At 65.7% G+C, this 57671-nt stretch carries 37 protein-coding genes and 1 pseudogene (1 of these 38 running past the window's edge); 23 read left to right on the top strand and 15 right to left on the bottom strand.

What is annotated here, in order from left to right; all coding sequences use genetic code 11:
* A protein-coding gene (locus KB874_RS14980; protein ID WP_249200529.1) for a ParB N-terminal domain-containing protein crosses the window boundary here: on the top strand, window positions 1–178 show its 3' portion. The gene continues 170 nt to the left of window position 1, outside the view; 178 of the gene's 348 nt are visible here — the last part of the coding sequence; the start codon falls outside the window, past its left edge; the stop codon is at window positions 176–178.
* 498 nt (window positions 179–676) lie between these two features.
* Here KB874_RS14980 and KB874_RS14975 read toward each other — a convergent pair whose 3' ends face one another.
* Complete coding sequence (locus tag KB874_RS14975) at window positions 677–2539, bottom strand: BCCT family transporter (RefSeq protein WP_212537370.1); 1863 nt, start codon at window positions 2537–2539, stop codon at window positions 677–679.
* 702 nt (window positions 2540–3241) lie between these two features.
* Here KB874_RS14975 and KB874_RS14970 point away from each other — a divergent pair.
* The 8 genes from KB874_RS14970 to KB874_RS14935 all read left to right on the top strand — a co-directional run bounded on the left by KB874_RS14970 (window position 3242) and on the right by KB874_RS14935 (window position 22953).
* Window positions 3242–4453, top strand: coding sequence for a hypothetical protein (locus KB874_RS14970; RefSeq protein ID WP_212537369.1), 1212 nt, complete (start codon window positions 3242–3244; stop codon window positions 4451–4453).
* Window positions 4450–5775, top strand: coding sequence for a hypothetical protein (locus KB874_RS14965; RefSeq protein ID WP_212537368.1), 1326 nt, complete (start codon window positions 4450–4452; stop codon window positions 5773–5775). Before KB874_RS14970 ends, KB874_RS14965 begins: the two co-directional genes overlap by 4 nt.
* Complete coding sequence (locus KB874_RS14960) at window positions 5772–9611, top strand: coiled-coil domain-containing protein (protein ID WP_212537367.1); 3840 nt, start codon at window positions 5772–5774, stop codon at window positions 9609–9611. The genes KB874_RS14965 and KB874_RS14960 overlap by 4 nt, the downstream gene beginning before the upstream one ends.
* Window positions 9608–10945: a hypothetical protein gene (locus KB874_RS14955; RefSeq protein WP_249200527.1), complete on the top strand. Its 1338-nt coding sequence runs from the start codon at window positions 9608–9610 to the stop codon at window positions 10943–10945. Before KB874_RS14960 ends, KB874_RS14955 begins: the two co-directional genes overlap by 4 nt.
* On the top strand, window positions 10942–13002 hold the full coding sequence (locus tag KB874_RS14950; RefSeq protein WP_212537366.1) for a hypothetical protein: 2061 nt from the start codon (window positions 10942–10944) through the stop codon (window positions 13000–13002). The genes KB874_RS14955 and KB874_RS14950 overlap by 4 nt, the downstream gene beginning before the upstream one ends.
* 4 nt (window positions 13003–13006) lie before the next feature.
* The gene (locus KB874_RS14945; RefSeq protein WP_212537365.1) at window positions 13007–15814 is read left to right on the top strand and encodes a leucine-rich repeat domain-containing protein; all 2808 of its coding nucleotides are present in this window, start codon (window positions 13007–13009) and stop codon (window positions 15812–15814) included.
* 27 nt (window positions 15815–15841) lie between these two features.
* On the top strand, window positions 15842–22288 hold the full coding sequence (locus KB874_RS14940) for an RHS repeat-associated core domain-containing protein (protein WP_212537364.1): 6447 nt from the start codon (window positions 15842–15844) through the stop codon (window positions 22286–22288).
* Between the two features lie 95 nt (window positions 22289–22383).
* The gene (locus tag KB874_RS14935) at window positions 22384–22953 is read left to right on the top strand and encodes a hypothetical protein (protein WP_212537363.1); all 570 of its coding nucleotides are present in this window, start codon (window positions 22384–22386) and stop codon (window positions 22951–22953) included.
* 229 nt (window positions 22954–23182) lie between these two features.
* Here the strand turns inward: KB874_RS14935 and KB874_RS14930 are convergent, their stop codons facing one another.
* The 10 genes from KB874_RS14930 to KB874_RS14885 all read right to left on the bottom strand — a co-directional run bounded on the left by KB874_RS14930 (window position 23183) and on the right by KB874_RS14885 (window position 34711).
* Entirely contained in the window at window positions 23183–24259 is a 1077-nt protein-coding gene (locus KB874_RS14930) for a UDP-glucose--hexose-1-phosphate uridylyltransferase (protein WP_212537362.1), read from the bottom strand.
* A gap of 17 nt (window positions 24260–24276) precedes the next feature.
* Window positions 24277–25920 carry a Na/Pi cotransporter family protein gene (locus KB874_RS14925; protein ID WP_212537361.1) on the bottom strand — a complete coding sequence of 548 codons (1644 nt, stop codon included), beginning with the start codon at window positions 25918–25920 and terminating at the stop codon, window positions 24277–24279.
* Between the two features lie 24 nt (window positions 25921–25944).
* Window positions 25945–26790, bottom strand: a complete 846-nt coding sequence (locus KB874_RS14920) for an inositol monophosphatase family protein (RefSeq protein WP_212537360.1) — start codon at window positions 26788–26790, stop codon at window positions 25945–25947.
* Window positions 26780–27586: a metallophosphoesterase family protein gene (locus KB874_RS14915; protein WP_212537359.1), complete on the bottom strand. Its 807-nt coding sequence runs from the start codon at window positions 27584–27586 to the stop codon at window positions 26780–26782. Before KB874_RS14915 ends, KB874_RS14920 begins: the two co-directional genes overlap by 11 nt.
* A 66-nt stretch (window positions 27587–27652) precedes the next feature.
* The gene (locus tag KB874_RS14910; protein ID WP_212537358.1) at window positions 27653–28465 is read right to left on the bottom strand and encodes a carbohydrate ABC transporter permease; all 813 of its coding nucleotides are present in this window, start codon (window positions 28463–28465) and stop codon (window positions 27653–27655) included.
* The gene (locus KB874_RS14905; RefSeq protein ID WP_212537357.1) at window positions 28462–29337 is read right to left on the bottom strand and encodes a carbohydrate ABC transporter permease; all 876 of its coding nucleotides are present in this window, start codon (window positions 29335–29337) and stop codon (window positions 28462–28464) included. Before KB874_RS14905 ends, KB874_RS14910 begins: the two co-directional genes overlap by 4 nt.
* Window positions 29338–29427: 90 nt before the next feature.
* Window positions 29428–30714 (bottom strand): ABC transporter substrate-binding protein, encoded by a 1287-nt coding sequence (locus KB874_RS14900; RefSeq protein WP_212537356.1) that lies wholly within the window; start codon window positions 30712–30714, stop codon window positions 29428–29430.
* A gap of 83 nt (window positions 30715–30797) precedes the next feature.
* On the bottom strand, window positions 30798–31892 hold the full coding sequence (locus KB874_RS14895) for an ABC transporter ATP-binding protein (RefSeq protein WP_212537355.1): 1095 nt from the start codon (window positions 31890–31892) through the stop codon (window positions 30798–30800).
* A complete protein-coding gene (locus KB874_RS14890; protein WP_249200525.1) occupies window positions 31889–32674 on the bottom strand; it encodes a DeoR/GlpR family DNA-binding transcription regulator in 786 nt (261 codons plus the stop codon). The genes KB874_RS14895 and KB874_RS14890 overlap by 4 nt, the downstream gene beginning before the upstream one ends.
* A gap of 456 nt (window positions 32675–33130) precedes the next feature.
* Window positions 33131–34711 (bottom strand): inorganic phosphate transporter, encoded by a 1581-nt coding sequence (locus KB874_RS14885; RefSeq protein WP_212537354.1) that lies wholly within the window; start codon window positions 34709–34711, stop codon window positions 33131–33133.
* A 271-nt stretch (window positions 34712–34982) separates the two neighbouring features.
* Between KB874_RS14885 and KB874_RS14880 the strand changes: the two genes are divergently transcribed.
* From KB874_RS14880 to KB874_RS14840, 9 genes are all read left to right on the top strand, one after another.
* Entirely contained in the window at window positions 34983–36833 is a 1851-nt protein-coding gene (locus KB874_RS14880) for a Na/Pi cotransporter family protein (protein WP_212537353.1), read from the top strand.
* Window positions 36834–36879: 46 nt separating this feature from the next.
* On the top strand, window positions 36880–37128 hold the full coding sequence (locus KB874_RS14875; RefSeq protein WP_212537352.1) for a hypothetical protein: 249 nt from the start codon (window positions 36880–36882) through the stop codon (window positions 37126–37128).
* 290 nt (window positions 37129–37418) lie between these two features.
* Window positions 37419–38429, top strand: a complete 1011-nt coding sequence (locus KB874_RS14870; protein WP_212537351.1) for a TerC family protein — start codon at window positions 37419–37421, stop codon at window positions 38427–38429.
* The gene (locus tag KB874_RS14865; RefSeq protein WP_212537350.1) at window positions 38426–39052 is read left to right on the top strand and encodes an exopolysaccharide biosynthesis protein; all 627 of its coding nucleotides are present in this window, start codon (window positions 38426–38428) and stop codon (window positions 39050–39052) included. Before KB874_RS14870 ends, KB874_RS14865 begins: the two co-directional genes overlap by 4 nt.
* A 259-nt stretch (window positions 39053–39311) precedes the next feature.
* Complete coding sequence (locus KB874_RS14860; protein WP_428849251.1) at window positions 39312–39608, top strand: KUP/HAK/KT family potassium transporter; 297 nt, start codon at window positions 39312–39314, stop codon at window positions 39606–39608.
* A gap of 41 nt (window positions 39609–39649) precedes the next feature.
* Window positions 39650–39820, top strand: coding sequence for a KUP/HAK/KT family potassium transporter (locus tag KB874_RS14855; protein WP_212537349.1), 171 nt, complete (start codon window positions 39650–39652; stop codon window positions 39818–39820).
* A gap of 139 nt (window positions 39821–39959) precedes the next feature.
* The gene (gene uxaC, locus KB874_RS14850; protein ID WP_212537348.1) at window positions 39960–41366 is read left to right on the top strand and encodes a glucuronate isomerase; all 1407 of its coding nucleotides are present in this window, start codon (window positions 39960–39962) and stop codon (window positions 41364–41366) included.
* On the top strand, window positions 41363–42547 hold the full coding sequence (uxuA, locus tag KB874_RS14845) for a mannonate dehydratase (RefSeq protein ID WP_212537347.1): 1185 nt from the start codon (window positions 41363–41365) through the stop codon (window positions 42545–42547). The genes uxaC and uxuA overlap by 4 nt, the downstream gene beginning before the upstream one ends.
* Window positions 42544–43953, top strand: a complete 1410-nt coding sequence (locus tag KB874_RS14840; protein WP_212537346.1) for a mannitol dehydrogenase family protein — start codon at window positions 42544–42546, stop codon at window positions 43951–43953. The genes uxuA and KB874_RS14840 overlap by 4 nt, the downstream gene beginning before the upstream one ends.
* Before the next feature lie 144 nt (window positions 43954–44097).
* Here the strand turns inward: KB874_RS14840 and KB874_RS14835 are convergent, their stop codons facing one another.
* On the bottom strand, window positions 44098–46941 hold the full coding sequence (locus KB874_RS14835; RefSeq protein WP_212537345.1) for a sensor domain-containing protein: 2844 nt from the start codon (window positions 46939–46941) through the stop codon (window positions 44098–44100).
* Between the two features lie 372 nt (window positions 46942–47313).
* On the opposite strand from KB874_RS14835, the gene KB874_RS14830 reads away from it, so the two are divergent.
* The 4 genes from KB874_RS14830 (at window position 47314) to KB874_RS14815 (ending at window position 54376) form a co-directional block, all read left to right on the top strand.
* The gene (locus KB874_RS14830) at window positions 47314–49548 is read left to right on the top strand and encodes a PAS domain-containing hybrid sensor histidine kinase/response regulator (RefSeq protein WP_212537344.1); all 2235 of its coding nucleotides are present in this window, start codon (window positions 47314–47316) and stop codon (window positions 49546–49548) included.
* Between the two features lie 278 nt (window positions 49549–49826).
* Window positions 49827–50318 (top strand): hypothetical protein, encoded by a 492-nt coding sequence (locus KB874_RS14825; RefSeq protein WP_212537343.1) that lies wholly within the window; start codon window positions 49827–49829, stop codon window positions 50316–50318.
* 420 nt (window positions 50319–50738) lie between these two features.
* Window positions 50739–52001, top strand: a complete 1263-nt coding sequence (locus tag KB874_RS14820) for an HlyD family secretion protein (protein ID WP_212537342.1) — start codon at window positions 50739–50741, stop codon at window positions 51999–52001.
* Window positions 51998–54376, top strand: coding sequence for a PilZ domain-containing protein (locus tag KB874_RS14815; RefSeq protein ID WP_212537341.1), 2379 nt, complete (start codon window positions 51998–52000; stop codon window positions 54374–54376). The genes KB874_RS14820 and KB874_RS14815 overlap by 4 nt, the downstream gene beginning before the upstream one ends.
* A gap of 199 nt (window positions 54377–54575) precedes the next feature.
* Here KB874_RS14815 and KB874_RS14810 read toward each other — a convergent pair whose 3' ends face one another.
* The 3 genes from KB874_RS14810 to KB874_RS14800 are packed head-to-tail and all read right to left on the bottom strand — an operon-like array spanning window position 54576 to window position 56581.
* Complete coding sequence (locus KB874_RS14810) at window positions 54576–55190, bottom strand: class I SAM-dependent methyltransferase (RefSeq protein WP_212537340.1); 615 nt, start codon at window positions 55188–55190, stop codon at window positions 54576–54578.
* Window positions 55187–55912: a CDP-alcohol phosphatidyltransferase family protein gene (locus KB874_RS14805; protein WP_212537339.1), complete on the bottom strand. Its 726-nt coding sequence runs from the start codon at window positions 55910–55912 to the stop codon at window positions 55187–55189. The genes KB874_RS14810 and KB874_RS14805 overlap by 4 nt, the downstream gene beginning before the upstream one ends.
* A gap of 3 nt (window positions 55913–55915) precedes the next feature.
* Window positions 55916–56581 (bottom strand): phosphatidylserine decarboxylase, encoded by a 666-nt coding sequence (locus KB874_RS14800; RefSeq protein WP_212537338.1) that lies wholly within the window; start codon window positions 56579–56581, stop codon window positions 55916–55918.
* A 305-nt stretch (window positions 56582–56886) separates the two neighbouring features.
* Here KB874_RS14800 and KB874_RS14795 point away from each other — a divergent pair.
* Window positions 56887–57529 (top strand): annotated as a pseudogene (locus KB874_RS14795) (transposase); the annotation flags it as partial.
* Between the last annotated feature and the right edge of the window lie 142 nt (window positions 57530–57671).

Here is a 57671-nt window from a genome sequence, read left to right as displayed (position 1 = left end):
GGCAAAGGTGCAGGTGATCGCTGCGAGCATCATCGAGGACGGTCAGCTGACACCGATACAGGTGCGCGCGGACGGAGCCGGTTTCGTGCTCGTGGAGGGTCTGCACCGGCTCGAAGCGCTCCGGGTGCTGGGTGAGACTGCGGTGGATGCTTACCTCGTGCGGGCTCGTTTGCACTAGGTGGTAAATTGGCTACCGGGGACCTTGGGACGATCCCACCGCCGAATACGAGATCTCTCGAAGAGATACTCAGAGTCGCCTCCGTCGGGTACAACGGGTGGCTGAACCTTCACTCCGCCCCCCTACAGCATGTCGAAGTCTATGCCGTTGGCCGCCGCCTCTCAGTCGGCGCGCTTGTTGTCAGCCCTGCTCCCAACTTACAGATGCTCGGGATTGATACACAGCTCGTAATGGCACCGGTGTCGAACCACGTCATCCAACGTCAGCACCTCCTGGTTCACCATGGCATAGATGAAGCGATAGGCTCTCGTCTGGTAACCCCCTGAAGCACATCTTCCGCCTCGATGGCCCGGGTTTCACCAGGCATCCCTCTGGCGTCACCGCTCGTTTTCTACCGATGAATCATGCCGATCGACCGAAACCAATGAGTCCCGAGCCCAGAGATCAAGCCGGGCAGGAAAAGATCCCCGCCCGGCCGGCTACAGGATGCAAGGCGAATTATTCGGCAGGTTGCCCCGCCGCGTCGCTGGGAAGTTCGACGTAGGTTGTCGGCAGCCCGTGGTACTCCCGCCGACCATCGCGCCAGATCGCCTTCACCAGCGCCAGACCCATCAGGACCATGACGACGCTGAAGGGCAGCGCGCCTATTACCATCGCTGTCTGGATGGCACTCAGGCCTCCGGCGATGATCAATGCGCCCACCACCAACGCCAGCGCGGCGCCCCAGAAGAGGATGTGTGGACGCGCCTTTGGGCCCTCGTCGCCTGCGGCGTTGATCGTGTTGATGATCAGAACAGCCGAGTCTGCCGAAGTGACAAGATACGTGAGCAGCAGGATCACCACGATCACCGACATGATATAGGCCAGTCCGTCCGACAGCATGACTGCCAGCATGGCAAAAAGCTGATCGGACTGTCCCGCACCCTGGATGGCGCCGTCCGCGACGCCTTGCAGTTCCAGATCAATGGCAGTTCCGCCTACCAGCGCGAACCAAACGAAGCACATCACCGCCGGGATGATCATCGCACCCAGCACATACTCCCGGATCGTCCGACCCTTTGAGATTCGGGCAAGGAAGACCCCGACGAAGGGAGCGAAGGCGATCCACCAAGCCCAGTAGAAGATCGTCCAGGCGCCCTGCCAACCGGAGAGCCGCCCTTCTGTGCCGGCGGCATAGGCGCCAGAGATGGCCTCTTGCGGCAGACTGGCGGCCGCAGCGGGTAGTCCCTCCTGGAAGGAAGAAAGCGTGCCCCAAGGGCTGGTCGCAGCGCTATGAACCGCAGCGAGATCCTCGGCCGGCAAAGCGGCCACTGCGGCGGGCGCATTGGCGATAAAGGTCTCGATCGAGACAGGCTGGAATACCGCAAAAATATTTGTCGGAATGGACACAAGGTAGTCGAACATGCCGACAAAGAGCGTCGACAGGCCAAAGAAGGTCGAGCCGAACACGAGGAAGAAGATCAGAACGAAGAAGCTCAGCCCCATGTTGATGTTGGACAGCCACTTGATGCCCTTGCCCACGCCCGAGAGAGCCGAGAGGGTCGACGCCCCCATGATCACCAGCAATGCGACTATGATGCCCGCGGTTGAGGAACTTACGGTGCCGTCCGCGGCTGTCGTCTGCAACCAGTCGCCCGCGCCGATGCGGACAAGGCCGGATACAAACTGCTCCACACCGAAGCCGAGGGTTTGCGACACGCCCAGCACGGTGGCGACCACCGCGACGATGTCCACCAGGTGTCCAATCGGACCGGAGAGGGACGTCCCGAAAATCGGCACAAGCGCCGATCGGATGGTGAGCGGGAGCCCCCGTCTGTAGCTGAAGAAGGCAAGCGCCAGACCGACAATTGCGTAGGATGCCCAGGCCGCCAAGCCCCAGTGGGTGAAGGACCAGATATAGGCATCACGCACGTTTCCGGCCGTGCTGCCCTCCGTCGCGCCGGTGATTGTCGCGGGGTTCGTACCGAAATGGTACATCGGCTCCGCCGTGGCGAAGGTCAGCATGCCAATGCCGATACCGGCCCCGAACATCATGGAAAACCATGAGAAGTTGCTGAATTCGGGTTTGTCCGTCTCGATCCCCAGTTTGAGCCTCCCCGCCGTGGGCCAGAGCGCCAAGGCAAAGCAGAGGATGACAAAGAAGGCCATCACGTAGACATACCAAAAGCTGAAAGTCGCCAGGATGATGCTGTTCAGCGCGCCGAGGACGTCCGCCGCCTGGTCCGGGAAAGCCACGGCCCAGAGGATCAGCCCACCCACGAGGAGCTTGGCCGTGATCGTGACATCCTTTGTAAAGCCGTGGTAAAAACCGCCTTCCGCAGTCTTGATGGGCAATTCCGTCAATGGTGGTTTGATGGGCATTGGATAATGTCCCTCCTGATTGCTATCTGGCTCGTCTTTCAGGGACTTTCTCCCTGCTGCGAGCTTCACCAGGCCCGAAGTGGCCGATGAGAATGCACCTGGATGCACAACGTTCGACCGTAGCCGCGAACCACCAATTTACCAAACAATCTTTTTATTTTCAGCGCGAAGCGGGCGTTCTGCAGGAACTGCGCACGCCAATGCCATCCCACAACGGTGCGACTTTGCTCAGCGGATCACATCGACTGACATGAGAGCATGAGAGGCAAGAATCGCCTGCATTCGAGGGCAGGACATGGTCTTTGATGCGCGGGACGTGACTGGCCATGATGAGATCACTGGCTGTCTTCTCTGCCGCGTGCAGGATCTTTGAGGCTGTATCCGCCGGCGCAGTCCGCGAAGACCTCCTCGACCTGGAAAAGATGCTCCGGAATGTCGTCGAAAGCGCGGATGGTGACGATGCTGCCCGCACAAGCATAGCCATCTCCGCGCTATCGATTGACCCTGATGGCCGGGGACAAGCGGGGCGCCCGCCGGCATGTGGCTGCCTATCTCTTGAAGGCTTCATGAACGGCAGGGGCCGGTCTGGCACCGCTCCGCTGCCGACCTCTCGAAGCTGGGCTGACACGCCAGGTCGAGCCGTCAGCACAAGTCCTCGCAGTCCGGGTTGAAATCCGATGCCTACCGCGAATCGCTGTTTCGGTGTATTGTGAGGCCAGTGCCACCGTTATGGTTGTTTATTGCAGCCCCAGGATTTTTTGGGGTCATAGAGTATTTCCAGGAAGGCGTGACATGGATTGGGCCGACCGATTTCGAAGGATATTGCGTGGCTTCTTGCCGGCTGTCCTTCTTCAACTGTCTGCGCTGACGGCCGGATCCGCAGCGGCACAGAACGGCTGTGGCGCGTCCCTTGCCCAATGTGATCTCCAGCAGGACCAGGCCTGCCTCGAACGGACTTATGCGTGCGGCGCGTATGACCGGGTTCTGTCCACGCTTTTCGTCGAGGACCTGGCGCCAACCATCGACCAGAAGTTCTACATCGGCGCGTCCTTTTTCGGCATGTTCCTGCGCGAGCGGGCCGCCGGTCTGGAATGCGAGATGGCCAAGCAGTCCCGCGAATACCTCTTCGACTACCTGGGCAGCGTCGACGAGGAATTCACCCGGACAGGGCAGTTCGGCACGGTTCGCCAGATGCGACAGATCCACAGCGCTGCGCAGATGTTCGAGCGCCTGTCGACCGTTCGGGGATGCCCGGAATCCGCTTTGACGCGCGCCACCGTCCAATCCATCGCCCGGAGCGAGGCCAAGCGCTATGCCACCGACGTCTTCCTGTCGCCGCCGGCCGCCGTTTCCGACAGTTACCAGACCCTGCAACTGGCCCTGCGCGGCTTCGTCAGCAAGGCTTCGGACCTCGAGACCGGCCTTGCCCTGCGCAACGCCGAGATCGACGCCTCGCTAAACCGGCTGCTGGCCATCCGCGCCTTGTTCGAGGAGGTCTTCGGCGGTGTGACGGGGGCGGGCGCCACGCTTGCGGTCGACACGGCCGTTCTGGATGCGCTGGCGTCCCAAAACGCTGGCCGGCTGCGCAGCGTGCAGATCCAGCAAGGCAACTTCTCTGCGGCCTTGAACGGAATTTCCCTCGAGGATTACGCCGCGCTCCGGCAGGAAACGATTGCCGCCGCACAGCAATTCATGAAGGAATCCGCGTTTCACATCAACATGATCGGAATCCTGATGCCGACCGATCCGGCGCGACCGTTCCCGCGGCTCGAAGACGCTGTGAACGCCGAGGGGCCGGGCCGGCAAGCGCGCGAGGATTACGCCCGGATCAAGGCGGACTGGTCCGGGCATGGGGCGACAACCGGGATCTGCACTGGCGAGGCAGCATCCCGGCTCGTGTGGTACTGCCGATGAAGACGCTTTTCCTGTCCATGCTGATGTTGGCGGCATTCTGGCCCGGCACCGCCGTGGCGCAGGATACGATCGTCGACCGGCGCTACAGTTCGGACAAGCTCGACACCTTCTGGGCCTCGACACTTGGCGCCGAGGCGCCCGATGCGTCGCTGTTCGACATGATGGTGCCGGGAACGCCGGACAGCGTGGAACCCGTGACCGACGCCGCGCCGGATTTCGGCCTGCCCGGGCTGGGGCAGATCATCGGCGAAACCGCGACCTCCGGCGCGGGGCAGGGCACGAGGCTGGCTTTCCCGGTGATCCCGTTGGCACCCGAAGAGGCGGCAGTTCTGCATCGCCGGCTCGCGTTTGCCGAGTTGTATCTTGGCCGTTACGAGTTCTACGAGCGGGCAAGCACCGATACAGCCGCCATTCTGGACGGCCTGACCCGGCACCAGGTGGCCGCCGGCCTGGAGGCCTACCTGTCCTATGCACGCCTCTACTTCGCGCAACCCACCATGACCGAAAAGTGCAGGATGCTTCGGCGGATCAGGGCGTTGTCTGCCGGTGTTCTGTCGACACGGGGCACGGTGGACGTGCCGGCCGGCTGGGAAGCCCTGTTGCCGATCCAGGTGGCGACGGCGGAGCGTCTGGAGGATTCGCCGCTTGCCGCGCTCGTGTGTTCGGTCGAGCCGGTCCGCGGCCGTGGCGAAACCGTCCGCATCGTCGAAACCCGCGTTCGAGAGACCGTGGCAGCCGAGGCGCGCGCCAAGGTCGAGGACAGCCTTGTTCTGCTCGACGCCGCGGCCGCCGAGTTCCAGGACCTCGTCAACCGCATGGATGTCGAGATCAAGTCGGCCGAAATCCTCGATCTTGAGCGCCGTTTCGGCAATGCCGCGGCGAACCTTCGGCTGGTCAAGGAGGACGGGCTGAACGCCGACGTCACGATCGCGGAATTGAACGCTGTGGACCTGTCGACGCTCAGGCAACCCGGCCAATTGCAGGACCTGGAAACGGCGCAGGCACGCATGTCGCAGATGGCCGAACGGATGCGCACTGTGCTGAACCAGCTGGCGGCCCTTGCCGACGTCACGGCCGATCCGGCGTTGTCCCTGTCCCTGTTCAACTGTGCGCAGCTTCGTGGGCTATATCAGAATCTCGACTTCCAGCGCGATACCGGTGTCCTGACGGCGTCGATCCAGGGGCCGTATGATGCCTGCCTGACTTCGGCGCGCACTGTCGCGTCCTCGCTGACCGCGCCATCCCTTCAGGCCGCCTTCATGGCCGAGCTTGCGCATCACGTTCGCCGCCTGTCCGAAAACCTCCTGGAGAGCCAGAGATGAGACACCTGCGCACATGGTCGCTTGTCCTCGCGATGCTGGTCGCAGGCGTTACGTCGGCGCAGGCGCAGTCCTGCACGGATGATGACCTGCAAGCGGCCACCGACAATGCCGGTCGCCTGACCACGCTGCTGCGCATTGCCAATTTCCGCGGCGATCTGAAATACATGGGGGAAGTCGCCGGAGAGCTCGAACAGTATCTGGCAACCTGCGGCGACGATCCGGCGGGCCGGTTGCCGCTGGTCTGCGGGTATGACTGCCATTTGCAGCTTGCCCGCTACCGGCTTTTCCTTGCGGCCAACCTGCCTTTCCTGTCGACGGCCGGGACGCTGGATCGCGGCGGCACGATACTCAGCCCGCAGGAGGCGCAGCGCAACGCCAACGAGGGGATCGCGATTGCCGAGCGCGGGTTGAAGTTCCTCGCCCGGCAGCAAGGCGGCGGCGAAGGTGCGCAGGCAGAGGCCAGCTTCCGCACCTTCACGCAGCAACTGGTCGGATTGAACGCGGTGAAGATCCGCCTGTTCATGAGCACCGGCGATGCCTGGTACCAGACCATGTCCGAGGCGCGCGTCAAGGCGCTGAGCTTTGCCGTCACCTCGGCGATCGAGGCGGGGTCCGGGGCGGGCCTCGAGTCGCAGCCGAACCTGCACAAGGCCCATACACAGTACCAGGCCGCGCTGTGGTCCCTGATCGAGACCAGCATGGATATCCCCGGCGAGACGACCTATGACGATCTGCGCGCCGAGATCCTGCTGCTGGAAAACGACCTTCAGGCGCGCCTGCACAGCGTCGAGAGAGGGTTTCTTTTCCTCAACCTCGACCCGGACGCCTTCACGACGATCCCCTTCGAGGAATTGCAGCAGCGGCTGGCCGAGACCTCGCGCGACATCGCCGAGATCGAAAGCAGGATCGAGGCGGTCGTGCGCGCCTGGAGCGCGGCTCTGGAATCGCAGGCCAACCGCGACATAGACGAACGGCGCACCGTGCGCAGCCAGCAGATCAACCTGATCGCCCACCAGATCGGCAAGATCGAACAGGAGGCGCAGGTCTTTGCCAATGATGTCCGGCAGGAGATCCAGGGCATTTCGGCCGATCGGGACACGTTTGCCCATCGCCAGAACATCCGGCAACTCGAAATCGCCCTCGCCACCAAGATCGCCGAATTCGAGAACCGCCGCTCGCAGATCGAAGGCCGCCAGGAACTGGATCTGATCGTCTTGAGCAAGGAAGCCGAAGTCGAGCGCAGGAACGAACTGCGCTGGCTGCTGAATTTCGAGATGACGCGGATGAACCTGGATCTTCAGGTCTCGTCGATCAATTCGCAGATCAACGAATACGAACGGCAGATCGCGCGGAACATGAACCAGCGCGAACAGCTTGACAGGCAGCGGCAGATTCTTGCAACCCAGATTTCCAACGCCGAGGCCGGCATCGGCCAGGCGCTGGCGGATATCGAACTGCTGGAGATCAGGCGCAGCGACCTGTTCGAGAAGAAGCGCCGCGTGATGCGGACCGACATCTGCAACGTCGAGTCGCAACTGGCCTTCATCGGCGAGTCGCCTGCCACCCCCTTCGTCCCGCTCCTGCCCAGCGAAGAGCCCTGCGACGTGCCGACCCCCAGCTTCACCCGGACGGAATACGTCGCGAACATGTGCGGCGAGGGCGGCGAGCCCGGACTTCGCGGCAAACTGCTGAATGCACAGATCCAGGCCCGCGCCTTCACGGTGAAATGCGTCGTCGGCGCCGCCGATTTCTCGGACCTGCAATCGATGGTGGAGGGATCGGTGATGATCTCTGCGGACGCGACCCTCGCCGAGGAAATAGCGGATGTGGATTGCGGCGCCTTCACGCAGACCGAGACCGATTTCGCCAAGGCTATCTACGAGGCCGAAAAGGAGATGCTGCAGAAGCAGGAAGACGATTTCAACGAGGCGAAGCAGCAGGTTATCGATCAGCTGAACGAAGTGCAGGCGTGGTTCGTGGCGTTCGAATTCACCACGCAATCGGCGAATGTGATACTCACGATCGCCGAGGCCACCTATGCGACTGCGACACTGGTTCCCGTCATGACGACCGCCGTCGCTGGCATGTCGAGCGGTGTCTATACCGAAATCGATGCAGCGCGCACCGCAAAGGCAACCGTCGAGGCGGCGCGCAGCGTGCTGTCCAGCATCATCAGCGCCGGCCGCGTCACCCAGCAGCACATCAACCAGATCAACCAGCTGAACCAGCAGATCGACCGCTATCGCCAGCAGACCGAGCAGATCGACTACCAACGCGCAATCAAGGCGGTTGCGCTGCACCGGACGCATTTCCAGTTGGCGGGCCAGCGGGCCGACGGCCTGAGCGACATAAAGGAACTGACGCTTCAGAATTCCATGGCGGCGGTGGAATGCGAAAGCCAGGAACTCGGCATCGATGAACAGGTCTCCCGGCTGACGGCGGATCACGCGCGTCTCCTGGCGTCGATGGATCTCCAGGCCCGCGAGAACGACCTGGTCGATTTCGAGTTCGCGCGTCAGCAGGGCGCCATAGAGCGGTTTGAACGCGACATCGACGTGCTGTCGCTCGAGATGGAAAACGTCGCGCTGTCCGACTTCCAGCTGGCGGCCGATACCACGCGGATCGACGAACTGATCGATGCGGCACAGCAACGGATCGAACGCGTCGAGCAGACGCGTGGGACGATCACGGCGCTGGCCGACGAAAGCCAGGCGGCGACCAACCTGATCAACGAACTGCGTGAAAGGCAGTCGCAGCAGATGCTGGCCCTGAGTGACGAGGAACTCGGCTTCGTTGAGGCGCGCATCCGGGACGAAACGTCGAACACCGAAACGTTGGTGGCCGAGCTGAACAACGCCATTGGCCTTTCTCTGAAGAACAATGAACTGGAGCAGTCGATAACGCAATTCCAGGCGGAAACGCTGGCCCGCGTGTCCGAGCAGCAGGAAGAGATGACTGCGCTGGTCAGCCAGATCGACGATCCGGCGGAACGGAGCCGGCTGTTCATCGCCAGCCAGGAAACGCTTGCGGAACTTCTGGAAGGCATCCCGGACTACATCGATGGCAAACGCCGGTCGCTGGCGACGGCGAACCGGCTGCTGCACCTGATGCGCCAGCGCTACACGACGGTCCATGCCTTTACAGGCGATGCGGTCGATTTCCCGTCGACCTACGTCACGACGGGCGCGCAACTCGATCAGCTGGTGGACGACATTGTGAACCGGCGCTTTTTCGACGAGCGCCAGATCAACATCGACGTGGCGCGCGTCGTTGTGCCCTCGAATTCGGGTTTCATGAAGCGGCTGGCGCTGACCGATGCGGTCGAGTTCGAGATTTCGCCCTTCGCCCAGACCGAGGCCGAGATGCGCGAACTGGGATACTTCGTGCTCTGGGATCGCGAGAAGTTCCGCGACCGCAAGAACATGTCCCTGATCGACGTCCTGGTGGGGACCCAGTACCAGTGCACCGGCTCGCAGTGGAACCGCTTCTCGCTCGAGCATATGGGCAGCGGGTCGATCTTCCGGCCGCTTGCCGAAGGCTCGGACGAGATGGTGGCCGATATCGTCACCGGTCCACGCCGCCTGTCGTTGCAGACCTTCTACAACCTCGCCGACAGCGAGGACGATCTGCGCCGCGTGGTGAATTACTGGCTGTTCGACCGGTTCCAGGTGCGCAAGTTCCCGCGCCAGCCCGGCCCGCCCAACGATCCGTCTGCGGTTTTGCCATTTCTCGGCGCCCCGCTGATCTCGACATACCGGATCGGGCTTCACCCGTCGGACTGCCCCTTCGATGGCGCGGTCTTCACCGTCTACTTCATATTCGCGAGTGCGCCATGATCACCCGTCTCATCCTGACCGGTCTCGTGATGGCCGCGGCCCAGGGCGCGGCGGCCCGCGAGGTCTTTGTCGACAACCTGGCCGGTTACGTGATCGAGGCGGACATTCTCGATGCTCCGGGCTGCACGGGTCCTGCCTTTGACACCCCGGCGCTGGAGGATTTCGAAAAGGGCCTGTGCCGGTTCCACAAGCCCGCCCGCAGTGCCGAACAGACCGAGGCCGCAGCGCGCGACCTGCGCCGGGCGCAGACCCTGGGCCTGCCGCCGGTTCACCAGCAGCTTGCGGCGCTGACCTCGGGGCTGCTGCAATGCGCCGAGGCGCAGCGGCACCTCGATGCGTTTCGTGCCAGCGGCCAGATGGCCCTGCTGGAGCGGGAGCGGTTCTGCAAGGCGCGGCGGCTGTCGCAGGCGGATCTGAACGCGATCCGCTGGGATCACGCCCTGTTCGACTATGCCGAAGGCATGGCGCCCGAACGCCGGCTGACGGCGCGCCTGACCGAGATGAGCGCTTGTCATGCCGGGGTTCTGGCCCCGGCTTTCGATGCGGAATGCGGGCTCATCACCAATGTCACCGCGACCGAGATCGAGGCCTTTGTCGACGAGGCCGTGGCAGACGTGATCACGACCTATTTCCGGGGGGTCGAAAGCCCGATCACGGCCATGTTCGCCCGCAAGCGCTCCCGGGCGGAAGGCATCCTCGAACGGGCCGGCACCGCCATCGCCGAGCTGGGCGCACGGGCCGCGGAACTGAATGACGAATACGATGTCTACGAGACGGTCTACTCGGCTGCCCGGGATGCCCGGATGACGCCGATCTACGAAAATTACCGGGACGCGATCCTTCAGGCTACGGCGATCCTCGACGAATACGAACGTTGGAAAGGCGGTCTGTTCATAACCTCCGAGAACGTGAACCTGCTGCCGAAGATCGTCGAGCGCAGGGATGACATCGCCGATGAACTGGGACGGATCACCGAAACCGACTTCCTGCCCAGGGCCGAGAAGATCGTGGAGGATGTCCGCGCCCTCGTGAACGCCGAGGCCGCCAACCGGGATCTCATCGGCAAGCTCTGCCGCGTCTATTTCTGCGAATTGACGACGCTGCGGAACCGTGCGGCGACGATCGATGTCTGCCGTCAGCCAGGTCTTGCGGACAATCCGCTTTGCCTTGGGCAGAACGGCGCGCCCGTCAGCGGGGTGCTGTCCGTCGCGTTCGGCGGCGGGCAGACCATCGCCGTCCAGGACCTGTGCCGCTCTGCCGGGGTGGACCAGGTCTTCCTCGCGGTCGGGTTGTCGCCAAGCACGGCAAGGACCTGCACGGAGGCCTTGCCATGAGACATCTCCTTGCGGTGCTGACGACCTTGTTGATGCCACTGGCTCTCTGGGCTGCGCCGCCGGGGCTTGCCGTCTACGTGACGGATGAAAACGTCGATGTCTATGTCGCCACATACGGCGATCAGGCCGTGGAACTCACGGGATGCACGGGCGAGTCGGCGGCGCGGGCGATCCTCGCCCTCGATGGTGGCGTTCCCGTTGACGTCACGACGTTTTCCGTCCTGAGCGCGGATTTCGCCCTTGGCGCGCATCCGGCCATTCCGTGCCTGGCCGCCCCGCCCGAGGAAACGGCCTGGCCTGCCGATACGAGGATCTGGGCCGATCTCGAGGGGTCGGGAAACTATTTTCTCGCCGCACCGGATGGCCCGGAATTCTATGCCCTGCCGCGCCGCTGCGAGACCCTGAAGGCGGCCCTTGACATCCGCGCGCGGTTGCAACGCAGCGGTGTGCTGCAAGGCCTCGACGCACCGCCCGGTGCCGTTGTCCGGGTGACGCTCGATTGCGGCGACGCGGTGCCCGGCGATCCGGCCGGTCCCCAGCAGCCCGCCGTCGGCGCATCCGCGACATGGAGCCTGCACAGCATCGACGTCCTACTGTCCGATGTCGGGTTGGATCGAATCTTCGTCGCGCGGCTGTCGCCACCAGAGGGCAGCATGGAGCCGCCGCGATATCTGCCTGTCTGGCGCCTTGACGGACAGCCGGTCGCGGAGCTTTTCCTGACCGGAGGCGATGCGCTGGACGCCGCCGAAAGCAGATTGAAGGCGTTGCTGGGGCAGGGCGCCGATGCGCCCGTCACGTTGCTGGGGGCCGAGGCGCGCACGTCGGTCGACAATGCGCTTTACGCCGATATCTGCACCGAAGGATGCGACGGCTACGACCACCGTCACGGTTACTTTGCCTTTCCCGGCGTGGATTTCCAACTGACCGAGGACAATGTCGTTCCGCTTGTGCCCGCCATCGACAGGCTGGGTCGCCCGCGCCTCGGCTTCAGCTTTGGACCGAACCGCCAGGCAGTCTTCATCGGATGCGGCGTCCTGATTTCGGCGATGGGCCTTTCGGACGCAGGCAGCATGGAGTGGGCGGAGGCCGCGCGGTTCGCCGAGGCGCGCGCGGGATCGGACCGGAGAGAGGCCTTCATCTGCCCGCCGCCGGATGTGCTGACCTGCCTGCGGCGGATCGCGCCGGGCGCGTCTCTCACCGCGTCCAGCTTTCGTCCGGGGGCAGCCTGCGCGGGCCGTCGCATCCTTGACCTTCGCCTGCCGGCGCTGTCGCGATCCACAAGCACGATCAACCTGGACGGCAGTTCCTTCGACGAGATCATCCTGCGACCCGACGACGGGCTGGAAAAGGCCCAGCTTCGCGTCGCACCGGGCCAGTCGGCCGGTGTCTCCGCGTGCCTGTTGTCGCGGACGGAAAGCCTGATCTCGGCGCGCGGCCTGCCGCGCCTGTCAGTCTACGCGGTCGACCTGGTGCGCGAAGGGGAAACCGGCGGCGGCGAGGTCATCGGGATCGAGGTCGAGAACGGCACGCTGGCCGCCGAGGCGCTGACGGTCATGGGCGATTCCGAGTTGAGCCGCGCAGTGGCCAGGGGCCTGAGCCTGTGTCGCGCCGATCTTTATCTCGGCGCGGTCGCGCTGCATGGCAACGCCGTCGCCCTGCAGGCTTTCGGGTCGCGGATCCTTGGGCTGGGCGGGGACGAGGCGCCGCTGACACTGTCATCGGATGTCTACGGGCTGATCCTTTCAGGCGGAACGCAGGCGCGCTTCCGCGATGCCGAGGTGAACGCGCGAACCGGGCTGGTCCTGCGCACGGCGCAGGTCAGCGGAACGCGGGTCGCCCTGGTGTCGCAGGGACCATCCGGCGGCGTGGGCGACGCGCTGCAACTCAACGGGGTCTCGACGGCCGAGTTCTTTTCGTCGCTCGCGCGGGGTTTCCGTTGCGTCGCCGCTTTCTGGAGTGCCGAACCCAGTGTCCGTTTCGTCCTGCCGTCAAACCGGCTGTCGGCCGAGAACACGATGCTGTCCTGCGGGGCGGGGGCCCTTGTGATCGAGGAATAGGACCATGCAAAACGCCACGTTGAAACGCCTGTTGTTCCTGCTCGCCGCGGTCGTCTTGGCAGCGGTCGCCGGCAGGCCGGCTGTTGCGCAGACCGAGGTATTCCTGGTCAACGATCCGGCCATCACGGATGGGCGCCTGCATTATCCCGTGCTGATCTCCGACGGTCGCGGCTACAGGATCCGGTGCCAGAGCCCGTCGGTCGAAGAGGACGTGATACGCGGTCTCGGGTTTCTCACCGTTCCGGGCCAGATCCTTGATCCGACCGATCCGCGGATCGTCGACGCCCGCATGCATGAGAATCCGCTGCTTTGCCCGCAATCGGCAGATTTCCCGATGCAGCTGTTCGTGGCCACGACCTCGGAAGGATCGCAGTATTTCCTCCAGATCGCCGAGGATTTCGGAAGCGCGGAGTTCACCGGCCGAATCTACCAGCCCGGATGCCTCGGACTGGTCGAGGCGCTGAATGTCGATCTGGCCTCGGCGGTGGAACTGGATCCGCGACCGCTCTTTCCGAACAAGACCCACAAGATCGTCTGCCGCAGCGGCGATCCGGTCACCGATCCGGTGCCCAAGGACTTTACCGCCTGGTGCACCAGCCAGAGCCTTTCGGATGAACAGGAAGCGACGGTCCGGGCTGTCCTCGACGCGACGCCGGAAGGGGCATCGGCCATCGGAAACCTTGCGGCCTGCCAGCAGGCGACGGCCTTTCTCGCCTCGATCACGACGCTTAACCTCGATGAGTCGGGCGCAAGCGATCTCGGGCCGCTTTCGGTGCTGACCGGCTTGCAGAACCTGTCCCTGTCGAATAACGGCGCGACGCTTGTCAACGTCGGTCCCCTCGCGGATCTGAGCGAATTGCGGTTTCTGGACCTGTCGCGAAACGCGATCCGCAACGTCACCGGCCTGGCCCCGCTGGTGAACCTGTCTTCGCTGAACCTGGCAGAGAACGACATCTCGGACATTCGCCAGCTGTCCTCCCTCACCGGGCTGGGCGTGCTGGACCTGTCCGGCAACACTGTCGGGGATCTGTCGCCGCTGGAGTTCATGACCACCTTGGCGACGCTGTCGCTGGCCGAAAACGGTCTTACCGGGGGGCAGCTTGCGCCGCTTGCGGCCTTGGGCAGCCTCGAGGCGCTCGACCTGTCCGACAATGCGATCGAGGATTTCTCGATCCTGGCGGCCTTTTCGAGCGCCGTCTCGATCGACCTGACGGGCAATCCCGGGGTCGGCAGCGCCTCTGCCAGCTTTCTGGACATCTGTGTGCTGTTCCGGGACGAGCCCTCGCCCCTTGGCCACACCATCAGGCAGATGCTGATCGACAGCGAAACCTGCCAGGCGGCGGCGAACCGGCTGAATTCCGTCAGCTCTGTGGACCTGTCCGCAAGGTCGATCAGCGATCTTCAGCCACTCACAACGCTGAAACACCTGACGCAACTGAACCTGTCGGGCAACGCGATCACCAATGTCGGTCCGCTCTCGCAGCTGACCGCCCTGACATCGCTCGACCTGGCGACCAACAGCATCACCGATATCAAGCCGATCGCGCCACTGGTCAATCTGACGGCGTTTTCAGCGGCGGGGAACCCGGTCAACATTGACGACTACCTGTCGGCCTGCCTGATGCGCAACGAACCGGATTTCCTGACACCCGCCCAGTCCGCCGAGGTGCAGGCGCTGCTCGACGAAAGCTTTGGCACCGGCTGCCTGGCATCCAACACCCATCTCGGCGGCGTGCCGAGCATCGACCTGGCCGATCGCGGCCTGACCACGCTGCAATACGTGCCGGTTCTGAAGGAGGCGCGGCTCGTAAAGCTGGACAACAACCAGATCCGTGACGTGCGCATCCTCGCGGAGCTTCCAAGGCTCGTCGATCTGCGGCTCAAGGACACGCTGGTGGACGACAATGCCGGGCTGGAGACGCTGACCCGTCTTACCAACCTGGACCTGTCAGACACGCCGGTGGAACGGCTCAACTTCCTCGTGCTGCTGCGCCAGCTCGAACACCTGAACATCCGCAACACGCAGGTTCGCAACATCAGGCAACTGGCCAACCTTTCCACGCTCAGGACGGTGACGCTCTGGGGGCTCGACATCACCTATTTCAACGTGCGCGACTACTGCCTCGTCCACCGGTTCACGGCCGGAATGCTGGGCCCCGTGAGGGCGACGATGGACGCCGTCATCGCTCAGGCCAACGCCGACAACGTGGATACCGACGACTGCGTGGCGGTCGAGGACTGGGCGGCGGCGCTGACCGACCTCAACCTGAACCGCAAGTCCATCAGCGCCCTCGACCCGCTGCGGCACTTCACGTCCCTGCAGGAACTGCTGCTATTCGACAACAACATCTCGGACATCACGCCGATCGCCAACCTGCGGCATCTGATCAATCTCAGCCTTGGCAGCAACAAGCTGACGCAGGTGCCGCAGGTGAACGCCTCGGGGCTGAAGACCCTGTATCTATCGAATAACCGGATCGTGCAGACCCATGCGCTGACGAGCTATCCGGGCCTTCAGAAACTGAACCTTTCCGACAATCTCATTCAGCAGACGTCGCACATCGTGCCGCTTTCGCAGCTGACCTATCTCAACCTGATGAACAACAAGATCGCCGATGTCGGCAACGCCATGGCGGTGATCGGGCGCAGTCCCTACCTCAAGGGAAATCCGGTCTGCTCGCTGAACCACGGGATTCCCGTACTGGCCGGTGCCTGCACCAGGCTTCACCTGATTACCGAACACATCGTGATCGACGGTTTGCTGAACAACCGTCTCATCAACCGCGACTTCATAATCGTTCCCAATCCGTGAACGAAAACCCTTTCAGGAGGGCCATCAATGACCTGTTCCATTTCCAGAGCCGCCTTTCGAACCGCCGTGGCCATCCTGCTGGCCGTCGCGCCGGCCCACGCGCAAGACAAGTCCGCCACGTCGGTCATCCAGCTACCCTCTGCCGGTGGGACAGTCACGCAGGAAGAGGGAACGTTCTCGCTCAATTCCAATACCGGATCAGCCAATTTCGTCCTTCCGCTGCCCGAGTTGCCGCAGCGTGGCCGGCACGGGCCGCAGATCCAGCTGACCTACAACCAGTTCGCGGGCGATACCGGCGGCGGGCTGGGAGTCGGATGGCGCTTCACCGTGCCGACGCTCCAGGTCAACAACGACCTCGGCACGGCCCTGCCTGGATTGCGGCCCGACGGCGATCTGTTCTCGCGGATCAGCTACATGGGCAGCCGGCTGGTCTACCTGGGCGACGACACGGGGGTGGCGCGTTACCGTCCGGAATTCGCCGAGGAACATGTCGAGATCATCCGGCACGATGCGCCCTTCGAGGTGGCAGTGCTGGACCGCACCGGCGCGCTCGTGACCGAGACGATCCCGGCCGGTTTCGAGGTGCTCAAGGCTGACGGGTCGCGCCAGATCTTCAGCGCCGATCCCGCCATCGCCGAAGGCGATTTCGAAGGACAGGAGACCTTTGTCACCCGCTGGGCGCTGGTGCTTGACGTGAACGCCAGCCGCGACGCGATCCGCTATGAATACGAAAAGCATGGTGGACGCAGCTATCTGACGCGTGTCACCTTCGCAGGCGGTCAGTCCACTTACGAGTTCGACCTGATCGACACCCAGCCGAGCCTGGTCAGCTACGCGATGGCGACCCGCCAACAGAACGCCAAGCTTTACGGCAAGGTGACGACCCGGTTCGGGACTACGATCTACGACCAGTGGTGCCTGGGCTATATCGGGCGCGCGACGGACGACAATGCCCGCTTCGCGGTCCGCGCCCATCCGGATTGCCAGGCGCAGGCCGAGGCCGACCTGGCCGGCTCCATCGACCAGAACTCGGTCAACGTGCTGGACCAGTTGCGCATCCTCTACCGCTTCGGGCAGAGCGATGGCGAACCGCTCGGCGCCGACACGCTGCGGTTCCCGGACATCTCCTTCGACTATTCGTCGTGGACGACGGCGGACCTGTCTGACCGCGATCTCGTGTTCGAGGCGCCAAACCTCGCTTTTGCCGGCGACATCGACGCGGGAAACCTGGAACTGGCCGATCTGAACATGGATGCGCTTGTCGACATCGTGCGCACGCGGTCGGACGGCACCGACCTTTTGTTGGGTGACGGGTCGTTCGATACCTCGTTTTCCGAGGTGCAACCGCTGACCCTGACACGCATGACCGAAGCCGGGATGAGCCTGGACGTGCTGCCGCAACTGGCGGACAACCGGTTCCACTTCGCCGACATCCTTGGCGACAGCTATGTCGACATCGTCGAAATCGAAATCGGCGCGATGCACATCTACAACGGCAATGCCGAGGGAACCTTTCCCTATCTGGGCCGCCGCGTACCGGTGCCGGTCCTGTCCCCCACCGACTTTGCCGACGGGCGCGGCCGCTTTGCGGATATCAACCTGGACGGCCTGTCGGACATCGTGACGACACGGCTGAACGCAGAGGGCAAGACAGAGTGGCGCGTCTTCCTGAACGTGACACGCCGCCTGCCCGATGGCAGTCACAGCGTCAACTTCGCCGTCCTGAACAAGCCGTTCCCCTTCGAGGACAACAATTCCGGCGTGCTCGGTCGGCCCGGAACCCGCTTCACCGACGTGAATGGCGACCGTCTTCCGGACCTCGTCCAGATCCGGCCCGCCGATCAGGGCTTCTGTATCTACGAAAACCAGGGCAACGCGTTCACCAGCGAGGACGTCCTTCTGTTCGGGGACCGCAGCCTGAATGATCCGCTCTGCGGAAACGGGCGGTTCAGCGCGATCACCGGCATGTCCCAGGACGACAACCTGCGTTCGATGTGGTACGTCGACGCCAATGGCGACGGCATCATCGACTTCGCCTCGATGGGACAGCGGACCGACCGCATTCGCATCTGGCTGGGTTTCGGCGACGGCACCTATATCGACGAACCGGTCGAACTTGCCCTGAACCTGCGGGTCCAGGTCGGCGCGGCGGCGAATACCTTTCGGTCGCGCGTGGCCGATATCGACGCCGATGGCCAGACAGAAATCATCGTCTTCCAGGAGGCCGCCGGCCCGGATGTCCGTCCGGCAGTGGTGCTCGATTTCAACAGGACGGACGATATCCAGTTGACCAAGGCGAACCTGCTGACGGTGGTCGAGTTCGACTCAGGCCGGCGGCACGACATCCGCTATGCCACTTCGACGGATGAAATGCTGCGCGACCGGTCGAAGGGGATCGAGACGCGGTCGCTGCATTTCCCGGTTGTCGTGGCAAAGCAACTCGTCACTTCGGAAGGCATTCCCGGTCAGTCGCGCGATGCCGTCCAGACCGAGGAATACTTCTACCACAAACCCTATTACGACGTGCTCAACCGCCGGTTCATCGGGTTCTCGGACGTAGAGCGGGTTCTTTACGGCGACGAGTTCCGGGGCGACGAGATGACCCAGAGGTCGTCGATCACCTTCGAGCAGTTCTATGCCTTTGCAGACCGCCCGGCTGACCTGCACCTCGCCGGCAAGCTGAAGGTGCGCCGCATCTACGAGGTCGAGCCTGACGGCGTCCTTGTTGCCTCTGCGTCGGACAGCTTCGGCATCGATCCCGACCGGACGGCTCTGCATTCGCTGTCCACCAGCACGCGGACTCAGTCGCGGCCAGAGCCGGGTCGCCTGCTGAGTTGCCAGAGTTCGGTCTGGCGGACCGTCCCGACCGGCGACGGCGCAAACTGGCTGCGGCGCACCAGCGACCGGCTGACCGAAGCGGCCGGAGAGGACCATGTCCAGCCTGTGACCGACGAGTCCTGCATCAACCCGGTCAAGGAACTGCGCTTTGCGGATTTCGATGACTTCAACCTGCATCGCGAGGAAACCGTCATCCTGAACGAGGTCGCCGGTCCCGAAGGGCTGGTCGTGCCGGCCTCGACGCTTGTCACGCAGATCGACTACGAGCCTGCGCGCCAGGACCTCGCGGCACTGGGGATCGTCAACCAGGCCTCGGAACGGCGCAGCCTGTCCGGCACGCGCGTGCTTTCGGTCGAAGGCTTTACCTATCGCCCCGACAGGGGTGGACGCATGGGCGAGCGCCGCATCCAGGTCTTTTCCGGCCTGTCGGATGTTCCCGCCGACCTCGCCGACCTTCATCTGCCGACCCATACGCTGCTGAAGATCATGGACTACGATGTCTTCGGCAACGTGACCTCCATGGCCGATGCCCTTGGCACTATCGAGGCATCGGGCTTTGACGAAACCGGCACGCTGCCGCTGTCGCATACCCGGTTCGCGGGGGCCGTGCCGGAGCTCGATCAAGTCACGCGGATGCTCTACGACGGCCCGGATGAAGGGCGGCTTGCGCGACAGGTCACCCCGCTGGGCATGGAGATCACCTATGCCTACGACGCGCTTGGCCGCCGCACGGCCGAACGCGCCGAGGACGGCGCCGAACAGCTGTTCGACTATCAGGTTGGCACTGGGGGCCTGCCCTCGCTGATCATGACGACCAAACGGCGTTATGCCACCGCGGCGGACACGCCCGAAGACGAGTCCGAGGTCATCCAGACCGTCGCGGCCTTCAACGCGCGCGGCAACCAGATCGCCTCGATCGAGAACGTGGCAGAGGGTGGCGTGCGGATCTTCGAATTCGCGGCCTACAACCGCAACGAAAAGCTGATCTTCCGGTGGACGCCTTTCACCATCGCCAGCTTCCGCGGGCAGGCCGATCTGGATGTGGCCAAGGTCTTTGCGCTGGGCGACATTCCTCGGCCCGATCATTCCGTTGGCAACGCCTATGTCTACGATGGCGCCGGCCGCATGATCCGCGAGGCGCATCCCGGAGGAAAGGTCTCGACCCAGGGCTATGCGCCCTGGGGCCTGTCGACCATTACGCAATATGACGATCAGTTCCGCGGCCGCATGACGGTCGAGAACCTGTTGCTGCGCAACGACAACGGAACCTTCGCCAATGTCTTGCGGAATGGGGCAGGGCGGGTCGACATCACCCGATTTGAACGGGATGTCTTCGGTTTCCTGACGGCGATCCTGCTGCCGGGGGAAAGCCAGCCGCGCCGCTTCGTGTTCAACACCGTGGGCGACCTGGAACATCAGTCGATCCCCGGCATGGGCGAATACTTCTATTTCTTCGACGAACGCGGACGACAGGCTGCCAAGGTGCGCCGCAGCGCAGACGGCGAAACGCGCCGCCTGACCTTCGAATACGATTTCCTGAACCGTAAGGTCACGGAGTTCGAGAACGGAGAGCGCCGCATCCGCTTCGCCTATGACCGGATGCCCCAGCTTGCGTCGGCATCCGCCTTCGACACGCCGATCGACTTGCCGCTCGACGAGTTCACCGAGATCGAGATCACGGACGCGAACGGTCTTTTCGATAGTGTCCAGAGGTTCGGCTACGACCGGAATGGCCGGATGATCCACAACGAGATCACCCTGGGCGGACGGACCTATGCCGAGAATTTCGATCATACGCTGGATGGCCGGATCAACGTCGCGACCGGAACCGGCGGGCTGAGTTCGAACTTCGCGCTCGGCCCGGACCGCAACCTGCGGTCCGTCACGATCGACCACCCCGATTTCGCGACGCCGGAAAAGGTGATCGAGGATCTTCTCTACAATGCCGAGGGACGCATCCGCCGGATCGACTATCGTGGCGGGGCCTTCACCGACATGACCTATAATCCCGATACCCTGTTCCTGACGCACATCCTCTCCGAAGCGGGCGGAGACGTGCCGCTGCAGGATCTTCGGATGGTGTTCAACGGCAACGGGTCGATCAACGAGATCGTGGACTCGCTTGCAGGCACCGATCCCGCCTTCGGGCATGTCGACCGGTCGGGGACCTTCGAATACGACTTCAAGAACCAGCTGGTCCGGATCAACCGCTACGGGGAAGAAGATGCGTTCGCCTACACCCCCGCCGGGGCGTTCGAGAGCAACGACGAATTCGCCGCCGACACGACCCTGACTCCGGCGTCGGCCGACACCGGGCTGATCCCGGGCAGCACCGCGGACCAGGTCTATGCTTTCAACGGGTTCGGCGAACTGGCGCAGTCCCCGCGCGTGCTGGAAACCCGGTTCGACGCATATGGCCGACTGCTGCAAAGCAAGACCGCCGAGCACGAGGTTTTCTACGGGTACGACCAGACCGGACGGCGGATCTACAAGCAGATCGTCCCGCTCGACGGCACAAGCGATACCGAGACGTATTTCTATCCGACCGAGACGTTCCATGCGGGACCGAAGGGCGACGAAAGTTTTGTCAACATCGGCCCCTCTCGGCTTGTCCGCCTCGAGCACGGCACCGGGAAATGGTTCTACTATCTCAAGGACCACCTCGAGTCGTCCGATTATGTCATGGCGTCCGACGGCACGCCGGTCGAACAGATGCTCTACCGGGCCTACGGCACCGAACATGAACCGGAAACGCTGGAGCCGGCCTGGGCGCAACATCGTGTGGACGTTGCCGATGCGTTGCCGCGCGAAAAGACGCACCACCGCTTTACCGGCAAGTACCTGGACGACGATACTGGCCTGTACTACTACGGCGCGCGCTATTACGACCCGGCGCTCGGCCGGTTCATCAGTCCGGATCCGCTCTACATGGCCGATCCGGAGCGCTGCACCGCGCAGCCCATCGCCTGCAACCTGTTCGCCTACGCCAACAACAACCCGATGGCCTTCATCGACCCGACCGGGCTTGACGGCGTTGTCGCCGGGGACGAGGCCTATCGGCGGCAGGTCGAGGAGGCCCTTCAGCGTATCGATCCGACGGCGAGGGTGGATTCCGAAACTGGCGAGATCTCGCAGAGCTGGATCCACGGGGCATTCCTCGACATCGTGGATTTCTTTGTTCCCGGTTCCGGATACGATACAGGGCGCGAACTTGTCAGTCGTATGGTGGAAAGCGAGCAGACCACGACGATCCAGTTCCGCGAGAACGACGCGGCCGCGAACCGGACGGATCCAACGGTCGACTGGACCACGACGCCGGGTGATGCGGATGTCTTCTTCGATCCGAACTACTCTGCGGACCTGCCGGAATTCGACCCGGAAACCGGCGCGGTCAACGATGTCGCGTCCGATCCGGGGATCGTCATCGGGCACGAACTGATCCACGCGACCCACATCATGGCGGGGCAGGTTTCGGGCGTCGATTTCGTCGACTACACTGGTCTGGACGGCACGCCGCAGAACACCCGCGACGAGGAAGCGCGCACGGTCGGTGTCGGTGGCACGCCGCGCGCGGACGACATCACCGAGAACGATCTGCGCGAAATGATCGGGATCAACCCGCGCAACCATTACTGAAGCCTTCCCGGAGAGGTTCCGAAATGTATCATGATGTGAAACGATTGATCGCGGGGGCCGCTCTGTGCGGCTCCCTTGCATGCGGAGGCGTCGCAATGGCCCAGGACCTGGAGGAACCGGTGCTGGTCGAAACCGGGTTTCTGGAACTGTACGACGCCGGTCCGGAGTGGCTGAGGGGGGCCTTGCTGCAAGGCGGGGTGCCCGGGACGTTCGAAATCGGCGATGGCACGGTCACCTTGACCGCCGCAGCGGCGCTGACACTGGTCAACCGGATGCGTGCCTTCGCGGAAATCGAGTTCGACAGCCTCACGCCGGCCTTTGTCCTTCTGTCCATCGAAGAGGCCGGCGCCGCCTTCGAATGCGCGACTGTCGAGCCGCGCAAGATCCTGCCCGGAATAACCCGGCAGGATTTCGGTGTGCCGGTCTTTGCTGCGCCGGATGCCAATGCGGACTCCGTCGAGCGGTGCCGGGTCGACCTCGAAGCCAAGACGGAATTCGTCCGGATGGGCCGCGCGGCATTGAGGCAGGAGTTCTTCAACGACAGTGGCGACCTGAAATCCGAACACGACGCCCTCACGCGGGATCCGTCGCTTGCAGCGGCGCTGATCGAGTCGGGCTATTACGTGACGCTTGGCGATCTGACCGGCCGTCTGAAACTCCGCTAGGTGTTTGATCCCACGGCTTGATGGTGCGGTCCTTTCGAGGGAGTGGAAGGCAGCATCATTGGAGCAGTTCGTTAGGGACGCGCCACGCATTGTCCCCCGGCAGGCAAATTGCACGGCATATCTGGCGAGAGGGCACGTACGCTGTCCGATCAGCAATACAGCGATCGCAAGCGTCGATCGCCGAGTTGAGCCTGGAACGGGATCGCGATGTCTTGCACGGATCCGCCGCTTAGCTGATCTGCGCCGCAGCCGGGTCGTTTCTGCCACTCTTGTAGTGGGTTCCCGAAACCATGCGCAGCTGTCGGGCGGCCTGCTCCGGGGTCAGGTCGCGCTGCGCTTCGGCCAGCATCTCGTAGCCGACCATGAATTTCCGCACTGTCGCCGAGCGCAGCAGGGGCGGGTAGAAATGCGCGTGCAACTGCCAATGGTCCATCGGTCCGTCCGTCATCGGCGCGCCGTGCCAGCCCATCGTGTAGGGGAACTCTGTCTCGAAGAGGTTGTCGTAGCGCGTGCAGAGTGCCTTGAGCAACTCTGCCAGCGCATCCCGCTCTGCGCCGGTCAGGTCCGGCAGGCGCGGCACGGGGCGCCGGGGCAGGACCAGCGTCTCGAAGGGCCAGACCGCCCAGTAGGGAACGACCGCGATCCAGTGGGCGTTCTCGACCACGGTTCTCTCGGCCAGCGCGGCCTCGCGCGTGGCATAATCCAGCAGCAGTGGCCTCCCGTGCCGGGCGAAATAGGCGGCCTGGCAGCGGTCTTCCTGCGCGACCTCGTTGGGAATGAAATCCGAGGCCCAGACCTGGCCGTGCGGATGCGGGTTGGAACAGCCCATCACCGCGCCCTTGTTCTCGAACAGTGCGACCCAGCGAAAGGTCCGGCCCAGGTCGGCGACCTGCGAGGCCCAGGTGTCGACGATCGCGCGGACCACCGGCAGCGGCAGTTCCGGTAGCGTGAGGTCGTGCCGTTCGGAAAAGCACAGGACGCGGGCGGTTCCCCTCACGGTGGTGGCGCGGAACAACGGGTCGTCGGGCGTCTCGGCCCGCGGGGTATCGGCCAGCATCGCGGGGAAATCGTTGTCGAAGACATGTGGGCCGGAATACGCCGGGTTGCGCACGCCGTTGGCCCGGAGGTTGCCCGAGCACAGGTAGCAGGCCGGGTCATGCGGCAGTTTCGCCACCTCGGCCGGCGGTTCCGTCTGGCCCTGCCAGGGCCGCTTGTTGCGCTGCGGCGAGACCAGGACCCAGGTGCCCTTCAACGGATCGAAGCGGCGATGCGGATGCGCATCCAGAAGGTCCCTGTCCATCGGCATGTTCCCCTCTTGCCGCCTCAGCCCGACGCCAGCCGGCTTTTCAGCAGTTTTCCGTTCTCGTTCAGCACCGGGTAGGCGATCATGGCGAAAGAGCCGTTCACCGTCTTGATCGCGCGCAGCAAATCGAGGTGAATGCCGCTGGTGCGCAGCGTGTCCTCGCCGCCCTGTTGCAGCCGCACGAGGTGCCGCGCCTCCAGCGTGCTGGCCATGTCCCGGACCTTGTCCTTCTGTTCGACCAGCGCCTCGGCCAGGGCCGGGTCGCCGTTCATCAGCACGGCGATCGCCAGTTGCACGTTGCGCAGGACGGTGTCGTGGAACGCGGTCAGCTCCTCGCGGCCCTCGTCGGAAAAGCGCAGCTTTTCCATGCTTTTCTGCGCCGCCAGCGGCACCATGGCCTGGGCGATGACATCGGCGGCGGCCTCGAGGCTGACGCCGGTGCCCACGAGGTCGAAGGCCCGCGCCACGATCCGGTCGCGGTCGTCCTCGGCGCGGATCGCGGCGAGGTAGACGCGCAAGTCCAGCGAGATCCGTTCGACCTGCGCGTTGCTTGCGGCGATGCGGGCGGCGGCGGTTTCGTCATACTGGCCGAAAAGCGTCATCGACTGGCGGAACATGCCCTCGACAAGACCGCCGAGATGGACGAGTTCGCGCGTCGCGCAGGACAGCGCGCGCTTGGGCTGGGCCAATGCCTCGGGGTCCAGCGCACTCTGGTGCTGCGGCGAGGTCGGATCGGAGGGCGTGTCGGGCAGCAGGGCCTGGGCCAGCCGGTGGATGATCCCGACCAGCGGCAGGCATAGGACCAGGATCAGTGCGTTGAAGCCGAGATGCAGGTGCAGCGCGGCCGACCCGGCCGTATCGCCCAGCCAGCCGGTCGGCGCGTCCGGGACCGAGAGCGCATAGAGCACCAGCAGCGCCCCGCCGCCGCGCAGGCCGAGATTAGACCAGACCACGCGGCGCACGGTGGGGTCGGCGTTCCACGTCAGCAGCAGCGCGATGATGCAGCCACCGAAATTCGCCCCCAGCACCATCGCCAGCGCCGCCTCCAGCGGCAGGATGCCTTGCGCCGCCATCGTGGCATACAGCAGCACGGCCGCGACGCTGGAATGCACCAGCCAGGCGAACACCGCCGACACCGCGAAGGCGGTGAGCAGGTCGTTGCCGAAATAGGCCATGACGGCGCGCGCGCCCGGGCTGTCGACCAGCGGCGCGCTGGCCGCGCGGATCAGGTCCAGCGAGACAAAGATCAGCGCCAGGCCGATGAGCACCCGCCCGACCTGGCGCGGTGCGCGCCTGCCGCTGCGCAGGAAGATCAGCACGCCCGACAGCATGAGAACCGGGGCGATGGCCGAGAGGCCCGAGTTCAGCACCAGCGCCACGATGGCCGAGCCGAGATCCGCCCCCAGCAGCATCGCCAGCGCCGACACGCCGCCGATGCTGCCCGCCGACACGAAGCCCGCCATCAGCACCGCGACGGCGGTCGAGCTTTGCAGCAGGATCGCGGTCACCGCACCGCAGAGCGCGGCGCGCAGGCGGTTCGAGGTGGAGTGCCGCAGCCAGACGCGCATCTGCGCGCCAAAGGCGCGCTCAAACCCGGTGCGGACCAGCCGCACGGACCAGACCAGCAGCGCGGCGGCGCTGGCGACATTCAGGACGAACATCATGCCGGACCCTCCGCGCGGCGCGTGTCAGACATGGGCCAGTCGGGGCCGGTCGGGGAAATAGACGCGCGAGACCTCGGCGCCAAGCCGCTGGGTGCAGGCGGCCACCATGCAGCCCTGCCGCAGCAACGGCGAATAGGGTCGGTCGCCGCCCACCGTGGACCAGCCGCCGGCCTCCTGCACCACCAGTTGCCCGGCGGCATGATCCCAAGGGTTGAGCGCGACAGAGACCATGAAATCCGCCTCTCCGGTCGCCAGAAGGCGGTAGTCGTGGCAGGAACAGCGCAGGTCCTGCACCTGGCCCGCAGCCTCGAAGCGGGCCATGACCGGAGCGCGCCGTTCGGGGCCCAGGGCGTTCAGCGGAACCAGCCCCGTGCTGCCCTGCATTCGGCTTGTGCCGCCGGTCGACAGCCGCGAGGCGCCGCGACCCGCCCCTTCGAGCCACGCGCCCGCGCCGCGCCGCGCGACGACCCAGTCATCCATGACCGGATCGTAGAGCAGGCCAAACACCGTCTCGCCCCGCGCCACGACCGCCACGATCAGGCCGAACAGCGCGAGCCCGGCGGCGAAATTCGCGGTTCCGTCGATCGGGTCGACGATGACCGCCAGTTCCGCCTCTGCCAGTTCGTCCAGCGCGGCGGGGTCGCGCGCGACGCGCTCTTCGCCGATCACGGCGGCCTGCGGCAGGATGCGCGCAATGTCCCGGCTGAGTGCAGCCTCTGCGGCGAGGTCCGCCTCTGTCACCAGATCATGCGGCCCGGACTTGGTCGCGATGGCCCCTGGAGAGAGGCGGCGGAACCGCGGCATGATCTCTCGTCGCGCGGTTCCCCGCACCGCCTCGACCAGGTCGTCCAGCGCGCGTTCATCCGGCATCGTGGCCCCCGCTTTCGTCCGGCGCGACGCGCCGCGTGGTCACGACATGCGTGCCGTCGGCATCGACCTGATGAACCAGATAGGCATAGGGTTCGTCCGATGGCGCAATGGCCATATCGCCGAAGGGCAGCGCCGAGGCGAAGGGGGCGACCGGCGTCCCGGCGGCGCAGCACAGCGCGCCATGGAAGCGTGCCGTATAGGGCCGGTGGACATGGCCGCACAGGATGGCCGGTGGTTTCGTCGCGCCCCTCAACAAGTCCGCAAAGCGCGCGCCGCCGTCAAGGACCGAGATCTCGTCGAAGACCCGCTGACCGGTCGGAAAGGGCGGATGATGCATGACGATGACCAGCGGCCCGGCCTCGTCCGCTGCCAGCGCCTGCGCGATCAGGTCCAGCGCGCGATCGTCCAGCGCGCCGGTGGTCATGCCTTCGAGGCAGGTGTCGATGCCCAGCAGCCGCGCGCCCGCCACCGGCACGACCCGCCCTGATATGTCGGCGCCGCGCAGGAATTCGGAACGCGCCTTGCGGTCGTGATAGGCGGCGGGCCCGTCATGGTTTCCGGGAATGGTGAAGACCGGCACGGGCAGGGTGGCGAACATCGCCTCGAACTGGGCAAAGGAGGCGTCCTCGGCATCTTCGGTCAGGTCGCCCGCGACGATGACGCAATCGAGGATACCGGCGACGGCCTGAAGGTCGCGGGCGATGGCGGCGACGATGTCGGGCGTGTCGTCGCGCAGCGCCGCGACCCGGTCGGGATGCCGGCAGAGATGCAGATCGGAAATCTGGGCAAATCGCATGGTGTCACTGGTCCCTTGTCGTCCGTCCGCGCATGATCGGCGTCGGGGGCGGCCCCGCGGGCGGGCTCACTTGATCCCGGCCCGCATGAAGTTGGCCACGAACTGGCGCTGGAAGATGATGAAGGCGATGATGAGCGGCGCGGTCGTCATCAGCGTGGCCGCGTTGACCAGCGACCATTCGATGCCGCTTTCCACCGTGGCGAAGACGCTGAGACCGACGGTCACGGGGCGCACCTCGGGCGAGTTGGTGATGATCAGCGGCCACAGGAAGTTGTTCCAGTGAAAGCTGATCATCACCAGCCCGTAGGCCAGGTAGATCGGCCGCGCCAGCGGCACGTAGACTGTCCAGAGCACCCGCCACGCGCCGGCGCCCTCGATCTGCGCCGCCTCGTCCAGCGATTTCGGCACGGTCAGGAAGGTCTGGCGCAGCAGGAAAATGCCAAAGGCCGAGGTGAGATAGGGCAGGGCGATGCCGATGATCGTGTCGGTCAGGCCGATCTGAGACAAGGTCCGGTAATTCTCGACGATCAGGATCTCGGGCGAGATCAGCAGCTGTACCATCACGAGGCCGAACAGGAACCCCGCCCAGCGGAAGCGGTAGCGCACGAAGGCATAGGCCACGAGCGTGCACAGCACGAAGTTCGCGACGAGGACGATGGTGATGAGGATCAGCGTGTTGACGAAGTAGAGCGCGAAGGGGGCGGAATTCCAGGCCTCGACGAAGTTGCCGAAGGTGATCGGCGCGTTCCACTTGAAATTCGCGGCATAGATCTCGGGATGGAAGGCGGTCCAGACCGAGTAGGCGAAGGGCAAGCCCCAGAGGCCCGCCAGCACCAGCGCGAGCGTCCCGATCAGGATGCGGTTCAGGTCGCGGGTCATTGGTAATGCGCCTTTCGGTTGAGCACCCAGAACTGGAATGCCGCGAGGATGCCGAGGATCACCACCATCAGCACGGTCAGCGTCGCGCCATAGGCAAAGTCGCGATGGCCGAACGTGACCTCGTAGACGTAATACAGCAGCAGCGCGCTGGAATTGTTGGGGCCGCCCCGCGTCATGACGATGATGTGGTCGACCAGGCGGAAGGCGTTGATAAGCGCGTTCACGGCGACGAAGATCGTCGTCGGCCGCAGCAGCGGCAGCACCACGTCGAAGAAGACGCGCACCGATCCCGCCCCTTCGAGCCTTGCCGCGTCCTTGAGGTTGGCGGGGATGCTCTGCAACGCGGCGAGGTAGAAGATCATGAACAGGCCCGCTTCCTTCCAGATCGCCACCACCATCATCGACACCAGCGAGGTATCGGTGCGTCCGAGGAAGTTGATCGAGGGCAGGCCGAAGGCCGACAGGATCTGCGAGGCAAGGCCGATGCCCGGAGCGTAGAAGAACAGCCAGATATTGGCGACGGCGACCAGCGGCAGCATCGTCGGCATGAAGAAGGACAGCCGCATCAGCCAGGTTCCGGGCAGTTTCGAGTTGACCAGCAGTGCCATGCCAATCGACAGGCCGATCGCCAGCGGCACGGTGCAGATGGCGTAGATCGTGCTATTCGTCAGGACCTGCGCCAGGCGGTCATCCTCAAGCAGCGCCCGGTAGTTCTCCAGCCCGACAAAGCGCGACGGGCGAAAGGAGCTGGAGTTGTTCCACAGCGAGTTCACCAGCGCCTTGATCGCGGGATAATGCGTGAAGGCCACCAGAAGGCTGCATGGCAGGACCAGCAGGACAAAGCCTAGGCCGAGGGGCAATCGCTTGTTCATGGGGGCCAGGTCTCCGGTGCCGAGGCGTGTCGGGGGTGGCGCGCGCCCGGGGGGAGGCAGGGCGCGCGCCGGTGCGGTCAGGAGAGGGCCTCAGCGGTAGTCCTTGAGGACCGCGTCGGCCTTTTCCTGCGCCTCGGTCACGGCATCGGCCGCGCTCTTGCTGCCGGTCACGACACCCTCGATGGCCTCGACCAGGTATTGCGTCACCTTGGCGCGCTGGAAGGTCGCGAATTCACGCTCTGCATGGGGCAACTGGTCCAGGGCGACCAGGGCCTGCGGCAGGCGCTCGGCGTATTCCTTCATCACCGGCGTCTCCCAGGTGTCGGGCCGCGGTGCGACATAACCGGTCGCGATGCTCCAGCGGGCGGCGGCATCGGCCGATGTCATGAATTTGATGAAGTCCAGCGCCGCTTCCTGCTCTTCCGGGGTCGTGTTGGAGAAGATGTAGAAATTGCCGCCGCCGACCGGAGCGCCCGGCCCGTCGCCACCGGGAAGGAAGCCCACGCCCCAGTCGAAGGTCGCGTTCTCGTTCACGAAGGCGAGGTTGCCCGTCGAGGTCCACATCGAGGCGGTCTGCCCCTCGAGGAAGGCCTTGGGCGTGTCACCCCAGGAAATGCCGCCCGGCGCCATCACGCCTTCGGCCGAGAGCTGCTGGAGGAATTCCAGCGAGGCGATGGTCGCCGGCGTGTTGATGCGGGCCTCGGTGCCCGTTTCGGTCGACAGCACGTCGCCCTTGGACACGACCAGCCCGCCGAACAGCCAGGCGCCGCCCAGGCCCAGGGTTGGGATTCGGGTGCCCCACTGGGTCACGTTGCCATTGGCGTCGCGCTTGGTAAGGGTCTTGCCCATCTCGATCATCTCGGCCCAGGTCTTGGGCGGGGCTTCCGGATCCAGCCCGGCCTCGCGGAAGGCGTCCTTGTTGTAGTAGAACACCGGGGTCGAGCGCTGGAACGGCACCGAGTAGATCTTGCCGTCGAACTTGGTGTCATTCATGAAGCCGTCGTAGAAGCCGGCCAGCCATTCCTGTTCCTCGGGCGAGTCCGCGATGTCCGAGATCGGCAGCACGGCGCCTTCCTCGATCAGGGTAAAGATGTCGATCGCCAGCAGCACCGCGACCTGCGGCGGATCGCCGGCGGCAGCGGCGGTCAACGCCTTGGTGGTCGTCTCTTCGTAGTTCCCGGCATAGACGGCCTTCACGTTGTGCTGCGGGTTCGCCGCCGCCCATTCGTCGGTCAGCGCCTGGATCGTCTCGACCGCCGGGGCGTTCACGCCGACCGGAAAGTAGAATTCCAGATCAGCCGCGCTTACGGCGGCGCCCTGCAATCCGAAAAGTCCGCCGGCGACCAGCGCCAGCGCCGTGTTGTTCCTGAGTGTCATGGTTGTTCCTCCCTTGGTCTTCGTCATGGTCTTGGTCTTCGTCATGGTTGTCCCGCGGCCCGTTTCTTCGGGTCCTGCCGGAGTCAGGTCTTTCTGCGGATGGCCGCACCGTCCTTCTTCGAGAAGAAATGCGTGGCCTCGTGCGACCAGCCGACCGTTACCTCGGCGCCGGGCGCGGGCACGTCGTGCCCGCCATGGGCGACGATCACCTTGGCGCCCGAGGCGGCCTCGAGGTGCAGCAGAGTGACGTTGCCCTCGTATTCCAGCGACAGGACGCGGCCGGTCAGCGTGAAAGCGGCGCCGTCAGCGGGAAAGCACATGGTCTCGGGGCGGACGCCGATCAAATAGTCGGTCAGCGCGGTCCCCCCGTCGAGGCCGAGGTTTTCGGGCAGCGCGACGTCGGCGGGTTCCAGCAGGTTCGTCGGCGGTGTGCCGATGAAGCTGGCCGAAAAGGTGTTTGCCGGGCTCTCGTAGAGGTCGCGGGGCGTGCCCCATTGCGCGATCTTCCCGGCGTTCAGCAGCACGACCTCGTCCGACATGGACAGGGCCTCGCTCTGGTCGTGGGTGACGTAGATCACGGTGATTCCCAGCGTCTTGTTCAGCGAGCGGATCTCGCTGCGGATCTCGGTGCGCAGCTTGGCGTCGAGGTTGGACAGCGGCTCGTCCATCAGGACCAGCGGGCGTTCCGACACCAGCACCCGTGCCAGCGCGACGCGCTGCTGCTGGCCGCCCGACAGTTGCGACGGCTTGCGTTGCAGCAGCGGGCCCAGGCCCATCAGGTCGGACACGCGGGCAATGGTCTTGTCCCGGCGGGTCTTGTCGACCTTGCGGATCTTCAGGCCGTAGCCGATGTTTTCCTCGATCGTCAGGTGTGGGAACAGGGCGTAGTTCTGGAACACCATGCCCAGGTTGCGGTCGGCCGCCGACACTTTGGAGACGTCGCGCCCGTCGATCAGGATCTGCCCGCCAGAAGTCTCGTCGAGACCAGAGATCAGGCGCAGCAGCGTGCTCTTGCCGCAGCCCGACGGGCCCAGCAGCGTGAGAAAGCCGCCGGCGCCGATCCGGAAGCTGACATCGCTCAGAACCTCGGTCTTGCCCCAGCTCTTGCGCAGGTTGCGCACCTCGAGAGAGACGGCCGCAGTGGCGTTGCCAAAGGATGTGTCTGCGGGCTTGTTCATGCGGTGACGACTTCCAATCCGGTGCCGCGCAACTGGCCGACGACATCGGCGGCCAACTCGGCATTTGTGATGAGACCGTCGATCTCGTCGAACCCGGCGGTGCGGGTAAAGGCGTAGGTCTCGAACTTGCGGTGATCGGCGATGACCAGCCGCTGGCGCGACGAAGCGAGCGCCTCGCGCTGGATCAGCGCATACATCTCGTCGCCGATCTCGATGCATTCGCGCGCGACATTCACCGCCGAACAGCAGAAGAAGGACACGTCGAAGGTCAGCGAGCGCAGACCGGCAATGGCAAGGCTGCCGACGAAGGAATCGTTCACCGGCAGATAGCTGCCGCCGATCACGTAGAAATCGCGGATGCCCTGTGCCTTGAGCCGCTTGGCGACGCCGAGACAGGTCGTGACATAGCGGCAGCCGGGCTTCTGCCCGGCCAGTTCGGCCACCGCCAGGGCCGTCGTCCCGGCATCCAGGAAGACAACTTCCTGTCCGTTCAGGCGGTCCATCGCCGCCTGCGCGATGCGCTGCTTCTCGGCCCAGCCGATCAGCTTGCGTTCGTCGTTGGGCAGGTCCGAGGCGGCGCTGGTCTTGGCCATGACGCCGCCATGCGTGCGCGACACGATGCCCTGCCGCCCCAGTTCGCGCAGGTCGCGGCGGATGGTGGCCTCGGACCGGCCCAACTCGTCGCAGAGTTCGCGCACGGCGACGGCACCGCGCTGCTCGACGATCTCGGCGATCTTGCGGCGGCGAATCTCGGACAGGTCAGGCACTTCGGTCATGGTCATCGTCCGGGTTTCCTGGTCGGCTTGCTGGCAGGCCTTGATCGGCCAAAAGCGATCAAGATCGGTCACTTTCGATTACAATCGTTGGAAATCGAGCCCGATTCTGTCAAGGAAAATTCCCTCCACCCGCCCCCGAAAACTTGCGGGAGGCAGGCGTCTATCCGATTTATAATTGAATAACAGAGTCTTGTCGAAAATCTGATGTCCAGACTGGGTCAGGAAGTTTTTCCAAGATAGCCAAAAACGATCATTACCGGTCGCGTGACTCAAGCTGGAGAAGCGGGGTGGCAGCGCGTGGCAGGGTCTGGACGGGGGCCGCAGCGTCGCCGTCGGGGCAGGCCGCCTTGCCGTGGCAAAGCGCGCCTGCCCGTACGATCCGGGGCGAATTCCTGCGCCGGGGCGCTGATGGCTGCGATCCGCTCAAACGCCGGAACCCATGGCGGATCGGGGCGGTTCCCGTCAGGGAAGAAGCATCCCGCGCAGCATGAAGAAAAACATCGCGGCAAGGCCGGCAGCGATGGGAACCGTGATGATCCAGGCCGCCGCGATGCGCAGCAGCAGGGTGCGCTTGACCAGTTCGACCCGGTGCACACGCCCCAGCCCCCGTCTTTCGCGCTTGCCCAGCAGCCGGTCCCGCGAGGCTTGCGCCTTCATGTCGCGCAGCATCTCTCCCTTTGTCGTCACGTCCGCGGCCTCGAAACGTACGAGGAATTCATCGACCGCGTCAGGGTCGTGGTTCGCGTGATGGTCGCGGATTTCCTCGAGCATCTGGGCATAGCTCGACTTGATGTATTCGCGCAGGAAGCCGACGCCAAAGACCCCGCCCACGGCGATGTGGGTGGAACTGACCGGCAGGCCCAGCTGCGAGGCGATGATGACGGTGATCGCGGCGGCGAGGGCGATACAGAAGGCCCGCGTCTTGTCGAGTTCGGTGATCTCGCTGCCGACGGTGCGGATCAGTTTCGGGCCATAGAGGGCCAGTCCCAGCGAGATGCCAATGGCGCCGACGGCCATCACCCAAAGCGGGATCGACGCCTTTTCGGATACGCCGCCGCCGGTGATGGCCTCGGTGATGCCGGCAAGCGGCCCGACGGCGTTGGCCACGTCATTCGCGCCGTGGGCAAAGCTCAGCAGCGCGGCGGCAAAGATCAGCGGCACGGTGAACAGATCGTTGACACTGGCCTTGCGGTTTTCCAGCGTCGCGGTCCGGCGGGCGATGTAGGGCCGCATCAGCAGGTAGACCACGACAGCGGCCACGACACCGATGAGCACCGCGACCGGAAAGGAGACTGCCACGATCTGCTTGACGCCCTTCAGCATCAGGTAGGTCGCGAAGGCCCAGGCCATGATGGCCACCAGCACCGGCACCATGCGGTTGGCCGACTCGAGGACGTCCTGCCTGTAAGTGATCGTCCGCTTGATGAAATAGAGGAAGCCCGCCGCGATCAGCCCGCCCATGACCGGCGAGATCACCCAGCTTGCGGCGATCTGGCCCACGACGGACCAGTTCGCGATGTTCCATCCCGCCGCCGCGATGCCCGCACCCAGCACCCCGCCCACGATCGAATGCGTGGTGGATACCGGAGCGCCGATGGCCGTCGCGAAGTTCAGCCAGACCGCGGCAGCAAGCAGGGCGGCGATCATGAGCCAGATGAACGTATCGCGATCGGCGACAAGGTCGGGGTCGATGATGCCGCTCTTGATCGTGCCGACGACGTCGCCGCCCGCGATCAGCGCGCCGCCTGCCTCGAAGAAGGCGGCGATGAGGATCGCCCCAGTCAGCGAGATGGCATGCGAACCGACCGCCGGTCCGACATTGTTGGCCACGTCGTTGGCACCGATGTTCATCGCCATGTAACCGCCGATCATCGCGGCGACGACCAGCAGCGTGCCGTCAATGCCGCCGTCGGTGCGGACGATCGTGAAAAGCATGATGCCGACGATAAAGATGAGCGCAGTTCCGAAGCGGAACAACTCGTCGCGGTTCCGTTGGACGGCGGTTTCGATGGTTTCTGTTCTGAGCAAGGCAAGATCCCCCATTTTCTTGCGCGTCTCCCGGGCGCGCGACAGCCAGCGGCGAACGGTCCACCGTGCCGCCGAATTATTGCATGACGCAGGTCAAGGACGGGCCGTTCCGGCGCCGATAGCGTCCGAATTGCAACATCCCCGGGAGGCAGGCGGTGATCCGGTTGGACAGGTCTCGCGTTACTGCGGTGCGGATGACGGGATCCGCGGGCAGGAGGCAGTTGGTATTCCGGCGCCGCAAGGCGGTGCTGGTGGCAAGCCGTGCTTGTGCCAGTGGAATGGCTGAATGACCCGCTATTACCTTCCGGTTGCGATCGCGGTGCTGGTCCTGGCCTTCTGGTTCAGCCCGGACGCGCAGGAGATCGCCGCGGGCGTCGCGATCTTCCTGTTTGGAATGCTGATGCTCGAGGACGGCTTCAAGCTGTTCGGCGGTGGCACGCTGGAGCGGGTGCTGGAACAGGCGACCCGGTCGACGCCGCGCGCCGTCGCCTTCGGGATCGTCTCGACGACGCTGTTGCAGTCCAGCTCGCTGGTCTCGGTCATCACCATATCGTTCCTGAGCGCGGGCCTGATCTCGCTGGTCGGGGGCGTCGGGATCATCTTCGGGGCCAATATCGGCACGACCACCGGCGCCTGGCTGGTGGCGGGACTGGGGCTGAAGGTCGATATCGCCTCCTACGCCATGCCGATGATCGCGATCAGCATCGTCCTGGTGTTCCAGAAGTCCAAGGCGCTGCGCGGTGTGGGTTATGCCCTGGGCGGACTGGGGTTCCTGTTTCTCGGCATCCACTACATGAAAGAGGGCTTTGACGCATTCAAGGACGAGATCGACCTGACCCGCTTTGCCCTGCCGGGATTGGTCGGCCTGGCCGTCTATGCCGTGATCGGGACCGTGGCGACCGTCATCATGCAGTCGAGCCATGCGACGATGGTGCTGATCCTGACGGCGCTTGCCGCTGGCCAGATCGGCTATGACAATGCCCTGGCGCTGGCGATCGGCGCGAATATCGGCACGACAATCACTGCGATCATCGGCGCGCTTGGGGCGAATTTCCAGGGCAAGCGCCTGGCGCTTGCGCATCTCATCTTCAACGTCACGACGGCGGCGGTCGCCCTGGCGCTGATCACGCCGCTGCGCGAGGCCGTCGACTGGATCAGCGCGGCAGTCGGGATCGCGGCCGACGACTATGCGATGAAGCTCGCCGTCTTTCACACGATCTTCAATGTGCTGGGTGTCACGCTCATGCTGCCCGTTCTGGCGCGGCTCATCGCCTTTCTCGAACGCCGCATCGTGGAACCCCTGCCGGACGTGAGCCGCCCGCATTTCCTGAACGAGGCGGTCGACGAGTTCCCGCAGACGCTGGAGATCGCGCTGCGCAAGGAAGTCCTGCATCTCTACGATAATGCCGAGGAGCTGATCCTGCATGGTCTGAACCTGCACCGTGAACAGATCCACGCGACCGACGACATTGCCCGGACCGTGCGCCGGAGCCGCGCGCCCCTCGGGCTGGACATCGACGAGCGGTATGAACACCGCATCAAGACGCTCTACTCGGCGATCGTGGAGTTCACCACGCGGGCGGGTGACAAGCGCCTGCCACCGGACATCGCGGAACGAGTCTATTCGCTGCGCGACGTGGCGAGCGATATCGTGCAGGCGGTCAAGGCTGTGAAGCATCTGCGCAAGAACGTCCTTCGCTACACGACGCGGGCGCAGGGCTCTGTCACCGAGCTGTACGACGGTCTTCGGACCGAGATCGCCCGCATCGCGGTCGAGATCCGCAAGCTGGGCCAGGCCGCGCCCGAGGATCGCAGCGCGCTGTGGCTGGACCAGGAGCGCGTCCAGGTCGAGGAGGCCGCCCGCTCGGCCGCGAAAAAGGTCGAGGCGCTGATCCGCAGCGGCGACCTGACGCCGGCCGCCGCCACCTCTTTCCTCAACGATTCCGGCTATGCCTACAGCGCCATGCGCGACCTGATCGAGGCCGCCCGCAGCTATTACGTCGAGCGCGACAGCGCGATGGCCGAGGTGGAGCGCCTGCTGTCGCTCGATGACGAGGAACTCGACGATCCCACGGCCGACCGGGAAACCCGGTCTGGGCCGGGACCGGCAAAGGGGCATGTCACGGAAACGTCATGAAACGGGGCTATCGGCTCAGGCCGGGGCAAGGATCGGAGAACCGCAGATGGGTCTGAAAAAACTCGCCGCGAAAGTGGTCGACTACAATGAACGCCTCGACAGCGGCAAGGCCAGCAAGATCAAGCCAGGCGATGTCGAGAAGGTCCTGCTGAAATTGCGCAAGAAGGTGGCCGAGATCGAGGCCGGAATCGAGGTGGCGCCATCCGCCGACAAGAAAGCCCGGCTGGAAAGCAAGCTGGGCGTCGCCCGCGCCCATGTCGAGCGGGCCGAATGGCTGCTGAAGGAACTCGGCTAAGGCCGCGCGGGCCGGTCCTCACAGGCCCGGCCGAAACCCGCCCCACGCGGTTCCGGGCGTGAAACGGTGTGCCGGGGTTTGGGCGTCGGACGGCCTCGGTCCGAGCCCCGTATCCGCCCGGAGAAATCCAAGGCCGGGGACGAAAAAAATATAGTCCATGGACGCGATTGCAGGCCGCATGGCGCTGTCCATATCTGCGAGGCTCGGGTTTCGGGTCCGATAGCAGCGCCGCACTCCGGCATGAACGGCCCGAGGCCTCTATGCGGGCGTGTCTTTGCTGGACGCATCGAATGGATATCCTCTTTCTTGACCTTATGGGCAAGCCGCTCTGGACCTGGGGCGTCTTTTTCGCCCTCGTACTGGCGCTGCTGGTCTTCGACCTTGGCGTACTGCATCGCAAGTCGCACGAAATCGGCATCCGAGAGAGCCTGTGGCTCTCGGCCTTCTACATTACTGTCGGCATCGCCTTTTCGGGCTGGGTCTGGCAGCACCTGGGCAGCCAGGCCGCGCTGGACTACCTGACCGGCTTCGTCGTCGAGAAGAGCCTGGCGATGGACAACATCTTCGTCATTGCGATGATCTTCGGCTATTTCGGCATTCCCCGTGCCTACCAGCACCGCGTGCTGGTCTACGGCATCCTCGGCGTCATCATCTTGCGCGGCATCATGATCGGGGCGGGCGCGGCGGTCGTTGCCCGGTTCGAATGGGTGCTGCTGATCTTTGCCGGCTTCCTGATCCTCACCGGCATCAAGATGCTGCGCAGCGGCGACGAGGAATACGACGTGGCCGCCAACCCGGTGCTGCGTTTCATGCGCCGGCGGTTCCGCGTGACCGAAGGGCTGGAGGGCGAGCGGTTCTTCGTGCGCCGCCCACGCGACCTCAGCGGGCGCAGCGCCCTGTTTCTCACGCCGCTGTTCCTGGCGCTGGTGATGGTCGAACTGGCGGACGTGATCTTTGCCGTCGACTCGATCCCGGCGATCTTCGCGATCACGACCGACCCCTACATCATCTACACCTCGAACATCTTCGCCATCCTCGGCCTTCGCGCGCTCTACTTCGCGCTTTCGGCGATGCTGCACCGCTTCGTCCACCTTAAGACCGCGCTGTCGCTGGTGCTGATTTTCATCGGGTCCAAGGTCCTTGCCGCCGAGTTTCTGGGCATCGAAAAGGTGCCTCCGGCGCTGTCGCTGGGCGTGACCGCCGGAATCCTGGTCGGGGGCGTGGTTCTGTCGCTGTGGCGGACGCGCCCCGCCGCAATCGCGCCGGCGCTCGCCATCAAGGTCGAAGGCCCCGCCAAATGACCACGCAGCCTGACATCGACATGGCGGACCGCGTCACGCCGCGGCGGCTTTCCGACGTGCTGCGCGACCTCGAAACCGGGCTTGGCCCGCGCATTGCGCTGGGCGACCTGGTGTCCGGCCTGCGCGACCGCAGCTTTGCGCCGCTGATGGTGCTGTTCGCGGTGCCGAACGTGTTCCTCTATCTGCCCGGCTCGTCGGTCCTGACCGGCCTGCCGTTGATGATCATCGCACTACAGCTGATCGTCGGCCGTCCTTCTGTCTGGCTGCCCCGGGCGCTCAGCGAGCGGTCCATCGACCGGGCGCACTTTGCCAGGATCGTGCGCCACTCGCTGCCCTGGGTCGAACGGATCGAGCGGCTGGCCCGCCCGCGCCTGTGGCCGGGCAAGGCGGCGGCCGTCGACCAGATGATCGGGGCGGCCTGCCTGGTGATGTCGCTGCTGCTGTTCCTGCCCATCCCCTTCGCCAACGGCGTGCCTGCGCTTGCAATCATCGCGATGGGACTGGCGCTGAGCGAGCGCGACGGGCTGTGGCTGGTTGCCGGACTGGTCGGATCCGGGCTTGCCATGCTGCTGGTGGCGGCGATCGTCGGTGGTGGGGTCTTTGCGGTGGCGAGCATCTTCTGATGGAGACCTCATCGACGGTGCCCGGCCGCGCTGGAAAACCCGTTCTTCCTGCTGGCGCGCGACTGGGGGGCTGCTGCCGCAGGTCAGCGCGCTCGCTGTTTTCGTCCTTCTGATCGAAGGCGCGTGCTTTTCGGCGAACCTTCTGAAGGCGCCCGAAGGCGGCTAAGTGCCGCTGGCCCTGGGGGCCGTGATCGGCGTGGCCATGTAGACGTGGTCGCGCGGCACCAGGGAGCTTTTCCTACGCAGCCGCGCGCGATCCGTGCTGCTGGACCGCTTCATCAGCCAGATCGAGCGCGGCCCGGCCCTGCACGCGCCGGGCACGGCGTTCTACCTGACCAGCGACGCCAACGCGACGCCGCCGGCCCTGCCGCACAATCTCAGGCACAACCACGTGCGGCATCAACAGATCATCGTGCTGACCGTGGAAACCGTCGACGTCCCCCCCCCCCGCGTGGCAGAGGCGGACCGGTCGCGGATCGAACGGCTGAGCGACCGCTTCTTCCGCGTCAGCCAGCGCTTCGATTCCATGGATACGCCGAACGGCAACGCACGCTGAGCCAATGCTGGCGGGACAGGCTGGATTTCGAGGGGCGCAAGGTGTCGTTCTTCCTTGGACTGCGCCGGATCGTTTTCAGCCCGACGGTGGGCATGCCCGTCTGGCAGGACCGGCTCTACATCCTGATGTCGCGCCTCGCCACGGATCCCAGCGATTTCTATCTTCTGCCGCGCGACCGGGTGGTCGAGATGGGCTCGCAGATGGCGGTGTGACGCCTGCCTTCTGGTGACGGCGCCTGACCGGGGGGCGCTTCCGTCTGGCCTTTGCCGGTAGTCGTGGCATTGTCATGTTCAGGTCCGCAGCGCCGCCATGCCGGTCGCGGACCACTTTTGGAAATGCGGAGCAGCCGACATGAGCCTTCTTCATCCCGACCGCCTGTTCCCGGCAGAGCCGTCGACCCGCGGGCTGACGCGCGCCCTTTTCCAGAGCGTCGAGAGCCTGCCCATCGTGTCGCCGCATGGCCATACCGATCCACGCTGGTGGGGCGAGGATCCGGCCTTTGCCGACGCGGCCGAACTGTTCGTCATCCCAGATCACTACGTCGTGCGGATGCTGGTCAGCCAGGGTGTGCCCTTTGCCGCGCTCGGGATCGGGTCGGGGGCAGAGCCCGACCGCCGCACGGTCTGGCGGACCTTCGCGGCGCATTACCATCTGTTCCGGGGCACGCCCTCGCGGCTGTGGATCGACCATGCGCTGTCCGAGGTGTTCGGCATCGAGGCGCGCCTGTCGGCCGACACCGCCGATGCCGCCTTTGACGCCGTCGGCGACTGCCTTTCGCGGCCCGAGTTCCGCCCACGCGCCCTCTACGACCGGTTCGGGATCTCGGTCATCGCCACGACCGACGGCGCGCTGGACGACCTGGCGCAGCACAGGGCCGCGCGCGACAGCGGCTGGTCCGGGCGGGTGGTGCCGACCTATCGCCCTGACGCCGTGACCGACCCGGACTTCGAAGGTTTCGCCGGGAACCTCGACCGGCTGGGAGAGATCACCGGCTGCGACACCGGCAGCTGGGCGGGCTATCTTGAGGCGCATCGCGCGCGGCGGGCCTTTTTCGCGACCATGGGCGCGACCGCCACCGACCACGGCCATCCCACCGCCCGCACCGCCGACCTGCCCGAAGCACAGGCGCGGGCGCTGTTCGACCTGGTGCGGACGGGCCGCGCCTCGGCGGAAGAGGCCGAGACCTTCCGCGCCCAGATGCTGACCGAGTTCGCCCGCATGTCCTGCGAGGACGGGCTGGTGATGCAGTTGCACGCCGGATCGCTGCGCAACCACAGCGACGCGGTGTTCCGCGCCATGGGCCGCGACCGCGGTTTCGACATCCCGCGCCGCACCGGCTATGTCGAGGAACTGCGCCCGCTGCTGAACGCGGTCGGCATGGACGGGCGGCTGCGGCTGGTGCTGTTCACGCTGGACGAGTCGACCTATGCCCGCGAACTGGCGCCGCTGGCGGGCGCCTATCCCGGCCTGCGCCTTGGCCCGCCCTGGTGGTTCCACGACAGTTTCGAGGGCATGCGGCGCTTTCGCGAGGCGGTGACCGAAACGGCGGGGTTTCACAACACCGCCGGGTTCAACGACGACACCCGCGCGCTGTGTTCGATCCCGGCCCGGCACGATGTGGCGAGGCGCTGCGACTGCGCCTTCCTGGCCGACCTGGTGGTCACGCACCGGCTGGACGAGGACGAGGCCTTTGCCCTGGCGCCGTTGCTGGCGCATGACCTGGCGCGCGACACTTACAAGTTGGGAGAGGACGCATGAAACAGACCTGGCGATGGTTCGGCCCCGCCGACAAGGTCACCCTGTCCGACGTGCGGCAGGCCGGGGCCAGCGGCATCGTCACCGCGCTGTATGACATCCGTCCCGGCGATGTCTGGCCACGCGAGGCGATCGCCGCGCGCAAGAGCCAGATCGAGGCGGCGGGGCTGGCCTGGGACGTGGTCGAAAGTCTGCCGGTCTCGGAGGCGATCCGCACCGGCGCGCCTGACGCGCAAGAGCACATGGCCAACTGGATCGTCTCGCTGGAAAACCTTGCTGCCGAGGGGCTCCGGGTGATCTGCTACAACTTCATGCCGGTGCTCGACTGGACGCGCACCGATCTTGCTGCGCCGATGCCGTCAGGCGCCCGGGCGCTGCGTTTCGACCTGGTGGATTTCGCGCTGTTCGACCTGCACGTGCTGCGGCGCCCGGGCGCCGAGGCGGATTACACCCAGCCGGTCGTGGCCGCCGCCGCCGACCGTGCGCGGGCGTTGACCGACGCGCGGCGCGAGGCGCTGACCGCGACGATCCTTGCCGGTCTGCCCGGTGCGGTGGAACGCTGGACGCTGGACAGCTTCCGCGACCGGCTGGCCAGCTATGACGGCATCGACGCGGACGGGCTGCGCGCCAACCTTGCCACCTTCCTGCGCGCCGTGGTGCCGGATGCGCAGCGGCTTGGGATGCGGCTGTGCGCGCATCCCGACGATCCACCCTGGCCGCTGTTCGGCCTGCCGCGCATCCTGTCGACCGAGGCGGATTACCGCTGGCTGGTCGATGTCGTGCCAAGCCCCGCAAATGGCATCACCCTCTGCACCGGTAGTCTTGGCACGCGCGGCGACAACGACCTGCCCGGCATGATGGCGCGGCTGGGCAAGCACGTGCATTTCCTGCACCTGCGCAATGTCCGGCGCGAGGACGAGACCGTGCCGGGGTCGTTCTTCGAGGACGAGCACCTGATGGGCTCGACCGACATGGTGGCGGTCATCAAGGCCGTTGTGGTCGAGGAACGCCGCCGCCGCGCCGAGGGCCGTGCCGACCATGCGATCCCCATGCGCCCCGATCACGGGCAGGAAATCCTCGACGACCAGGAGCGCAAGGCCGCACCGGGCTATCCCGCCATCGGGCGGCTCAAGGGGCTGGCAGAGTTGCGTGGCGTCGCCTTGGCGCTGGAGCATGGCGCATGATCCGCTCGCCCCTGCCCGCCGGACTCAAGACCGGTATACTGCACTTGGGCTTGGGCGCCTTTCACCGCGCCCACCAGGCCGACTACACGCACGATGCCATCGCGGCCTCGGGCGGCGACTGGGGAATCGAGGCGGTGTCGATGCGCGACCCCGCGCTGGCCGAGGTCCTGGCGCGGCAGGACGGGCGGTTCACCCTGGTCGAGCGCGCGCCCGAAGGCCCGGTGTCGAAGGAGATCACCGTCATCCGGCACACCCATGCCCTGCCCGGCAACGCCGCTGCGGTGGCCGCCCGCATGGCCGATCCGGCGATCCATGTCGTCACCATCACCGTGACGGAAAAGGGCTATGGTGCGGATGTGGGCGCGCGGCGGCTGAACCGCGCCGACCCGGCCGTGGCGCATGACCTGGCCGCGCCCGAGGAGGCCCCGCGCAGCCTGGCCGGGTTGTTGTGCCTGGGGCTGGGCCTGCGCCGTGCGGCGGGGTTGGACGGGCTGACGCTGATGTCCTGCGACAACCTGCCGGACAATGGCCACGTGCTGCGCGGGATCGTTCTGGATCATGCCGGGCACACCGACCCCGCCCTGTCCGCGTGGATCGCCGGGCACTGCACCTTTCCCTGTTCCATGGTCGACCGCATCACCCCCGCCACCACCGCCGAGACCCTTGCCCTGGCCGGCGGCGACCCCGCCGCGGTCGAGACAGAGCCCTTTCGGCAATGGGTGATCGAGGATGCCTTTGCCGGGCCGCATCCCGACTGGGCCGCCGCGGGTGCCCTGATCGTCGCGGATGTCCGCCCCTTCGAGACGATGAAACTGCGCCTCCTGAACGGCGCGCATTCCTTTCTTGCCTATGCCGGCGCCCTGCTTGGGCTGGAGTTCGTGCGCGACGTGATGGCCGACCCGTTGATGGCCCGCGCCGTGCGGCGCCACATGGACAGCGCGGCGGCCAGCCTGGAGCCGATCCCGGGGTTCGACCCGCAGGCCTATATCCAGGCGCTGCTGGATCGTTTCGCCAACCCGGCGATTGCCCATCGCTGCCTTCAGATCGCGATGGATGGCAGCCAGAAACTGCCGCAACGACTGTTCGCGCCGGCGCTGGACCTGGCCGCGCGTGACCTGCCGTTCGACAGTTGCGCCACGGCGACCGCGGTCTGGCTGCACTTCCTCGCTGGGCGCGATGCCGAGGGGCGGACCCTGCCGCTTGTCGATCCGCTGGCCGACCGCCTGATCGAGGTGACGCGGCTGGCCGGGGACGATGCCGGGGCGCTCGTGCAGGGGGTCGGGCCGCTGCTTGGCAGCGTCGCGGAAACGCTGTGGGCACGGCCGGGCTGGCAGGCCAGCCTCGCGCGGGCGCTGGTTGCCCTGCGGCAGGACGGGTTGCGGCCGGTTCTCGCCCGGGGCGCTTGACCGGTCGCGGCGTGTTCTGGACGCTGTGCCTTCGGGTCTGTGCATCCTCCCGACGCTATCGCTCGCGGGTGTCCGAGAGCGCTGTCAGATCCCGTCGGTGGTCGGCCCCCACTGCCGCGCGTCCCGGCTGCCCGAAGCGGGGTGTCAGCCCGTGGCATAGGCGGGCGGCGCGGGATCGGGGCGCCACTGGTGGGCCCAGTCCATCAAGCTCTCGTGCGGCAGGGGATGGGCAAAGTGGAAACCCTGGAGGATGTCGCAACCGACGTCGCGCATCAGGTTGGCGTGCTTGCGCGTCTCGATGCCTTCGGCGGTCATCGGTATCCCGAGGCCGCGGCACATCTCGGCGATGGCCCGCATCATGGAGCCGGCCCCCGTCGGATCGAACAGGGCCGCGCGGACGATCTGCGTATCCAGCTTTATGCGGTCCGGCCGGATCTTGAGCAGCGCTGTGAGCGAGGCGCGTCCGCTGCCGAAATCGTCGATCTCGACCCGGATCCCGCGTTCCCGAAGGTCATCGAAGACCCAGGCGATCTCGTCGAAGTCGCGGTCGACATCGACCGTCTCCAAGACCTCGACGCTTAGGCGGAAAGGGAAATCCCGGGTCGCGGGCAACCAGTCGAAATCGCGCGCCTGCGTCAGCCTGGGCAGGCCTGCATTTACAGAGACGGTCGCCAACGCATGCCCGGCCGACGCGATGGCGTGACCCGTCTCGATGGCCTGGTCGCAAACCAGGCGGTCAATTTCGGGCATCATGCCGAGTTCCTCGGCGATCGCGAAGAAATCCGCCGGTTGCAGCACGCCGCGATCCGGGTGGTGCCAGCGCGCCAGCGCCTCGATCCCGACAAGCGAGAGATCGGCCGCACGCAGCTGGGGCTGGTAGTGGGCGACGATCTCGCCCCGTTGGAGGCCGACCAGCAGATCGTCGGACAGCGCCTTGCGGTCCTCGACCTTGCGGCGCAGCGCGGCGTTGAAGACGTGGTGACAGTTGCGGCCGCCCTTCTTGGCCTCGTAGAGCGCGATGTCGGCGTCGATCAACATGCGCGGCAGGTCGGCCACGCTGCCCAGCGCCACGCCGACGCTGGCGCCAAAGCGCAGCGTCTTGTCGCCCCAGCACACCGGTTCGCCGCAGCACCGGATGATGCGCTGCGCGATGTCCTGCGCGGCCTCGTCGGAGCAGGGGGCGTTCAGCACGGCGACGAATTCGTCGCCCCCGATGCGCGAGACGAAATCGCCGCTTCGGACGGTGGATTTCAGGATGTCGGCCACCCGGCGCAGCAGGAAATCCCCGGCGGGATGGCCAAAGACGTCGTTGATCGGTTTGAACCTGTCGAGGTCCACGTGCAGCAGGCCGAACCGGTCATCCTCATCCGCCCAGGAGGTCAGATCCTGCATGACGCTTTCCAGCCCCCGGCGATTGTGAAGGCCGGTCAGCGGGTCCGTCGTCGCGGCGATTTCAAGCGCCCTGGCCTTTTGCTTGAGCTCGGCCTTCTGACGCTTCAGCTGCGTGACGTCGACGCGGAAGCCGACGGTGTCGCCATTTGGCAGGCGCACCTCGTGAATCTTGAGATGCCGGTCGCCGGGCAGTTCCTGTTCCAGCGGGCCCAGCGGATTGCGGTGTAGCTCGAGGCGCTGCTTCAGCCAGGTCTGCTCTCGGCCGATGGCCTCGGGATATTGGCCCTTGCGCAGGCCTTCGCGCAGGATGTCCTCAAAGCGCTGCCCGATCTCGATCGCTCCTCCGGATTCGGAATAGGTCTGGCGATACTTCTCGTTGAAAAGGACGGCGCGGTCATCGGCGTCGTAGAGGACGAAGGCCTCGGGCAGCGCCTCGAAGGCGGCCCAGAGCCGTTCCTGTGCCTGCTGGGCCGCCTGCCGGGCGGTGTCGAGTTCTTGATCCCGCAGCACGCGCTCGGTGACGTCCTGGAAGGCACCGAACAGGCAGCGGGCGAGACCTTCGCGGATTTCGACCTCGCCGATGGCGCGGACCCAGATGTGTTCGCCCGACCGGCGGATGAAGGGCAGTTCCAGGTCCCAGGGCGTGCCGTCGGCCATCGCCCGTTCGACGGCGCGGGCGATGGTCGCGCGTGCCTCTGGTGCGTAGAAGGTGATCGCGTCTTCCACCGTCGGGACGTAATCGGCATTCACCCCATGGATCCGCCGTGTCTCTTCCGTCCAGGTCAACGCGTTCGTTTCGAGATCGAGTTCCCATCCGCCGATGCCCGCGATCGCCCCGGTGCGCGTCAGCAGGCGATGCATGCGCTCAGTCTCGCGCTGCCGCCGTTTCTGCTCCTCCAGCGAGAAATGCGTGCCGAACATCCATTCTGGTTCGCCCTGCGCGGTCCGGCTGAAGACACGCCCGCAATCGTGCACCCAGACCCAATGCCCGTCCTTGTGGCGCATCCGGGCCTCGATGTCGTAGAACTCTGTCTCGCCGCGCCAGTGGCGTTCCAGCGCCTCGGTCGAGAGCACGAGGTCGTCGGGATGCGCCAGGCTGATCCAGGTGTCGATGGAGACCGGACCGAGTTCGTCCGGTTGGTAGCCGATGATCTCGGCCCAGCGGTCGTTGAAGTGGGTTTCCCCGGTCTGGACATTCCATTCCCAGGTGGCTGCCTGCGTGGCTTCGAGGCAGGATTGCAGGCGATGGGATTTGATCCGCAGCCGATCGACCAGCAGATCCCGCCCGTCGGTGCCTTGAACGATCGCCAGGTGGCCGCAGGGCGCCCCGTCGAGGCCGGTGAGGACGGATGTCGAGACGGTGCAATCGTATCGCGTCCCGTCGCGGCCGAGCAGGGCGCCATCGTCGGCGGACACGAACTCCGTGGCCGGCCGACCGATGACGTCGTCGCGCCGGCAGCCGACGAGGGTCAGCCAGTCGTCGCTGACGCGGGTGATCCGCCCGTCGCCATCGGCGACAAGGAACATCAGCGGCCGCGCGTCTGACAGGTCGGACGCCGCAAGAAAATACTCCGATCTGTCATTCTGGGCCGTCATGCCATCGTGCCGATCGTCACCGCCTCGTTCGCAGAATTGCGACTTTGACGACAAGGCATGCCGCAAAAGGCTTAATCCCCGGTTTCCCGACGGCCAGCCGATCCCGCAAATCGAATGAAACCCGCCGTTGCGTCCTTCGGACATCCGGTTCGGCCGCGCGACAGGTGGGTGCGGGTCACCGGGTGCAACCTGCGCGCCGGGTCTTGTCGATGGCGGCGACCCTGCGGGCCCCGGCATGCGATCCTGAGACGCAACCCGTGGCGCAGGCCCGGCCCGGTCGGTGCGATCCGACGGAATTCGCGGGAACCGGAGGGCGTGGCACGGCGTTCACGACAAGAGGCGGGTAGGCCCGGCGCTTCCTTTGAGGGTTCCATGAACGAAACCATCGAGCTCCAGATGCTGCGGGCAGCCAGTCGGGCCAGCCGGACCGGCGCCTGGCGCTGGTATCTGAGCGACGACCGCGTCGTCTGGACCGAAGTCACCCACACGCTGTTCGAGGTGCCGCCCGGCACCCATATCGACCTCGAACTGGCGCTGTCCTTCTACGAGGCGGAAAGCCTGGAGCGGCTCGTCCCGGCGGTCGACGCCTGCCGCGCCGACGGCACGCCTTGGAACCTGGTGACGCGCTGCCGGACAACATCGGGCAAGCGGTTCTGGGCGCGCTCGAACGGCCTCGCCGTCCGGGACGGGACCGGCACCATCGTCGCCCTCGAAGGCTCGTTCCAGGACATCACCCCGGAACGCGACGCGCTGCTCGCGCAGGAGATGGCCGAGGATGACCTGGCCTCGGTTCTGGGCACCATGCCGGATGGGTTCTTCCTGCTCGACGAAAGCTGGCGCTTTGCCTATCTCAACGCCGCCTCGGAGGCCATGCTGCAACGCGACCCGCAGGATCTGGTCGGGCGCGATATCTGGCAGGCTTTTCCCGAGGCGCGCGGCTCGCGGTTCGAGGATGTGTACATGCGGGTGATGGCGCGCGGCGGATCGGAATCCTTCACCGCCTTCTTCCCGCCGCTCGATGCGTGGTTCCGCGTCGCAGCGCATCGCACGCCGCGCGGCGTCGCGGTGCATTTCCGCATCGTCACCGCCGAGATTCAGGAACGCGAGGAACTGCGCCGGTTCCGCGCTGCGCTCGAGGCGCTGGACGTGGGGGCCTTCATGCTGTCCCTGGACGCGGCCGATCCCGTCGGCGGTAGCCGGATCGTCTATGCCAACCCCGTCGCGCGGGCCATGGCCGTGGCCCATGACTGGGCCGGGTCGCTGCCGGAGATTCTGGGCCCGCTGGAGTCGGATCCGCCGCTGGACATCGCACTGGCGCAACTGGCCGAGGGCCAACCCTGCGCCAGCGTCGCGATCCGTGGCACGGGCGCGGGGCTGCGGCGCTTCGAGGTCAACGCGGTGCCGATCCGCAGCGCCGAGGACTGCCCGCCGCGCCACGCCATCGTGCTGGTCTCGGACGTGACGGAGGCGCGCCGCCTGCAAGAGGAACAGCGCCGCACCGAGCGGCTGGCGCTGCTGGGGCAGATGGCGGGCGGCGTCAGCCACGATTTCAACAACCTGCTTTCGGTGATCCTGGGCAACGTGGAACTGATCGAGTTGACGGATGCGCCCACCGAGCGCGCCGAACTGGTCGAGGAGGCCCGCGCCGCGGTCCGCCGGGGCCAGAGCCTGAACGACAGCCTTCTGGCCTTCAGCGGGCGGTCTCGGCTGGAGCCGCGCACCGAGGACCTGGGCCAGTTCATCAAGGCGCTCGCGCCGTTGCTGGCACGCACGCTGACCTCTCGGATCGCGCTGAGCGTCGAGGTGGAGCCGGACCTGCCGCAGGTCCTGCTGGATGGGGCCATGGCCGAGAGCTGCCTGCTGAACCTCGTCATCAACGCCCGCGAGGCGATCGAGCGGTCAGGTGCGGTGTCGATCGCGCTGCGCCGGGCCGACGACGTGCTGAGCCCCTTGCAAAAGCCGGGGCCGTGGGTGCGCCTGTCGGTCTCCGATACCGGCTGCGGCATCCCGGGGCAGTTGCACGAGAGGGTGTTCGAACCCTTCTTCTCGACCCGCGGGCCGGCGCTGGGATCGGGCCTTGGCCTGTCGCGGGTCAAGGGCTTTGCCGAGCAGATGGGCGGCTTTGTCACCCTGACCAGCGAGGAGGGCCGCGGAACCGAGGTGGCGATGCATTTCCCCGTTGCCGCGCTTCAGGTGCCGGCAGACGAGGCCGCCCCGGCACCGGCACAGCGCATGGTACGCGCGCTGATCGTTGACGACACGCCAACCGTCGCCCGGGTCGCCGCCCGGATGCTGCGCGTGCAGGGATGCCGGACGCACACGGTGCACGGCCCGCGCGAGGCGCGTGGGGCGATGGCCGAACTCGGGCCTTTCGACCTGCTGCTGACCGACATGGTGATGCCGCATGAAAGCGGCTTCGACCTGGCGCTGGAACTGCGCAAGGCGCATCCCGCGCTCAAGGTCATCCTGATGTCGGGTTTCCCGCAGCAGGACATGGGGGGCGCCCTGCCCGAAGGCATGGTCTTCTTGCGCAAGCCCGTGGGGCGCGACGACCTGGCCGGGGCGTTCGACAGCCTCGGGCTGGGTGGGCCAGACCTCGGGCGCTAGGTCCGGTCGGCGGCGCAACGCGCGGAAACGGCGTTTGCCGGACCGCCTCTGGCCATCGCCGGGTCTGACAGAGACCCTGTTTCCGGGGACCGGAGCGGAGACATCCGGCCGGACTTCACCGACGGCAATGTCCAACAGGTCCATCGGCTTGGTCCGCGGCGGGTGCTGAAACGACGGCGTTGCGTCCGGGCGGGGCGGGGTCCTTCACCGCGGCCTGCGGCGGGTAAGGAAACGGCAATGCCTGTGGCGTATAGAGGTCGGAAAAGCGGGAAATCGCCATGACACCCTTCTACCCCCTGCAAGAGGCCCTGTTCACCGTCGCCTGCGGCAGCCGGCTTGCCCCGGATGGACGGCTGACCTTGCCGGTCGCGCCGATGATTTCCGTCATCCCCGTGGCTGAACGCGCGCTGAGCCGGTCCATCCAGGATCTCGAACGGTCGACCCGGACCATCCGGCATGTCCTGGACCGGGTGGGGCGCTCTGCCGGGCAGTCCGCGATCGCATCGGCCGATCCGGCGCGCCACGGCGCGCTGGTCGACCGGCTTGAGGATCTGCGCCGCCGGGGCGAGCGGATCGACGACGCCCTCTTCGGCACCCGGGCCGACCTCGAGCGGTTGCATGCGCTGGATGCCCGGCTTGCCTCGGCAGAGGCGTCGGGATTCGACCGCCTGACCGAGGATCGTGCCTTCATCGACCATGTCCTGCTCGTCGCCGCCAGCGAGGGCGGCCTGCGCGGTCATGGTGCCTCGTGCCAGGGCGGTGCGCCATGACGCAGTGTCCTTGTGATGCGGGGTGTGGCCGTGCCGTCGACGGACCGTTCCGGGGGCACGGTCGACCACGGGCCAGCGCGCCTGGTGCCGGGCTGGTTCCGATCGATCCGCGTCCTGGCGCCGGGGGCGGATCATGCACGGAACAGCACTAGCCCGGTGTCGTGGCGACTGTCTTCCCGCCGGCGGACCGGCAAGCGGCTTGCGGGTGCCGTGGCGCTGGCATGGCAGGGTCTGGTGCACGTCCACGGCGACTGCGAGCCTGGCAGCGCGCCGCAGTGCCGGCCAGGGCCGGGCCGACCCGGCGAACTGCGCGCACAGGCCGGCGCCCGGATCGTGGCGGCGGCCGATGTCCGGAAAGAAATGTAAGGCAGACTGTCCCAGTCGGGACATCTGGCCAACCTGAGACACGAGGCGGATCGGATGATCAAGAGAAAGTTGCGACTCGCGGTCGGGCTGTTGGTGCTGTCGGGGGCCGCGATCACCACGGCGCCGCATGTCCTGAACACGATTTCTGAATCGGCGGTGATCAACGCCCCGGTCCTGTCGGTCAAGGCGCCCTTCGACGGTGTCCTGATCGCCGGCGACCGGCGCCGGGGCGATCCGATCGCGCCGGGCCAGACCATGGTTTCGATCGCCGCAAGCCGCATCCAGCGGGCCGAGCTGGAACGGCTGAAGGCCCGTGAAGCGACACTGACCGAACATGTCCTGGCCCTGTCGGCGGAAATCCTGCGGCTTGAAGCGCTTGACGTCAGCCTGGCCGATCGTTCGGAGCAGATCCGCAGGATCGCTTTCGATGTCCTCGTGCTGGAGCGTGACGCCCTGCTTGGCCGCGTCGGTGCCGCCGACCGCCGCGCCGCCAATCTCGCCGCAGAGGCCGATCGGTTCGAGCGCCTGGAACAGGTCGGCGCGGTTGCCGGAAACCGCGCCGGCGACATCCGCACCGAGGCGGCCATCGCCGCCGATGAACGTCGTGCCCTGGGCGCCGAGTTGGCCCGCGCCGAACGCCAGATCCGCGCGGTCGAGGGGGGCGCGCTGCCGGCCTTCGGCAGCGAGGATGGCGCCTATGCCCAGCAGCGCCGCGACGAGGTGGCGATCCGGCTGGCCGACCTTCAGACGCGACGCGCCATCGCCGCTGCGGAACAGCGCAGCACCGGGGCCGAGCTGGCGGCGCTGGGCGCGATGCTCACCGAGGAAGAGCGGTTTGCCCCGGTGGCCGAGGCCGGTGGCCTTGCCTGGACGCCCAGCCCATCCGCCAACAGCCCGGTGGCGAGCGGCGACGAGATCATGCAGGTGCTGGATTGCTCCCGGCGCTTCCTCGAGGTGCAGATCCCAGAGTCCCATTTCGAGCATGTGCATCCGGGCGACACCGCGCAGGTCCGCCTGAAAGGCGCACAAACGGTCTTTCCCGCCGAGGTCGAGGCTGTCCTCGGTGCCGGTGCGCTGACCGAGACGGGGCGGCTTGCGGCGCAGCCTCCGCGCACCGAGATCGGGCGGCTGACCGTCGTCCTGCGGTTGCCGCCCGCCGACGTGACGGACCCGGTGATTGCCGGGCGGTTCTGCAATGTCGGGCGCACCGCGCAGGTCCGCTTCGAACGGGAGGGGGCCATGTCCGTCGCGCGCCGCATCCGCGAATGGGTCGCCCCGATGGAACTGGCCCTGACAGAACTGTTGGAGCGCCCGTGATCGCCAACGATGTCGTGCCCCTGATGCTGGTCGTCAGTGCCATTCTCCTGGCGCCGGAGACCCTGCGTGGGCGCAGGTGGTTGGAGGCGCTGGTCGTCTTCGGGGTCGCGGTCGTGGTGCTGCGCTATCTCGACTGGCGCCTGTTCACGACGGTCCTGCCCGCCGACCCGACGACGCTGGATGGTGCCGTTGTCTGGGGGCTCTTCGCGATCGAGGCGATGACCTGGATCGATGCCGCGATCCTTTTTGCTTTCCTTCTGCGCCGGAGCGACCGCTCGTCCGAGGCCGACGCCCACGAAGCCCGCCTGCGCGCGCTGCCATCGTCGGACTTGCCCGAGGTCGACGTCTTCATCGCCACCTACAACGAACCGCAGGACGTGCTGGAACGGACGATCGCCGGGGCGATGGCGCTGGACTGGCCGTCGGAGAGGCTGCATGTCTGGATCCTTGACGACGGGCGCCGCGACTGGCTGCGCCGCGAGGCCGAGATGCGCGGCATCGGCTACCTGACCCGCACCGACAACAAGGGGGCCAAGGCCGGCAACATCAATGCCGCCGTCCTGCGCACCTCGGCGCCCTTCTTCCTGGTGCTGGACGCGGATTTCGTGCCGCAGCAGCGGTTTCTCTATCGCGCGATGGGCTTTTTCGACGACCCCGGGATCGGCATCGTGCAGATGCCGCACAATTTCTTCAATTCCGACCCGATGCAGGCGGCGCTGAACATGGGCAAAGCCATGCCCGACGACCAGCGCTTCTTCTTCGAAGAGATCATGCCGGGGCGGGACGGGTATGATTGCGCCTTCTGCTGCGGCTCGAACGGGATCGTCCGGCGCCGGGCCCTGGAACGCATCGGCAATGCCCTGCCTGAGGGGTCGGTCACCGAGGACATGCTGCTGACCATGGCGCTCAAGCGCGAGGGTTACGTCACCCGCTACCTGAACGAGCGTCTCGCCTTCGGCCTTGCGCCCGAGGGCATCAACGCCTTTTTTGTGCAACGTGCCCGATGGGCCCGCGGCGCGATCCAGATCCTCTTCCTCAAGGAAGGTCCGCTGGGCCGCAGCGGGCTGGCCTGGCACGAACGCCTGTTCTTCCTGCCGACGCACTGGATCACGCAGAGCCTGGGCCAGATCGCCGCCATGGCCACGCCGGCCTTCTTCATGCTGACCGGCATTCCGCCGCTGCTGAACACCACGGTGGGCGGCATCCTCGGCTACCAGATCCCGGCCGTCGTCGCGACCGTCGCCGCAGTGCGTTTGTTCGCGCCCGGCGCCTATCATCCGTTGTCGGCCCTCGTGCTGTCGACCTTGCAGGCCTTCCGGTTGCTGCCGGTCGTGCTGTCGACCCTGCTGAAACCGCATGGCCACGCCTTCAAGGTCACGCCGAAGGGTCACACCGGACAGGCCGACCAGGACGGGGTCACCGTGCGTCTGGCGCTGGGCCTTGCGGGGCTGACCAGCCTGGGCATGTTCGTGAACGCGATCCCGGGCATCCAAATCGTCCCCTTTTCCAGCCTCGTACCCGTCGTGACCTTCTGGGGCGTGCTGAACACCATAGTGCTGATTCTGGTCGCCAAGGTCGCCACCACCCCACCTGCCCAGCGGCAGGAGGAACGGTTCGACTTCCGCGAACCGATGCGCCTGGTCTGCCCCAGGTTCGAGGCCGAGGTCGATGGTCGCGACCTGTCCCTCAGCGGGGCGATGGTGCGCGCCGACGGGCCGCTGGGCCTGCAACCGGGTGATTGGGCAGGGCTGGAGATCCCGCGGGTCGGACTGGTCCCGGCGCGTGTCATGCGGGCAGAGCGTGACGGACGGATCGGCCTTTCCTTTGTCTTGCCCGGCTATGGCGAAAGACGGGCCCAGTGGGAAACGACGAACCGCCGGGCCAGCCGGCGCGCGGCAGAGGCGCCGGTGTCCATCCTCACCGATGCGGGGCCACTGCCCGCCCGGATGACCGATATCTCTGTGACCGGGGCCGGGCTGGTCATGGATGCGGCCACGGCGCCCGCCCGCGACGACTGGATACTGCTGGAGGTCGACGATGGTCAGCGCATTCCCGGGCACGTCGTCCGGCGCACGCAGACCATGGACGGCACGATCGCGATCGGTGTCGAGTTCTTTCTCGTCGACCTCGATCTGCGGGACCGTCTGGTGCGCATGCTGTTCACCGAGGGGCGCCTGAACCGACGGGTCACAAACGACAAGGGTTGGGCCATCTTCTGGCAGATGCTGCGCCAGGGCGTCGCCGCGGACCAGGAGGCGCCCACGGTGAAGGTCCCCTCGTCGCACCGGGCGGAGATCATACCCGACTGGCTGCGCATCCGCATGGTGAGCGACATCGCGGCCAGCCCCGAGAGGCGTGACGATCAGGTCGCCTGACCAAGTGAGCTTTCGCTGCGTTCAGTACGAAAATCTGGTTCAGCCGGCCTGCAGGTGATGCATGCCCACGCGAGTCATTCGGTTGCAGGTCGATCGACAGGCGTGATCTGGGCGGACAGAATTTCCGATTTCGACATTATGTGTCGCCGTGTCATCCTGGCGGTAGACGTCGCCCTGCGGTCGGCCGCGTTTGCGCGGATCAGGCGCGTTTCAGGACGGCTAGAGTCATTGCTCCCAGCGGCGGCATGCGTTGGCGGCGCTCTACAACCAGCCCAGGCGTCTCGGCGACGGCCTCGAAAGCAAAGTCGCTGTGCCAGCCGACCGTCTCGGAGAATGGAGCGAGAAGCCGTTCGGCCAAGGCCTGCGCGCCCCGCTCGCGCCGGAAGTGGTTGGAGACCACAAGCCGTCCGCCGGGACGCAACACGCGCACGATCTCGGACAAAACGCGCGAAGGCTCGGGCACGACCGAAAGGACATGCATCGCCGCGACCTGATCAAAGCTGGCGTCAGCGAAATCGAGTTGGCGCGCATCCATCCTGAGCAGCGCCTCGACGGCTCCGAGCCTATGGTTCGCGACGCGAGCCTTCGCCTTGACCAGCATGTCGGCGCTGAAGTCGATGCCGGTCACGCGCTGTCCCTCGGCATAGAAGGGCAGCGCCAAACCGGTGCCGCACCCCACCTCCAGTACGCGCCCGGGGCGTTCGTTCAGCACCGCCACCGCGCGGCGGCGCGCCGTCTGGGTCACGGCGCCAAAGGTGCGGTCGTAGATAGGGGCCCACCGGCGGTAGGCCGTCTCGACGTTTTCGGGTCTCATGCGCGGTTCCTTCTGATCAGTCCCCAGGCCACGAGCCCGAGATAGGTCAGTGTCAGGGCGACGAGCGTGATCCATGCAAAGGTCAGGACCGCCGCACCCAGCAGCGCACCCGCGAGCAGGAAGAACCCCGCGTTCTCGCGTCGGATCCGTATCGTCTTGAAAGACGGAACCGGAATGCGCGAGATCATCAGCGTGCCGACGATCACCAACGTGGTCACCACGATCCCGACGGGGGCGGTCGGCCTTTCCAGGAGGGCGAAGGAAACGAACATCGGCAGAAGCACGATCATCGCCCCACCCGGCGAGGGCAGTCCGGTGAAGTGTTCGGCCGGGGCCGCTCCCCCGTTTCCGTGGACCTGCATGTTGAAACGCGCGAGCCGAAGGACGCAGCAGATCGTGTAGAACAGGACGGCCAGCCAGCCGAGACTGCGCGTTTCGCCCAGGGCCCAGAAATAGAGGATCAACGGCGGCGCCACGCCGAAGTTCAGGAAGTCGGCCAGGCTGTCGAGTTCGGCCCCCAGCGTCCCGTCGACCCCCAGCGCGCGCGCCAGGCGACCGTCCAGCATGTCGAGAACGCACGCGATCAGCACCAGCTGCACCGCCAGCACGTAGTTGCCAGCCGAGGCGAACCGGATCGCGCTCAGCCCGGCGCAGATCGCCAAGACCGTGAGCAAGTTCGGCAAGAGCTGGATCGGCGACAGGTCGCGCGGGGGCCACGGCACGCCTCAGCCCTCCAGATTGGCCAGCGGGGTCTCACCGGCCACGGCACGCTGACCGACCCGCACCACCGGACGTGACCCTTCCGGCAGATAGTGGTCGACGCGCGAGCCGAAGCGGATCAGGCCGAAACGCTCGCCTTGTTCGAGCGACATGCCCTCGCCGACGAAGGTCACGATGCGCCGCGCCACAAGACCCGCGATCTGCGTGACGATCATCTTGCGCCCGTCCGGCAACTCGAGCAGGAGAGAGCTGCGTTCGTTGTCCTCGCTTGCCTTGTCGAGCGAGGCGCTCACGAACGCGCCCGGGCGATAGGCGATACGGCGCACGACAGCCGCGACGGGCATGCGATTCACGTGAACATCGAACACCGACATGAACACGCTGATGCGCAGAAGCGGCACATCGCCTAGGTCCAGTTCGGGCGGAGGCGGGGCGGTATCAATGGCGGAAACGACACCATCCGCGGCCGAGAACACATGACCGGGCAGGTCCGGTGGAAAACGCTCCGGATCGCGAAAGAAATAATAGCACCACACGGTCAGACCCACTCCGATCCACCCCAAGGGCTGCCAGAGTAAGAACAAGGGCAGGGACGCCGCCGCGAAAATCGCGACGAAACGTCGTCCTTCTGGGTGCATCGGCTTTATGACGGTGGATTTCAGGCTGACCATGGAACCCTCCAAGCCACGGGTTCTCGGGGTATGTCAAGGCTTCGTTCCATCCAACGACATGGTGCCCGGCGCGGTCAGCGCTTCGCGAAGCGGAAACGGTCATTTGGACTCGGATTTGTCGATCGCTGCGCTTGACTTGACGGTAGTGTCCACGGACGTGGTGCAATTTCGCAGGCACAGCCGGAGTAACCTCGGTGGCCATCGAGGTGTATGGTTGGGGTGGAGTTCGGCGACTTCAACCACGCACCACTCAGAGACCCCGATGACCAAGAACAACATGGACCTAACCGAACTTCTGCAAAAGCCTGATCGATGCCGGCCGGCATGATCGGGCCGAGCAGTGCACGACCTGGCGCAACGGTAACCGCGACTGCTCTCTCGACACGCGACTGGGGACGCAGACCTGAAGGTGCCAAAGCTGCGGCAGGGCAGTTGTTTTCCCGGCGTCCTCAAGGCTCTCAAGACTTCGGAACAGGCACTGGTTGCCGTGATCCAGGAGGTGCGGATTGGCGGCGTGTCTACCCGACGCGTTGACGAATTCGTTCAGGCCATGGGGCTGAACGACATCTCCAAGAGCACGCTGTCCAAGCTGTGTCAGGACATCGATGAAAGGGTCGGCGAGTTCCTCAACCGCCTGCCTACCGGGGAATCGCCCTGTGTGCTGCCTTTCTCAAGCAGCGCCAGGGCGGCCGGATCGTCAGCGCGGCCGCCATAATCGCCGTTGCCGCAAACACCGAGGGGCGCCGGGAAATCATCGGGATGGGCGTCGGGCCATCTGGGGCAGAGACAGTCTGGATGGACTTCCCGCGCTCGCCGAAGGTCCGCGGCCTCGATGGCGTGATGCTGGTGATCCGCGACGCCGATACACTCCTGCAGGGCGCAATCTCGCGTGTCTTCGAGGCGCCCTGGCAGGGCTGCAGGGTGTACTGGATGCGCAATGCCCTAGCTGTTTGATCCCACGGTTTGATGGTGTGATCCTTTCGCAGGAATGGAAGGAAGCACTATGGGACAAGTTCGTCACGGCTGCGCCACGACCACGCACGCCGTCAGAGCTGCAATACAGCGATCGCAAGCTTCGCTCGCGGAACTG

It is taken from the genome of Thetidibacter halocola (assembly GCF_018224955.1).
GTDB classification, from domain to species: Bacteria; Pseudomonadota; Alphaproteobacteria; order Rhodobacterales; family Rhodobacteraceae; genus Thetidibacter; species Thetidibacter halocola.
This window is presented reverse-complemented; position numbering and strand designations above follow the sequence as displayed.

Excerpts from the sequence above, each read along its gene's own strand:
- KB874_RS14875 (WP_212537352.1), top strand. The coding sequence starts at position 36,880 with ATGGGTCTGAAAAAACTCGCCGCGAAAGTGGTCGACTACAATGAACGC.
- KB874_RS14925 (WP_212537361.1), bottom strand. The coding sequence starts at position 25,920 with ATGATGTTCGTCCTGAATGTCGCCAGCGCCGCCGCGCTGCTGGTCTGG.
- KB874_RS14945 (WP_212537365.1), top strand. The coding sequence starts at position 13,007 with ATGCAAAACGCCACGTTGAAACGCCTGTTGTTCCTGCTCGCCGCGGTC.
- KB874_RS14840 (WP_212537346.1), top strand. The coding sequence starts at position 42,544 with ATGATCCGCTCGCCCCTGCCCGCCGGACTCAAGACCGGTATACTGCAC.
- uxuA (WP_212537347.1), top strand. The coding sequence starts at position 41,363 with ATGAAACAGACCTGGCGATGGTTCGGCCCCGCCGACAAGGTCACCCTG.
- KB874_RS14940 (WP_212537364.1), top strand. The coding sequence starts at position 15,842 with ATGACCTGTTCCATTTCCAGAGCCGCCTTTCGAACCGCCGTGGCCATC.
- KB874_RS14910 (WP_212537358.1), bottom strand. The coding sequence starts at position 28,465 with ATGACCCGCGACCTGAACCGCATCCTGATCGGGACGCTCGCGCTGGTG.
- KB874_RS14965 (WP_212537368.1), top strand. The coding sequence starts at position 4,450 with ATGAAGACGCTTTTCCTGTCCATGCTGATGTTGGCGGCATTCTGGCCC.
- KB874_RS14890 (WP_249200525.1), bottom strand. The coding sequence starts at position 32,674 with ATGACCATGACCGAAGTGCCTGACCTGTCCGAGATTCGCCGCCGCAAG.
- KB874_RS14825 (WP_212537343.1), top strand. The coding sequence starts at position 49,827 with ATGACACCCTTCTACCCCCTGCAAGAGGCCCTGTTCACCGTCGCCTGC.
- KB874_RS14975 (WP_212537370.1), bottom strand. The coding sequence starts at position 2,539 with ATGCCCATCAAACCACCATTGACGGAATTGCCCATCAAGACTGCGGAA.
- KB874_RS14920 (WP_212537360.1), bottom strand. The coding sequence starts at position 26,790 with ATGCCGGATGAACGCGCGCTGGACGACCTGGTCGAGGCGGTGCGGGGA.
- KB874_RS14930 (WP_212537362.1), bottom strand. The coding sequence starts at position 24,259 with ATGCCGATGGACAGGGACCTTCTGGATGCGCATCCGCATCGCCGCTTC.
- KB874_RS14870 (WP_212537351.1), top strand. The coding sequence starts at position 37,419 with ATGGATATCCTCTTTCTTGACCTTATGGGCAAGCCGCTCTGGACCTGG.
- KB874_RS14950 (WP_212537366.1), top strand. The coding sequence starts at position 10,942 with ATGAGACATCTCCTTGCGGTGCTGACGACCTTGTTGATGCCACTGGCT.
- KB874_RS14830 (WP_212537344.1), top strand. The coding sequence starts at position 47,314 with ATGAACGAAACCATCGAGCTCCAGATGCTGCGGGCAGCCAGTCGGGCC.
- KB874_RS14810 (WP_212537340.1), bottom strand. The coding sequence starts at position 55,190 with ATGAGACCCGAAAACGTCGAGACGGCCTACCGCCGGTGGGCCCCTATC.
- KB874_RS14800 (WP_212537338.1), bottom strand. The coding sequence starts at position 56,581 with ATGGTCAGCCTGAAATCCACCGTCATAAAGCCGATGCACCCAGAAGGA.
- KB874_RS14955 (WP_249200527.1), top strand. The coding sequence starts at position 9,608 with ATGATCACCCGTCTCATCCTGACCGGTCTCGTGATGGCCGCGGCCCAG.
- KB874_RS14905 (WP_212537357.1), bottom strand. The coding sequence starts at position 29,337 with ATGAACAAGCGATTGCCCCTCGGCCTAGGCTTTGTCCTGCTGGTCCTG.
- uxaC (WP_212537348.1), top strand. The coding sequence starts at position 39,960 with ATGAGCCTTCTTCATCCCGACCGCCTGTTCCCGGCAGAGCCGTCGACC.
- KB874_RS14935 (WP_212537363.1), top strand. The coding sequence starts at position 22,384 with ATGGCCCAGGACCTGGAGGAACCGGTGCTGGTCGAAACCGGGTTTCTG.
- KB874_RS14895 (WP_212537355.1), bottom strand. The coding sequence starts at position 31,892 with ATGAACAAGCCCGCAGACACATCCTTTGGCAACGCCACTGCGGCCGTC.
- KB874_RS14835 (WP_212537345.1), bottom strand. The coding sequence starts at position 46,941 with ATGACGGCCCAGAATGACAGATCGGAGTATTTTCTTGCGGCGTCCGAC.
- KB874_RS14900 (WP_212537356.1), bottom strand. The coding sequence starts at position 30,714 with ATGACACTCAGGAACAACACGGCGCTGGCGCTGGTCGCCGGCGGACTT.
- KB874_RS14960 (WP_212537367.1), top strand. The coding sequence starts at position 5,772 with ATGAGACACCTGCGCACATGGTCGCTTGTCCTCGCGATGCTGGTCGCA.
- KB874_RS14885 (WP_212537354.1), bottom strand. The coding sequence starts at position 34,711 with ATGGGGGATCTTGCCTTGCTCAGAACAGAAACCATCGAAACCGCCGTC.
- KB874_RS14880 (WP_212537353.1), top strand. The coding sequence starts at position 34,983 with ATGACCCGCTATTACCTTCCGGTTGCGATCGCGGTGCTGGTCCTGGCC.
- KB874_RS14865 (WP_212537350.1), top strand. The coding sequence starts at position 38,426 with ATGACCACGCAGCCTGACATCGACATGGCGGACCGCGTCACGCCGCGG.
- KB874_RS14820 (WP_212537342.1), top strand. The coding sequence starts at position 50,739 with ATGATCAAGAGAAAGTTGCGACTCGCGGTCGGGCTGTTGGTGCTGTCG.
- KB874_RS14915 (WP_212537359.1), bottom strand. The coding sequence starts at position 27,586 with ATGCGATTTGCCCAGATTTCCGATCTGCATCTCTGCCGGCATCCCGAC.